Origin of the sequence: Streptomyces sp. NPDC091377 (genome assembly GCF_044757045.1) — a bacterium.
Taxonomy (GTDB): Bacteria; Actinomycetota; Actinomycetes; order Streptomycetales; family Streptomycetaceae; genus Streptomyces.
The window spans coordinates 1-57,671 of sequence record NZ_JBIVUE010000030.1; the positions used below are offsets into that span (position 1 = coordinate 1).

The window sequence follows — 57,671 nt, forward strand, 5'->3', positions numbered from 1 at the left end:
GGGGGGGGGGGTGGGGGGGGGGGGGGGGGGGTGGGGCCCCCCCCCCGGGGGGGGGGGGGCCCCCCCCCACCAGGCCCCCAGCTCGGCTTTTACCCGGCCTCGGTCTGGTCGGCGGCCACGTCGATCGCGGCGAGCGACTTCCGCACCTGGTTACGGTCCGTCGTGTACCAGAAGTCCGGCAGCGACGCCTTGAGGTAGCTGCCGTAGCGCGCCGTCGCGAGACGCTGATCCAGTACGGCGACCACACCCCGGTCCCCAGTCGCGCGGACGAGACGGCCGGCGCCCTGCGCCATGAGCAGCGCGGCATGCGTCGCGGCGACAGCCATGAAGCCATTGCCGCCCGCGTCCTCGACAGCCTTCTGGCGGGCACTCATCAGCGGGTCGTCGGGGCGCGGGAAGGGAATCTTGTCCATGACGACCAGCTGACAACTCGCCCCGGGGACATCGACGCCCTGCCAGAGGGAGAGCGTGCCGAACAGACAGGTCTTGGGGTCGGCCGCGAAGTTCTTGATCAATTCGCCGAGGGTTTCCTCGCCCTGGAGCAGGATCGGGAACTCTGGGATGCGTGAGCGCAGCTCCTCCGCCGCGAGCTGCGCGGCCCGCATGGAGGAGAACAGGCCGAGCGTACGACCGCCGGCGGCCTGGATCAGCTCGGTCAGCTCGTCCAGCATGTCGCCACGGTCGCCGTCGCGCGCGGGGCGCGACAGATGCTTGGCGACGTAGAGAATGCCCTGCTTGCGGTAGTCGAACGGGGACCCGACGTCGACGCCCTTCCACGGCGGGAGGTCCTCGCCCTCGGTTCCTTCGGGGGCCAGGCCCAGCGAGGCGCCCACGCCGTTGAAATCGCCGCCCAGTTTCAGCGTGGCGGAGGTGAGGACGACCGAGCGGTCGGTGAAGAGCTTCTCGCGCAGCAGGCCCGAGACGGACATCGGGGCGACCCTCAGGGACGCGCCGAAGCGGTCGTGCCGCTCGTACCAGACGACGTCCCACTCCGAGCCGTTCACCACCCGCTCCGCCACGTCGTGCACGGTCTCCACGGCGGCCAGCGCCTGCTTACGGACCGCGTCCTCGTCCTGCACGGACTTGTCACGGGTCGCGCCGATGGCGGAGATCACCGTACGGCAGGCGTCCCGCAGCGCCATCAGCGCGTAGGCGAGATCCTCCGGGATCTCCTCCAGACGCCCCGGCAGCGCCAACTCCATGATCCGCTCGAAGCCCTCCGCGGCGGTCTGGAGCTGGTCGGCGGCCTTCTCGTTGGCCAGCTTCGCGGCGCGCCGCACCGCGCGGTTGACCTGGCCCGGCGTCAGCTCGCCGGTGGCCACGCCGGTGACGCGCGACACCAGTTCGTGGGCCTCGTCGACGATCAGCACCTCGTGCTGCGGCAGGACCGGAGCGCCCTCGATCGAGTCGATCGCGAGCAGAGCGTGGTTGGTGACGACGATCTCGGCGAGCTTGGCCCGCTCGCGGGCCATCTCGGCGAAGCACTCGGCGCCGTACGCGCACTTCGTCGCGCCCAGACACTCGCGCGAGGACACCGACACCTGCGCCCAGGCGCGGTCGGAGACGCCCGGCGTCAGATCGTCCCGGTCACCGCTCTCGGTCCCGTCCGACCAGTCGCGCAGCCGCAGCAGGTCCTGGCCGAGCTTGCTGGTGGGGGCCGCCGCCTCGAACTGGTCGAACAGGCCCTCTTCCTCGTCCTGCGGGACTCCTTCGTGGAGGCGATGCAGGCACAGGTAGTTCGACCGGCCCTTGAGCATCGCGAACTCCGGACGGCGCCGGAGAAGCGGATGCAGTGCCTCCACGGTGCGCGGGAGATCGCGCTCCACGAGCTGTCGCTGGAGGGCCAGGGTGGCGGTCGCGACGACGACTCTCTCCCCGTGGGCGAGCGCGGGCACCAGGTACCCGAGCGATTTTCCGGTGCCGGTGCCGGCCTGGACCAGCAGGTGGGAGCCGTCGTCGATGACGTCCGCGACGGCTTCGGCCATGGTCACCTGGCCGGGGCGCTCCGTGCCGCCGACAGCGGTGACGGCGGCATGCAGGAGTTCGGGGAGTGAGGGCTTTGTCATAGCGCGACCACCCTACGGCTCGGGACTGACAATCGGGTGAGATCGCAGGTGGGAGGGGGTGAGAGGGGGTGGGTGCGTAAGGGGTGCGGTGGGAGGGGTGGGTGCGTAAGGGGTACGAGCGAGGGGTGTAAAGGGTGGTGAGCGAGGGGGGGTAAGGGGTGGCAGTGATGGGGGGCTGGGGGGTGAGTCTGGGGCGGGGGTGAGTCTGGGGAAATCGGGAACCGGATCGGCGCGAGCGGTGTACCAAAAGTGATGACGCTGCGGCGCACGGCTACAGCGCGTCACGCAGGGACCGGTCGCGGATCATCAGGGCGGCTCGTTTGTCGGGCAGGTGCGCCTCGGCGGCGAACCGGAATCCGGCGCTGAGGAAAGCGGAGACGGAGGGGGTGTTGCGAATGTCGGGTTCGGCGACGACACGGGTGCAGGTGGGACGGTGGTCGAGGATCAAGTCCGACACGGCCCGGAGCAGAGAGCCGCCGAGCCCTCGGCCTCGGTCGGGGGCGCTGCCGATGAGGAGATGTACTCCGGTGTCGTGCGGGCGAGCCGGGTAGTGGCGGGCCACCGGGTCCAGGTCGGCACGGTAGATCTCCCAGTAACTCATCGGCCTTCCCTCCAGGAGTCCCAGGCAGGGAATGCTGCGGCCGTCACCGAGCAGTTGGTGGCACAGATGATCCCTGACCGCGCTCTCGGGACCGTCCAGTTCCCAGTACTCGGCGACGGCGGGGTCATTCATCCAATGAGTGATCAGGGGCAGGTCACGGTGGAGGCGAACGGCGATCAGCTGGAAAGAACCGTCCGGTGTCTGTTTCGCCCCCCAGGTGGCGGGGCTGTCGAGGAGGTCGGGCAGGGCGACGGCTGCGGAGGCGGGGTGGGCACTGTCGGCCGTGGCTGCTGTGGCTGCTGTGTTGATGACGGTAGCTGGGGCTGGGGCGATGACGGTGGCGGTGGCGGTGGCGGTGCTCAGCGTGACGGTGGGCCGCACGGCGACGCTCCTCTCAGGTGACGGGGTCAGGTGTGGTCCACAGGAGTGGAAGGGCTTGTGATTCCACGGTGAGTGGGGGGGTCGGCCGTGGTGACCGGTCGGGGTGAGGGGCTCAGGCGTAGAGGGGGTTGGTGAGGGTGACGTAGACGGACTGGGTGTCGACCGGGCCGACGAGTTCGTCAAGGCCGTGGAGCCTGGTGAGGAGGTTGGCTTTGCAACGCAGGCTGGGTGAGTCCAGGAGAAGGGTGGGCAGTGTGGTGCGGAGTCGGGTGGGGCCGGAGGCGACGTCCTCCAGGAAGCGTCGGCAGGCGGCGAGAAGGAGACGCTCGTCGGCGAGGTGCTGGGAGCCGAAGGCTCCGATCAGGCCGAGCACATGGTTGATGCCGAGGTAGTAGGCGAAGCGCTCGTCGGTGACCTCGTCGGAGACGAAGGTGTCGCTGTGCTCGCCGACACCGGGGAGCCGGGCGTCGAGTTCCGCGCGTCGAGAGGCCCGGAAGTAGTAGCCCTGGTTGTCGCGATAGCGACCGCCGGTGGGCCAACCGTGCTTGTCGAGCAGGAGCAAGGTGTTCTGCTGGTGGGCTTCCAGGGCGATACCGGCCTCGCTGTCCAGCCAGAGGATGGGGCGGACCACGTGTTCCAGGTAGCGCAGGAACCACTCGGTGGCTACGGCGCTTCGCGAGCGGCCGGTGTCGGTTGCGAGGCGAGCAATCACCTCGGCGAGTCGAGAACTCTGCGCCGGGGGTGCGGTGCGAGGTGTGGGGAAGGTGGTCGTGGAGTCTGTCTGGGAAGCCGTTTCGGGAGTGGTGGTCCTGGGAGTAGTCGGCTGGGTCGCCTTGGCTGGCTGGGTTGGCTGGGTTGGCTGGTCGTTCCGGGCCGGCGAGGCTGTGGCCGGGGTCAGTGCCTGGGACGCTCCCGCTGCCGGGAACGGCCGTGGGGCGACCAGTCCCGCGATGCAGGAGACATCGTCCGAGGGCGTGAACGGGTTGTGGCGGATCATCACGTCCAGACCGCGTACGGGCTGGCCGTCGAGCCCGTCGACCGCCAGCCAGGCGGGGTCTCGGACGATGTCGAAGCCGGGGTGGGCTGCCTGCCACTGCCGGGTCAGACCGCTGCGGAGCAGACGGTGTACCTCGACTCCCCGGTGGAGTTCTTTGCGCAGGTTCTCCCGGCGGGAGTTGGTGATGCGGAGGCCGAGGGACAACTTGAGCATGGCGGGGGCACCGGGGCGGTGGACGGTGCGCACGGAGGAGGTGGGGTGCCAGGCGGGGCCGTGTAAGCCCAGGTCCCGGAGGAGTCCGGCCGCGAGGAGTGCCTCGGTCTCGGGACGGTGAAGGACCTCGCGCAGTTGCCAGGGGTGCAGAGGCAGGGCGGCGTGGCCATCGGGCAGGGGCAGGCCCGGTCCCGCGAGTTGTGCGGTGAGGTGGTGGGCGGGGATGACACGGCCTCGCTCGGTCCAGGCGGAGTCGGTGGCGAGAAGGGAGGGGGCTACGGAGAGCCAGTGCAGGGGGAACGAACCCCGTAGTTCCGGTGAGTAGCGTCGGGCTTCGGCTTCGGTGAGTCCCTCTCGGCTCTTGGGAGTCGGATGGAGGGGGTGGCCCAGGAGCAGGGCCTGTTCGGCGGAGAGGAAGAGGTCGGGGGGATCGGCCGGGCTGCGGCGGCGCTCGGTGATGAAGGTGACGGTACGGCGGAGGGAGTCGGCGACGCCGGCCACGAGGTCGGCGGGGGCGGTGGCGGTCGCGGCGGTGGAGTCGGGGGCGGGGGTGGAGTCGGGGGCAGGGGTGGAGTCCGGGGCGCGGGTGGCGCGTTGGCCGACGATGTCGGCTGATGGCTCGCATGGCTCGCGCTTCTCAGGGCCTGGGCGTTCCCAGCCCTCTTGTCGCTCTCGTGAGAGGAGGGCGGTGAGAGTGACCGCGTCCAGCGGTCGGGAGCGTTTGGGGGTGGGGACGGAGCCGGAGTCGGGGTGGGTGTGTGCGGGGGTTGGAGGGGTGGGGGGTGTCTCCAGGTGAGGGAGGCCGAAGCGGTGCCAGCCGGTCGGGGACCAGTAGTGGATCGGGACCAGGACGGTGGTGCCGGTGGCGGGGAGGGGGATGCGGAGGGTGTCGGTATCGGGCGCGGGAAGGTCGGTCTCCCGTACCCAGCAGCGGAGGAGGTTCTCAAGGGCTGCGGCCTGGGCGGCGGTGTGTGGGTCGGGGTGTTGGAGGAGGTCGGTGGTGGCGCCGTGGAGTTGTTCGGTGTGGGGGGCGCTGGGTTGCTGGTGGGGGATGGTGACGGGAGGCGGTGTGGTGGTCGGGGCGGGGGTCTGGTGCTCGGGGTGGTGTGGTGTGGTGTTCAAAGGGGTCCCTGAGGCTGGTGGCGGTGTGTTCCGGATTCCGGGCTCTCCGGTGTGGTGCGAGCGGTGTTCTCGCTGTGGGCGCGCTGATGGTGGGTGCGGTCGGCAGGGATCTCCGGCCTCTGGTCTCGCGTCCGGGTCTCGGGTCCAGGTCCGATCTCGGGTCCGGGTCTCCGGTCCAGGTCCGAGTCTCGGGTCCGGGTCTCCGGTCTCGGGTCCGGGTCTCGGGTCCAGGTCCGGGTCTCGCAAGGTACGGGCGGTGGGCGTGTGTTGAGGGGTGCAGTGCACGGTGCCCGGGGTGTGGCCCATGGTGTCGTCGCCCTCCCCTTGCTCGGAGGCGAGTCGGCGACTCGTAGTCCTCGAAGGCCGGTGCCTGGTTCTCGGCGTCGGGGCCGGTCAGAGGGCGGAGGCGGGCGACAAGCCCAGGTCAGGAGTGCCCGCCCATGGCTACCAACACTCCATGTCCGCCGGGGTTACGGGTTGGAGGGAGATCCCTGTGGTAGTGGAAGGGGCGCGGTACGGGCGCATGGGGTTCGAGGTGGGGTGGGGTGGTGCCGGGGCGCTGATTCGCTCCGGGGAGGGGGCGGGCGGAGGGCGGCTCGGGCACGGTGAGGTACGACGGGGTGGGCCGCACCGGGGTCGGAGGCGGTCGGCTCTCAACTGATGTCCCAGGTCGGCCGGTTCCGCGTCCCTACGCTGGATCGGATCAGGCGGCAACAGGGGTTGTCCGAGTCGGTGTTCGCGGGGGTCGGGGTGCTGGTCAGGGAGCCTGTGGCCGAACCGTTGCCGTTCCGTCGGAAGTCCCCCACAGCAACCGCATAGTGTGGGTGGCCGTTCCCGAAGGCCGGTGCGGTGGGGGCGGGAGGGGCTCTTGGGAGCGTCGCCGTGGCCGCCGTCGTAGGGCCGAGTCCGTTCATATCAGGGGGAGTAAGTCCATGCGATCCATACGGCCGTCGTTCACCGTTCGTCGCGGGAGGAGTGTGCGGCGTAGAACGTCTCCGGTGCTGGCCACGGTCGCGCTGGTCTCGGCTTTCGCACTCACCGCCACGGCTTGTGGGTCGGGTGACTCCTCGGCCGGCGGCGAGAGTTCGGCGTCGGCGACGGCAGCGGCGGACGACAAGAAGATCCAGATTCCGGATGACCTCAAGGACCGGCTCAAGGACCATGGGATCGATCTGGACTCCTGGCGGGACGGGGAGTGGAAGAACTGGGACCGCGAGGACTGGCTGCGCGAGGCGGACGAGTTCATCAACCCGATCATCGAGGGGTTGTGGGACCCGGACCGGATGCGGGACGCCGAGGAGCCTGACCAGAACGTCGACGACAACGACATCTCGGGCGATCAGGGGGTGACCGACCCGACGCCGGAGCCGGTGGAGGCGGCGGCCGTTCCGGCGAAGTATCACGACAGTGTCCCCGAGGCGGGGAAGCTGCTCTTCGACTCGCCCGAGGGCACGATGGTCTGCTCGGCGACGGTCGTGCAGGACCCGGCCAACCCCGGTAAGTCGAACATGGTGTGGACGGCGGGGCACTGTGTGCACGCGGGCAAGAGCGGTGGCTGGTACCGGAACGTCGCGTTCGTGCCGTCGTACAACGACTCGGCGTTGTCGACCGAGGAGTTGCAGTCCGCGACGGAGGAAGAGGTCGCGCCGTACGGGGTCTGGTGGGCCGACTGGGTGCAGACCTCGGACCAGTGGATCGAGCAGGGTGGGCCGACCGGTGGGGACGGGGCGGCGTACGACTTCGCGGTCATCCATGTGACTCCGGAGGAGGGCGGCTCGGGGAAGTCGCTGGAGGAGACGGTGGGTTCGGCGCTGCCGGTGAACTTCGACGGGCCGGCTGTGCCGGAGGTGGACAGCATCACGGCTACCGGGTACCCGGCGGCGCCGCCGTTCGACGGGCAGGCTCTGTACCAGTGTGAGGACAAGCCGGGTCGGCTGTCGCTGACTGAGGCGGACCCGACGATGTACCGGATCGGCTGCACGATGACGGGTGGTTCCTCCGGTGGTGGCTGGGTCGCCGCTGGGGCGGACGGCCAGCCCGCGCTGGTGTCCAACACCTCCATCGGCCCCCTGACCGCCGGTTGGCTGGCCGGTCCTCGGCTGGGTGACGAGGCCAAGGGTGTGTTCGACTCGGTGAGCAACAAGTTCGCCGGTCAGTGATGTCGTCGTAGGTGTGACGGCCGTCGGCTTGGCAGCGGCAGGCTCGGCGGTCGGCAGGCTTGGCGGTCGGCCGTCGGCTTGGCAGAGGTGGGTGTGACGGTCGTCGGAGTGGCTTGCGGGTGGCGGTCGTCGTGGCTCGGCGGGCCTGGCATCGGACGTGCGGTTGGGTAGAGCGACCTGCGTCCGGGCCGCTGACAGCGAAGGGGCCCGCCCCCACACCGGGGGCGGGCCTCTTTCATGGCGCCTGGGGTTCGCTCGCCGCCCGGTAGGTGCGGCGGGGCGAGTTGGTCAGGCGGCCGGGGTCGGGATGTACGGGGTGAGTTCGGCTGCCAGTTCCTCGTGGACCCGGACCTTCAGCAGGGTGCCGTCCGCCGTGTGCTCCTCGGAGAGGATCTCGCCCTCGTCGTGGGCGCGGGCGACCAGCTTGCCGTGGGTGTAGGGGACCAGGGCCTCGATCTCGACGGACGGGCGAGGCAGTTCGTCGTCGATCAGGGTCAGCAGTTCGGCGATGCCTTCACCGGTGCGGGCCGAGACGGCGATGGAGTGCTTCTCCGTGCGCAGCAGCCGCTGGAGCACCAGCGGATCGGCCGCGTCCGCCTTGTTGATCACGACGATCTCGGGTACGTCGGTGGCGCCGACGTCCCTGATGACCTCGCGTACGGCGGCCAGCTGCTCCTCCGGGACCGGGTGCGAGCCGTCCACGACGTGGAGGATCAGATCGGCGTCGCCGACCTCCTCCATGGTGGAGCGGAACGCCTCGACCAGGTGGTGCGGCAGATGCCGGACGAATCCGACGGTGTCCACCAGCGTGTAGCCACGGCCGCTCGGGGTCTCGGCGCGGCGCACGGTCGGGTCCAGGGTCGCGAACAGCGCGTTCTCGACCAGGACGCCCGCGCCGGTGAGGCGGTTGAGCAGGGAGGACTTACCCGCGTTGGTGTAGCCGGCGATGGCGACCGAGGGAACCTTGTTGCGGCGGCGTTCCTGGCGCTTGATGTCGCGCCCGGTCTTCATCTCCGCGATCTCCCGGCGCATCTTCGCCATCTTCTCGCGGATCCGCCGCCGGTCCGTCTCGATCTTGGTCTCACCGGGGCCACGGGTGGCGAGTCCGCCGCCCTTGCCGCCGCCCATCTGCCGGGACAGCGACTGACCCCAGCCGCGCAGCCTCGGCAGCATGTACTGCATCTGTGCCAGCGCGACCTGGGCCTTGCCCTCTCGGGACTTGGCGTGCTGGGCGAAGATGTCGAGGATCAGGGCCGTACGGTCGATGACCTTGACCTTGACGACGTCTTCGAGGTGGATCAGCTGGCCGGGGCTCAGCTCACCATCGCAGATGACCGTGTCCGCGCCGGTTTCGAGGACGAGGTCGCGCAGTTCCTCGGCCTTGCCGGAACCGATGTAGGTGGCGGCGTCGGGCTTGTCACGGCGCTGGACGACACCGTCGAGCACCAGCGCGCCCGCGGTCTCGGCGAGGGCGGCCAGCTCCGCGAGGGAGTTGTCCGCGTCCTGTACGGTCCCCGAGGTCCAGACGCCGACGAGGACGACACGCTCCAGGCGGAGCTGCCGGTACTCGACCTCGGTGACGTCCTCCAGCTCGGTGGAGAGGCCCACCACACGGCGCAGGGCGGCACGGTCGGAGCGCTCCAGCTGGTCGCCGTCACGCTCCCCGTCGATCTCGTGGCTCCAGGCGACGTCCTCTTCCATCAGGGCATCGGCCCGAAGACCTTCGGAGTAGCTGTGCGCGAGGCGCTGACTGTCCTGGGAAGGGGATGAAGAGGAGGTCATTTGATCCTTACGTCGATACGTCGATGGGATGGCTGTGCTGGCGGTGCCGGCGGTGGCATTGGCGGTGCCGGTGGCCGTGGCGGTGAAAACCACAGCTCACAATGCTTCCAACGCGTGAGACCGTCGCAGGATTCCCGTGGATTCCCGTGGGATTCCCGTGGGATTCCCGTGGGATTCCCGTGGGATTCCCGTGGTCGCAGCGTCGGGGCTCTGCCGCGGCGCCGACCCGTTGATGGTCTCACGGTGCGCCTCGTCTCGTCATTGCGTTATCGGGCGCGGGCTTCTCTTCCGGAGGCGAGTGCCGGGTCCCGGTCCGGGCCCCGGTCCGGGTCCGGGTCGGGCTTCCACTCCGGGTGGCCGGGCATCGGCGGGGTCTTCTCGCCGTAGAGCCAGCCCCGGAGGAAGCGGGTGAGGTCGCGGCCGGCGGTTTCGGAGGCCAGGGCGACGAAGTCCCGGGTGCTCGCCACGCCGTCCCTGTGGCGGCTCACCCAGGAACGCTGGAGGCGGTCGAAGGCGGCGGTGCCGATCTCCTGGCGGAGGGCGTAGAGGATCAGCGCGCCGCCGTCGTAGACGTTGGGGCGGAAGATCCCGAGCCGGTCGCCGGGGGCGGGCACCTTGGGGCGGGCCGGGGGCCCGCCGCTCGCGCGCCAGCGGTCGGAGGAGGCGTACGCGGCTTTCATCCGCGCCTCCAGCGTGCGGCCCGCCTTCTCCTCGGCGTACAGGGCCTCGTACCAGGTGGCGTGTCCCTCGTTGAGCCAGAGATCGGACCAGACGCGCGGGGCGACACTGTCGCCGAACCACTGGTGGGACAGCTCATGGACCATGATCGAGTCGACGTACCACTCGGGGTAGGCGGGATCCGTGAAGACCCGTAGCTCGAAGAGGGAGAGGGTCTGGGTCTCCAGTTCGAAGCCGGTGGCGGCGTCGGCCATCAGGACGCCGTATGTCTCGAAGGGGTAGCGGCCGACCTTGTCCTCCATCCACGCGATCTGGTCCGGGGTCTTCCTCAGCCAGGGTTCGACCTGGTCACGGGCGTGGGTGGGGACGACGTCGCGGACCGGCAGGGAGTGCGGGCCGGTGCGGTGGAGCACGGTCGAGCGGCCGATGGAGACCTGGGCCAGTTCGGTGGCCATGGGGTGCTGGGTGCGGTAGGTCCAGGTGACGGCCCTTTTCGACTTCTTCCCGTTGTTCTCTTTGTTCCCTTTATTCCCTTTGCTTGCCTTGTTCCCCTTGTTTGCGCTGTTTCCGTGATTCACCGGGTTTACTGGGTTAACCGGGTTCACGGGGTTTACAGGGTTCACGGGGTTCACGGGGTTCATTCCTGCGGGCAGGCCGTTGGCCACGGCTGTGTAGCCGTCCGGGGCGGTCACGCGGATGGTGAAGTACGCCTTGTCGGAGGGGTGGTCGTTGCACGGGAAGACCGTGTGCGCGGCGTCGGGCTGGTTGGCCATCGCAAGTCCGTCGCCGGTCCGCACCCAGCCGCTGTCGCGATCGCCGTCGGGCGCCGGATCACTGGTGTGCCGCACGGTGATCCGCGTCCACTCCCCCGCGCCCAGCGGATGCCCGGGCGTCACCACCAGGTCCTCGCCCGTGCCCTTGAAGTCCGCCGGTACGCCGTCCACCCGCACCGACTGGACCTCACCGTGGGTGAAGTCCAGGTTGACCGAGTCCAGCGGCCTGGTCGTCCAAGCGTCGATGGTCGTCACGGCCTGGAGCGGCTCGCCGTTGCTGCCGCCGTAGGTGAAGGAGAGGTCGTACGACGTCACGTCGTACCCCGGGTTCCCCAAGTCCCGGAAAAGCCGGTCCCCGATGCCCAGCGGGGTCGCGAGGGCGCTCGCGGCGACCAGGCAGACGGAGACGGCCGAGGCGAGCAGCGCGGATTTCAGACGGCGGGAGTTCCTGGACTCCGGGGGCTTCAGGCCCGCGCGTCGGGATTCCGAGGGGCGAGGAGTGCGGGTGGGGCCGTGCGTACGGGGTGGGAGGGCGGTGTCGAGGGTGTGCGGCATGGACCACGGCTACCAGCCGAGGGGGCGCGCGCCAGGGAGGACGCGCGCCGGGCTCGCTCGAACGGGCTCTCGGGCGGGACGCGGCAGGGGAGGGGGGAGGGGGGAGCAAAGTACGGCCGCGTCCCTTCCTCCCGTTCCCCACCATTCCCCTCTGCTCCTGCCGTTGGTGCTACGCCGTCGCCGCGTGCCGTGCCCGGCTCACGTCGAAGACACCCGGCACATTGCGCATCGCGCGCATGAGGGAGGGCAGTCCGGTCGCGTCGGGGAGTTGAAGGGTGTAGGTGTGACGGACGCGCTGCTGGCTGGGGGGTTCCACGGTCGCGGAGACGATCTCGGCGCCCTCCACCGCGATCGCCTCGGTGAGGTCGGCCAGCAGATGCGGGCGCCCGAACGATTCGGCTACCAGCGTCACCAGGCACTCGCTGCTCTCGCCCCAGCGCACACCGATCTCCGCGCGCCCGGCGCTCTTCATCCGGCCCACGGCGGCGCACTCCGCGCGGTGGACGGTGACCACTCCCCCGCGTACGGCGAACCCGGTGACCCGGTCGGGCGGTACGGGCGTACAGCATCCGGCGAGTCGGGCGTCTCCGCCGGGGTGGTCGAGCATGACGTCGGGGGTGGGGCGTGGCGACGACGCGGCGGGGGCGCCGGCGGTGATGGTGGTGGCGGTGGCGTTGGCGGAGCTGGTCGCGGCGGTGGCCTGTGCGTCCGCCACGGCTCCCCGCCCGGTGCCGACCGCGCTCCCGGTCCCAACCGCGCTCCCTGTACCGCTCCCGGCCGTGCTCCCGCTCCCGGTCCCAGCCCCGCTCCCGGCCGTGCTTCCGGTCCCAGTCCCAGCCGCGCTTCCGGCGCCGCTCCTCCGGGGGGGATCCGACGCGTCGCCCCGTACGGCACCTGGTGACGGAGGGGCCGGTGGGGCGCCCGGTGCGTCGCTGCCCCGTGGGGCGTCCGGTGAAGGCTCGGACGGCGTCGTCGCCGGGGTCGCCGGGGTCGGGTGGGTCGCCGGGGTCGGGTGAGTCGCCGGGGTCGCGTGGGTCGCGTGGGTCGGGTGGGTCGGGTGGGTCGACAGCCAGCGTTGGATGGCGATGCGCGCGGTGGGGGTGTGGGCGTGCTCCAGCCACTCGCGGGACGGTTCCGAGGCCGGGTCCTGGCCCATGAGGAGCTGAACGCTGTCGCCGTCCTTCAGGACGGTGCTCAGCGTCGCCAGACGGCCGTTGACGCGGGCGCCGATGCAGGCGTGCGCGTCCTCGCCGTACTGCGCGTAGGCGGCGTCCACGCAGGTGGCGCCCTCGGGGAGGCCCAGGGTGCCGCCGTCGGGGCGGAAGACGGTGATCTCACGGTCTTGGGCGAGGTCCTCGCGCAGGGTGGACCAGAAGGTGTCGGGGTCCGGGGCGCCGCGCTGCCAGTCGAGGAGCCGGGAGAGCCAGCCGGGCCGGGTGGGGTCGACGCGCTCGCCCTCGACCCGCTCGCCCTCGCCCCACGCACGCTCGGCCGGGACCTCCTGAGCCCGGGACTCCTCGGCAGGGGACGCGTACGGATTGCCGAGGGCGACGACGCCGGCTTCGGCGACCTTGTGCATCTGGTGGGTGCGGATGAGGACTTCGACAACCTGTCCGTCGGGGCGGGCGACGGCGGTGTGCAGCGACTGATAGAGGTTGAACTTCGGTACGGCGATGAAGTCCTTGAACTCCGAGACGACCGGCGTCATACACGTGTGCAGCTCACCCAGGACGGCGTAACAGTCGGCGTCCTCGCCCACCAGCACCAGCAGCCGTCCGAAGTCGGCGCCGCGCAGTTGTCCGCGTTTGCGGGAGACCCGGTGGACGGAGACGAAGTGGCGGGGCCTGACGAGGACTTCGGCGGGGATGTCGGCGTCCTGGAGCACCGCGCGGACGTCGCCCACCGTCAGGGCGAGGGGGTCGTCGGCGCGGGCGGCGTTCTCGGCGATCAGCTCGCGGGTGTGCCGGTACTCCTCGGGGTGCAGGATCGCGAAGACCAGGTCCTCCAGCTCGGTCTTGAGCGCCTGGACGCCGAGCCGTTCGGCGAGCGGGATGAGGACGTCGCGGGTGACCTTGGCGATGCGGGCCTGTTTCTCGGGGCGCATCACGCCGAGGGTGCGCATGTTGTGCAGCCGGTCGGCGAGTTTGATCGACATGACGCGTACGTCGTTGCCGGTGGCGACCAGCATCTTGCGGAAGGTCTCGGGCTCGGCGGCGGCGCCGTATTCCACCTTCTCCAGCTTGGTGACGCTGTCGACCAGATAGCGCACCTCCGCGCCGAACTCCGTGCCGACCTGATCGAGGGTCACCTCGGTGTCCTCGACGGTGTCGTGGAGGAGGGAGGCGGTCAACGTCGTCGTCTCCGCGCCGAGTTCGGCGAGGATGAGGGTCACGGCGAGGGGGTGGGTGATGTACGGCTCACCGCTCTTGCGCATCTGGCCGCGGTGCGAGGACTCGGCGAGGACGTAGGCCCTGCGCAGGGGTTCGAGGTCGGCGTCGGGGTAGTGGGCGCGGTGGGCGTCGACCACATGGCTGATCGCGTCGGGCAGTCGGCCGCGGGCCGGTGAGCCCAGCAGCGCGGCCCGGCCCAGGCGGCGCAGGTCGAGTCGGGAGCGGGTCTTGCGGCGGGCGACCGGGGCCGCGGCGGGAGCGGGGGCGCCGGGCACGGGTTCTGAGAAGGGGTCAGGAGTGACGACCACCGGGGCCGAGGCCGTGACCGGATCAGGAACGGCGGCAGCCCTGGCCGGATCAGCAACGGCCGCAGCCTCGGCCGGATCCGGGGTGGCAACCACCGGGGCCGAAGCCGTGAGCGAGTCTGGGGTGGTGAGCGGGCCCGGGCGGGTGATCGGGCCTGCGGTCGCGGGGTTCGTGGCCTCCGCACTCATGGGCACCTCCGGCTGCGTCGACCGGCGGACGGGATGCCCCATGGCGGACACGGCTCAGGGGGTGGCGATACCGTCCCCCGTCCGGGCCGGTGCTTGATGCTATCGAGCCCACCACGCCCGGCTGACCGCCTCCCGCCGAGCGTGAAACGGATCACCCATTCGAGCGACCGGAAAGAGGTTTACGCGCGGCAGTTGTACGGGGGTACGGAGCCGGAGATACCGGATACCTCTCGCGGCCCCATGAAGGGCACGACAACCGGCCGCCCTTGAGGAGCCGTCAGCCGACCGCGCCGGCCAGCCACTTCCCGTCGATCTCGCCCTCGGCGACGATCACCGCCGGGCCGGTCATCTCGATCTCGCCGTCCGGGCGTTCGGTGATGACCAGTCGGCCACCGGGCAGATCGACGGTGTACGTCGCCGGCGCCCCGGTCACCGCGGGGTCGACGCCGTCGCGGCGGGCGGCGGCCACGGCGACCGCGCACGCGCCGGTGCCGCAGGAGCGGGTCTCTCCGGCGCCGCGTTCGTGGACGCGCATCGCCACATGGCGGGGGCCGCGGTCGACCACGAACTCCACGTTGACCCCGTCCGGGTAGGCGGCGGCCGGGCCGAACGGCGGCGGGGTGAACAGGTCCCCGGCGTGGGCCAGGTCGTCCACGAAGGCCACCGCGTGCGGATTGCCCATGTTCACGTTGCGGGCGGGCCAGGTCCGCTCGCCGACGCTCACCGTCACGTCGCCCTCGGGCAGCAGCGCGCGGCCCATGCCGACGGTGATGTCCCCGGCTCCGGCCGCCTCCCGGACTCCGTCCCCTGCCACCTCCCCAGCCACCTCCCGGACCCCGTCCCCGGCCGCCCGGTCCTTGGCCTTCGCCAGGTGCACGGTCTTCACGCCCCCGCGGGTGGCGACGGCGATGTCACCCTCGGTGATGTGTCCGGCGCGCTGGAGGTAGCGGGCGAAGACGCGTACGCCGTTGCCGCACATCTCGGCGATCGAGCCGTCGCCGTTGCGGTAGTCCATGAACCACTCCGCCTCGGCCGCCATCGACGCCGCCTCCGGGTGCGCGGCGGAGCGTACGACGTGCAGGAGACCGTCGCCGCCGATGCCCGCGCGGCGGTCGCACAGGGCGGCGACGGCGGCCGGGGACAGGTCGAGGGCGTTCTCGGGGTCAGGGATGATCACGAAATCGTTCTCGGTCCCGTGGCCCTTGAGGAAGGCGATCCGCGTGCTCATCCCTCGATCGTACGGCGTGATCCCCGCACGGACGGAGTGAGGCGCGGTGGGCTCAGCCACGCAGCCGGGCGACCCGCCACACGGCGAGGACGACGACGGCCACCACGATCAGGACGTAGGCGAGGACGACCCGCCAGTCCGGGCGTCTGCCGGAGCCGCGCTGGGGCAGTCCGGGCCAGGAGTGGCCGACGCGGCGGGCGGCCGTCATGCCCCAGCCCGCGGCGCACGAGCAGATCAGCAGGCCCAGCATGGCGATCACGGCACCGCTGTCGCCGAAGTCGAAGGCGAGCGGGAAGGCGAACATCAGGGAGCCGAGCGCGGCCAGGGCCACGATGGGCGCGAGCTGCCAGATCCGCAGTTTGCGCTGCGGTCTCAGCTCGACCTCGACCTCGGGGCCGCCCGGGAACATCTCCTCGGGCTCCGGGCCGTCCTCCGTCACCCCGTCGGTGGTGTCGTCGGTGTCATCGGGTCCGTCGGGGCTGAGCCGGGGGTCGTCCGGCTCGGCCCGGCCGCGGTCGGCGGCGACGGGTTCGATGACGGGCTCGGTGTCTTGTGCGGTGTCGTCGCGAGGGCCGGCCTCCATCGCCACACGCCCTCCCAACTCGGACTCCAGGGTCGATCGAAGCTCGATGATGGCACGGCCTCGAAGGCCCGGATGACGGCCTGGGCGTCCCGATGCCATGACGTGATCAGGCTGTGACCGGTCGTTCGATCAACGTCAGTGCGAGTCGCGGAAGTTCCCTGAGATCCACCGCGGCCCCACTGAGCCAATGCACCCGGGGGTCGCGTCTGAACCATGAATCCTGACGGCGCGCGAAGCGCTTGGTGGCCCGGACGGTCTCGGCCCGTGCCTCTTCCATCGTGCAGTCCCCGGCCAGCGCGGCGAGGACCTGCTGGTAGCCGAGGGCGCGCGACGCCGTACGCCCCTCGCGCAACCCCTGCGCCTCCAGTGCCCGCACTTCCGTGACGAGTCCGGCCTCCCACATCCGGTCGACCCGGCGCGTGATGCGCTCGTCCAGTTCGGGGCGGGCCACGTCGACGCCGATCTGGACGGTGTCGTAGATCGAGTCGTGGCCGGGGAGATTGGCCGTGAAGGGCCGGCCGGTGATCTCGATGACCTCCAGCGCGCGGACGATACGACGCCCGTTGCTCGGCAGGATCGCCCGTCCGGCCTCGGGGTCGGCGGCGGCGAGCCGGGCGTGCAGGGCGCCCGAGCCGCGCAGGGTCAGTTCCTCCTCCAGCCGGGACCTGACCTCGGGGTCGGTGCCGGGGAACTCCAGGTTGTCCACGGCACCTCGGACGTAGAGGCCGGAGCCGCCGACGAGGACGGGCCAGCGGCCCTCGGCGAGCAGGGCGTCGATGCGGGCACGGGCGAGCCGCTGGTACTCGGCGACCGAGGCCGTGACGGTGACGTCCCAGATGTCCAGCAGATGGTGCGGTACGCCCGCCCGCTCCCGCGGCGTCAGTTTGGCGGTGCCGATGTCCATCCCCCGGTAGAGCTGCATGGAGTCGGCGTTGACGACCTCACCTCCGAGTTGCCGGGCGAGGAAGACGCCCAGATCGGACTTTCCTGCCGCGGTCGGTCCGACGACGGCGATGACTCGGGGGGTGGGGGGTGCGCTGCTCACCGCACCAGTCTCGCAAACCCGCCGGTGGGCACTCGAACGAGTTACGTGACAGGTGACGTGCGCGGTCGTTGCCCGTTGCGAGGTTTCGCCTCCGTCCGGCGAGACGGTGACCCCGGGTGACGCGATCGGACGCACCGGGCTACGCGGGATTTCGCCCGCACGAGTAACGTATGGAGTTGATATGGGCGTTTTTGCGCGACTTCTTCGGAGGTCGAAGGCCACGGAGAAAGCCACGGAGGAGGCGGCGACCAAGGGGGCTCCGGCCGCCGACGCGGCCGAGGTTTCCGCTGGTGAGGCGAAGGATGCGGTGGGCACCGCGGCGGCTGAGACCAAAGCCGGGGCCAAGACCAAGGCCGATGCTGAGGTCAATGCCGACGCCGATGCCGATGCCGGAGGCGGGCCCGACGGAGTGCAAGCGGCTGACGGGACCGAGGGAACCGACGGGGCCGACGGGGCTGGTGAGGCTTCGGAGGCCGTGAAGGTTCCGGGGACTTCGGAGACTCAGGACGCCGGGCAGACCGCGGAAGCCGTCGCCGAGGTCCCGGAAACCCCGAAGACTCCAGAGGCTTCGGCGGAATCGGCGGAATCGGCGGAATCGGCGGTGAAGGGTGCCGATGAGGGCGAGTCCGAGGGTTCCTCGGCGCGCGATGCCGAGGACGCCGAAGGTACGGTGACCTCGGGCGTCGGGATTCCCCAGCAGCAGTCCGCCGCGAAGGCCGCCGACAACGGAGCCGGTGAGAGCGCCCGCACGTAACTGGCCCGCTAGGGAAGGTGGACCATGGGTCTCCTGGACAATTTGAAGGCCAAGCTCACTCCGGCCAAGGACAAGGTGTCGGATCTCGCGCAGCAGCACGGGGGCAAGATCCAGCAGGGCATCGACAAAGCCGCGCAGGCGGTGGACGAGCGGACCAAGGGCAAGTACAGCGACAAGATCCACACCGGTACAGACAAGGCCAAGGGCGCCATGGACCGGCTCGCGCACAAGGACGGCGGTCCTGAAGGCACCGCCCCGGGTCAGGGCGGCACCGGGCCCACGGGAACCACCGGGTCCACCGGACCCACGGGGACCACTGGGACCACTGGGACCACTGGAACCACTGGGACCGCCGGTCCCGCTGGAGGGACCGGGCCGGGAAGTGCCGGTCCGGGTGGCGGCACCACCCCGCCGGACTCTCCGCCGCCCGCTCCCTAGCGGGTGCGGTGTGGCGTGGGCAGCCGCCCGCGCCAACGCGCCGCGTCACCCATGTCCGCCACTGGCAGACGGCATCCACCGGCAGACGGCCGCGGAGCACACGGCTCCCGGCCGTCGGCCGTCGGATCCCGGCCGTCGGCTCTCGGCCGTCGGCTCCCGGCCGTCGGATCCCGGCCGTCGGCTCCCGGCCGTCAGCCGTTCTCGGCGGATCTACGACCAGGCCGCCACCAGATACCCCACCCCGTACGGCGCGTCGTCGTACAGCAGGGATCCGGACAGCCCGGCGTCCTCCGCGGCGCCCGCGAGGACCTGCCAGGGGGCGCGGCCGGAGACCTTCAGCTGGCGGGACAGCGCGAGATCCAGCCCCTTGAGCGCCGCCACGTCGGCCGCGCCGAGCGCACGGGCCGCCGCCGCGTCGTACGGCGCCGCCCGCTCGTCCAGATAGCCCGGCGCCTTGAGCGTGCGGCACGCGCTGCCGTCGCCCATCACCAGCAGAACCACCCGCTCACCCCCGGCCCCGGCCGCTTCCCTCCCGATCTGAATACACCGCTCGGCATCGAACGGTTCCCCCACCGCCAGTCCCTCGATCGGGGCATCCGCCCATCCGGCACTGTTCAGCAGCCAGGCCGCGACCGCGAGGGAGGTGGGCAGCGGGCGTTCCGCCCCGGGGTCCGCGCTCGCCGTCTCCGGCTCCGCCCGCCCCAGCCGTACGTCGGTCTCCACCCCGAAGCCCCGGAAGTAACCGGGGGTCCCTTCGGCATACGACCCGAGTTCCCGCTCCCCGGCGGGGCCCACGACCAGCAGTCGGTCGGGCCGGGCCGCCGCGAGGACGCCGAGGGCGTCGACACAGGCGGCGCGCGCGTCGGCCATCTCGGGCGCGGCCCCCGAGGCGACCTCGGGGACCAGCAGCGGCGGACAGGGGCAGACTGCGGCGGCGACAAGCATGATCGGCAGCGTAGCCCCGGAGCGCGGCCGGAGCGATGTACGCCCCCTCACCCGCGCCGCCCGTACGGCTACCTGCGGGTCCGACCGGGGCGACGAGGTCCTACGGGGGCGACGAGTCCTACGACCTCGTACGACCTCGCACGGCGACGTACGGCGACGTACGACCTCGTACGGCGACGCCTACGAGGTACACGCGAGGGCGTACCGGGTGCGCGCCGCAGGTCAGCGTGCCGAACAGCCTCCGGTGGCCGCCGGCAGCGGGGCCGGGGCGCCGATCTGGGGGAGGCCGAGCATGACGCTGGCGGGCTGCGCGGGCTCGGCGTTGCGCTTGGCCCAGGCGTCGCCCGCGCGGGTGCGGCGGACGTCGAGGGTCTCGCCCTCGGCGAGGAGGTGGTGCGGGGCGGCGTAGGTGATGTCGACGGTGACCACGTCGCCGGGGCGGACCTCCTGCGCCGGCTTGGTGAAGTGGACCAGGCGGTTGTCGGGGGCGCGCCCGGAGAGGCGGTGGGTGGTGCCGTCCTTGCGGCCCTCGCCCTCGGCGACCATCAGGTCCAGGGTGCGGCCGACCTGCGCCTTGTTCTCGTCCCAGGAGATCTGTTCCTGGAGGGCGACCAGTCGCTCGTAGCGCGCTTGGACGGTCTGCTTCGGGATCTGGCCGTCCATGGTCGCCGCGGGGGTGCCGGGGCGCTTGGAGTACTGGAAGGTGAACGCCTGGGCGAAACGGGCCTCGCGCACCACGTGGAGGGTCTGCTCGAAGTCCTCCTCGGTCTCGCCGGGGAAGCCGACGATGATGTCGGTCGTGATGGCGGCGTGCGGGATGGCCGCGCGGACCTTGTCGATGATGCCGAGGTAGCGCTCCTGGCGGTAGGAGCGGCGCATGGCCTTCAGGACGGTGTCCGAGCCGGACTGGAGGGGCATGTGGAGCTGGGGCATGACGTTGGGGGTCTCCGCCATCGCCGCGATCACGTCGTCCGTGAAGTCGCGGGGGTGGGGCGAGGTGAAGCGGACCCGCTCCAGGCCGTCGATCGACCCGCACGCGCGCAGGAGCTTGCTGAACGCCTCCCGGTCGCCGATGTCGCTGCCGTACGCGTTGACGTTCTGGCCGAGCAGGGTGATCTCGGAGACGCCCTCGGCGACCAGGGCCTCTACCTCGGCGAGGATGTCGCCGGGGCGGCGGTCCTTCTCCTTGCCGCGCAGGGCGGGCACGATGCAGAAGGTGCAGGTGTTGTTGCAGCCGACGGAGATCGACACCCAGGCGGCGTAGGCGCTCTCGCGGCGGGTCGGGAGGGTCGACGGGAACGCCTCCAGGGACTCGGCGATCTCGACCTGTGCCTCTTCCTGGACGCGGGCGCGTTCCAGCAGCACCGGGAGCTTGCCGATGTTGTGGGTGCCGAAGACGACGTCGACCCAGGGGGCCCGCTTCACGATGGTGTCGCGGTCCTTCTGGGCGAGGCAGCCGCCGACGGCGATCTGCATGCCGGGGCGCCGGGCCTTCTTCGGGGCGAGGTGGCCGAGATTGCCGTAGAGGCGGTTGTCGGCGTTCTCGCGGACCGCGCAGGTGTTGAAGACGACGACATCCGCCTCGCCGTCGGCGCCCTCGGGGGCGCGCACATAGCCGGCATCCTCCAGCAGCCCGGCCAATCGCTCGGAATCGTGCACGTTCATCTGACACCCGTAGGTGCGGATCTCATAGCTCTTGGGGGTGTGAACGTCCACTGCGAGGCTCCGGTCGCTGCTGCTGGTCATGCGTCAAGGGTAGGCGGTGGCCGGAGCAGGCCCGGCCGTCCGCCCGACCGGGGTCAGGACCGGGGTCGGGACCGGGGTCTGGGCCGGGGTCAGGACCGGGTGCCGCGATCCGCTCCGGAAGGAGCCCCTCCGGGAGAGGTCCCTCCGGGAGGGCCCTGGGCGGGTTCGCGCGGCGGCTGGGAGAGGAGGCGGGCCGGGATGGCGAGGACCCACCAGTACTTGGCGGTGCTGGGTGAGGCGAAGGCGACCGGGATCGACGTGCCGAAGACCAGGACGAGCAGCAGGCTGTGCCGACACGACGCCTTGAGCCGAGCCCGGGAGGTGTGCGGGGCGGCGAGGGACGGTACGGCGAGCAGACGCAGGTACATGGTGGACATCAGGCCGGAGGCCAGGGTGATTGCTCCCGCGTAGATCACGGTGGCGATGACGGTTTCGCCGTACTGGTTGAGCAGTCGGGTCGGGAAGGGCAGGGCCGCGACGACGGCGAGGAGCCCGAAATAGGCGTAGAGGAGCAGGTGGTCCAGGGTCGCGATATGGCGGAACAGGGCGTGCTGGGCCAGCCAGAGGGCGCCGATGACGGCGAAGCTGAGGCCGAAGCCGGCGATGGCGGGGACGGCGTCGCGGACCGCCTGCGCCACCTTCGCGTCGGGCAGGCCCTCGGGGACGGTGATCCCCAGGGCGAGCAGCGTGATCGCGATCGCAAAGACGGCGTCACCGAAGGCGGCGAGGCGCGCGGCTTCCACGGTGGTGGCACGGCCCCGGCGGAAGCGGATGCGGGGGCGGATGCGGGGGCGGAGATGGAGACGGGGAGCGACCGAACGGTTCGTCATGTAGGCGGCGCCAAAAGGGTGTGTGAGGGGGAGGCGTCCGAGTCGGGGGGAAACTCGGGTCAGGTCAGGACTACCACGCGGTGGTCCGTCGCCGAGCGGACCACTCGGCTACTCCGTGACCCCCTGCTCCTCCTTCTGCCCCTCCTCCTGCTCCTGCTGCTCCTGCTCCTCCTCCTGTTCCAGTTCCAGTTCCAACTGGTACACACAGGTCCGCCGATAGGCCCGGAATCCCAGCCGCTCGTTCACGGCGAGCATGTGGGTGTTGTCGTCGGCGTTGTCCGTCTCGATCTCGGTGACGGTCGGGTGGTCGGCCCGTACCCTGCGCACCATCGCGGCCTTCAGCAGAAGCCCGAGCCCGTGCCCCCGGTGCTCGGGCACCACGACGGTGTCGTACTGCTGGGCCCTGTCCTTCTCCCCGGGCCGGAGCACGACCTCGGTGTATCCGGCCATGCGCTCCCCGGCCATGGCGGCGACCGTCAGCAGGGTGTCGCCCCGGTCGGCCACCACCCGGGCCATCGCCCGGACGCGCTCGGCGTCCCAGTGGCGGCTGCCGAAGTCCATCTCGCCGGTGGGCATGTCGTTCATGGCGTTCTTGGCGGCGGCGAGGGCGTCGGCCAGCGCGTCGGGGACGGTTCCGGTCCAGGTGACGAGGGAGTGTCCGGGGGGCACGGAGTCGGCCCACCGGGTGTCGGCGCGGGCCGTGTCGAGCAGCAGGTGGGTCAGGGGCAGTACGGGGCGGAATCCCTGGGCGACCGCGAACGCTGCGCCGGGTCCGTCCACCACGACCCGACCGATGAGGGCGCGGCGTCCCTCGGCCCGCATGGCTGCCACCACCTGCGTGAGCAACTCCGCGCCGACGCCTTCCCTGCGGTGCCCGGGGTGGACGGACATCTCCAGTTCGGCCAGATGCCGCTGCCCGGCCGAGCCGAACAGCAGCAGGGAGGCCACTCCCACCGTCCGCCCCTCGGGATCGGCGGCCAGCCAGAAGCGCCGGTCGCCGTCCGGTGGCGCGGCGGCCCGGAGCGCGCCGAGTACCTGTTCGGGGCTCGGCGGGGTGTCGTCGGGCAGATCGTGCCGGACGGCCGCGGCCGTCACCTCGTACCAGGCGGCGGCCTGGGCCACGGACACGGCGGAGACGGAGGTGATGCGGAGCGAGGGCGGAAGGGAAGGCGAGAGCGAGGAGGGCATGGGGTGACCCTAGGCAGCTGTCCCCCACGGCCACCTCCCCTTATTTTTCGGGGGCGTTCCTCAGGGATCCACCAGCCCCGCCCGGATCGCGTACCGCGTCAGCTCCAGCCGGTCCCGCATGCCCAGCTTCTGGAGCAGATTGGCCCGGTGCCGCTCGACCGTCTTCGCGCTGATGAAGAGGAGTTCGCCGATCTCCTTGGACGTGTGCCCCTCGGCGACCAGCTTGAGGATCTCCTCCTCGCGTTCGGTGATGGCCCGCGCGGGCAGCCCGTCACCGCGCTGGAGCCGCTCCAGATACGACCGCACCAGCGCCCGCTCCGCCCCCGGATACACGAACGGTTCCCCGCGCACGGCCGCCCGGCACGCCTCGACCAGATCCCGGTCGGCGACCGACTTCAGCACATATCCGCAGGCCCCGGCCTTGAGCGCCTCGAAGAAGTACTGCTCGTTGTCGTACATCGTGAGAATCAGGATGGGCAGATCGGGCAGTCGCCGGGCCAGTTCCCGGGTCGCCTGGAGCCCGGTCATCCGCGGCATCGCGATGTCCAGGACGGCGAGATCCACGTCCCCGGCCCGGGCCCGCTCCACCGCCTCCGCCCCGTCCCCGGCCTCGGCGACCACCGTCAGATCCGGTTCACCGTCGAGGATCAGCCGCACTCCACGTCGTACGAGCGTGTGGTCGTCGGCGAGCAGCACACGGGTGGGATCGGCCGGGCGGTTCACCGGGGCACCCCGGCGGCGGCCGGGTGGTCCTCGGGTGCGCCGACGGAGGCAAGGCCCGCACGCCGCAGCGCAATCCGCAGTCCTACGTCCGTCCCGTGCCCGTCAGGTCCGGGGCCCAGGGCGAGTTCGGCGCCGACGAGCAGGGCGCGCTCACGCATCCCCGCGATCCCGGTGCCCTCGGCCCGGTCACCGGGGCCGGCGCCGCGCCCACCGATTCCGGGGCCTTCGCCGTGCCCGGCATCGCGACGTGCCCCACGACCGGGGCGATGTCCGATGCCGCGGCCGTTGTCCCGGACGGTCAGTTCCACGGCGTCCGGCAGCACGGCGAGCCGGAGTTCGGCGCGGTCGGCGCCGGAGTGCCGGGCGGTGTTGGTGAGGGCCTCCTGGGCGACCCGATAGAGCACGAGTTCCGTCTCGCCGGTCAGCCGCGGCATCTCCCCCGCGATGTCATGGCGGACCGTCAGCCCGTGTGCGGTGAACTCGGCGGCGAGCGCTCGCAGCGCGCTGACCAGCCCCAACTCATCGAGGACGCCGGGGCGCAGGCGGCGGGCGATGCGGCGGATCTCGTCCAGACCGGCCCGGGTCGCCTCCTGCGCCTGCCCCACCTCCTCCCGTAGTTCGCCGGGAACCCGGTCGGCGACCCGCTTGAGCTGGAGCAGTACGGCGGTGAGGGTCTGTCCGACCTCGTCGTGCAGTTCCCGGGCGATCCGGTGCCGCTCCCGTTCCTGCGCCGACAGCGCCCGTGCCGCACTGCCCGCCCGCTCCGCCGCCAGCCGGTCGAGCATCGTGTTGTACGTCGTGATCAGCCCGGCCGCTTCCGCCGGTCCGGCGACGACCGCGCGGGACCCGGGGCGCAGCAGGTCGGCGGTGTCCATCGAGCGGCCCAGCCGTTTGAGGGGGGCGAGGCCCACGCGCAGCACCAGGGCGTTGGCGACCAGCAGTGCGAGAAGCCCGGCGCCGATGACGAGCGCCTCACCGGACCGTACGGGGGTGGAGACGGTCACGGGGCCGAGCAGCAGCGCGGCGGCCAGGACGAGGCCCAGGGAATTCAGGGAGAAGATCCGCCAGAACAGCGACACGTTCCCTGCTCCGCCCCCCGCGCTCCCTCGGCACTTCTGTGCCGCCGTCAGCCTCATCGCCCGCGCCGGGCGACGTATATCCGTCACAGCACCCATGTCGCCACCGTATGCGAGGGTGACAGCATGGCGGCGCCGCCCGGAGCGACGGCGGAGCGACGGCGGAGCGACGGCGGGACAGCGGCAAGACCAAGGCAAGCCCAAGGCAAGACCGCTTGCGGGACCGCGGCCGAGGCTGTGGTCGGGATGCGCGGGTCGGGATGCGCGGGTCGGGATGCGCGGGTCGGGATGCGCGGGTCGACCCGCCGGCGGGTCGGGGGGCTGGTCGGTGCATCACCGACAATGGACCGGCGACCGGAACGGGCAGCGTGGCCCGCCCGGTCCGCACCACCCCGGCGCGTTCCGGGGTGTTCCGGCACGTTCCACTGTGTTCCGGGGCACCCTTCGCGCTCCGGGGCGTTCCGGCGCACTCGCAGAAGCCTGCCCAGCACGAGGGAGAGAAGAGACGTGTCCGCTCCACGACTGAGGGCCACGCCCTTGCCGGGCATCGGGGTCCAGTACGACCTCATCACCAAGGAACACCGTCATCTGTCGGTGGTGGCGCACCGCGACGGCGCCCGCACGGTGAGCGTGTACCGCACCGACGACCCGGACTCCTGCGCCCAGTCCCTCCGGCTGAACAGTGCCGAGGCCGGTTCGCTGATCGACGCGCTGATGCCGTCCCACCACAGCGCCAACCTGCTGTACACCACCGACCTCGGCCTGGTCGCCGAGCGCCTCGAAGTGGCCGCCGCCTCGCACTGGAACGGGCGGGTGCTCGGCGAGACCCGGATCCGCACCGAGACCGGGGCGTCCGTGGTGGCCGTGCTGCGCCGCGCGGAGGCCATCCCCTCCCCCGCGCCGGACTTCCGGCTCGCGGGCGGTGACACCCTGATCGTCATCGGCACCCGTGAGGGCGTCGACGCCGCCGCCCAGATACTTGAGCGGGAGTGAACGGGTGCATTCCTCCGCGGTTCTGCTCATCGAGTTCGGTTCCATCATTCTCGGCCTCGGCCTGCTCGGCCGGATGGCCGCGCGGCTGAGTTTCTCGCCGATCCCGCTCTATCTGCTGGCGGGGCTGGCCTTCGGCGAGGGCGGTCTGCTGCCGCTCGGCGCGAGCGAGGAGTTCGTCGCCATCGGCGCCGAGATCGGCGTCATCCTGCTGCTGCTCATGCTCGGCCTGGAGTACACGGCGAGCGATCTGGTCTCCAACCTCAAGGCCCACTACCCCTCCGGCCTGGTCGACTTCACCCTCAACGCGCTGCCCGGCGCCATCGCCGCGCTGCTGCTGGGCTGGGGCCCGGTCGCCGCGGTCGTCCTCGCGGGCGTGACCTGGATCTCGTCGTCCGGTGTGATCGCGAAGGTACTGGGGGATCTGGGGCGGATCGGCAACCGTGAGACCCCGGTGGTCCTCAGCATCCTGGTCCTGGAGGACCTGGCGATGGCGGTGTACCTGCCGATCGTCACGGCGCTGGTCGCGGGCGTCAGCCTCGCCGCCGGCAGTGTCACGCTGGCGATCGCGCTGGGCGTGGCCGGTCTGGTCCTGTTCGTGGCCCTGCGCTACGGCCGGGTGATCTCCCGCTTCGTCTCCAGCGACGACCCCGAGAAACTGCTGCTCGTGGTCCTCGGTCTGACCATCCTGGTCGCCGGTGTGGCGCAGCAGCTCCAGGTGTCGGCGGCGGTCGGCGCGTTCCTGGTCGGCATCGCGCTCTCCGGCGAGGTGGCGGAGGGCGCGCACACGCTGCTCAGTCCGCTGCGTGACCTCTTCGCGGCCGTCTTCTTCGTCTTCTTCGGTCTGCACACCGACCCGGCGAGCATCCCGCCGGTGCTGCTGCCCGCCCTCGCGCTGGCCGTCGTCACCGCCCTGACGAAGATCGCCACCGGGTACTACGCGGCCCGCCGCGCCGGGATCTCGACCAAGGGGCGCTGGCGCACGGGAGGGACGCTGGTGGCGCGCGGCGAGTTCTCGATCGTCATCGCCGGACTCGCGGTGACGGCCGGGATCGAACCGTCCCTGGGCCCCCTCGCCACGGCCTACGTCCTCATCCTGGTCATCGTCGGCCCGCTCACCGCCCGCTACACCGAGCCCCTGGTGGCGCTGTGGACCCGGCGCACGACGGCCCGGCGCGAGGCCCGCGCCCAGGACCCCGAGCGCGAGACGATGCCGGTCGGGGACTGACGTACGACTGCCCACCACCGACCACCGACCACCCACCACCGACCACCGACCACCGACCACCCACCGCCGACCGCCGACCGCCGACCGCCGCGGGACTGACGTAGGAACGCCGTACGGGCCGGCTCACGCCGTCATGCGCCGCCAGGGGTCCCGGAACCGGGGGCCACGGTTTCGAAGGCCCCAGCCTCGCGGGTCCCGGAACCGGGTTTCCAGCCCTGGCGGCGCAGGACCGCCGAGATGTCCGGCGCCTCGTAGTGCTTCCCCTTGAGGACCTTTCCGTCCTCGCGGCGGGTGACCTCGCCGTCCGGGCCCAGCTTGGTCATGTTGGAGCGGTGGATCTCGGCGAGCACGGCGTCCAGGTCGATGCCATGGACGAGGGCGGTGCCGTAGGCGACGTAGACGACATCCGCCAGTTCGTGCGCGAGGCGGTCGAGCGGTCCGTCCACCGACACCTCCGCGACCTCCGCCGCCTCCTCGGCGAGCAGCTCGCCCCGGTGGGCGGCCAGCTCGGGCGGAACCTCGGAGGGCGCGCTGCGGGCGTCCAGCCCGAAGGCACGGTGGAACTCACGGACCAGTTCGGCGGGCGAGAGACTCATCCCCCGAATGTAACGGGCCCCACCGACAACACCCCCGCCGTCCTCGCAGTCTCCCGCGCTGCTCTCCCCGTCTGCCCCCGGCCGCTCTCCCCGTCTCCCCTCCCCGTCTCTCGCCGCTCTCCCCCGGCCCGCCAAGGTCTCGTTGTGATTCCGGCCCTGGTCACCCCGTCGTACGGCCTGGCAGGATCGCCCGCATGTCCCGAACGTTCCCCCGGATCGGCAGACGCCGAGCGCTCCAGGGCTCGGCCGCCGGTGCCGTCGCCCTGGCGCTGCTGCTGTGGTGGCTGCTGCCGCTGGGCGAGACGCCGCCGAGCGGGACGATCACCATCAGCACGGGAACCCCCCGCGGTGTCTACCAGGAGTACGGCAAGCTGCTGCGGGCCGAGCTGGACGAGGACATGCCGGACCTGGACATCGAGCTGGTGACCAGTGACGGGTCCCAGCAGAACGTGGCGCGGGTGGCGGCGGGCACGGCGGACTTCGCCATCGCCGCGGCCGACGCGGTGGAGACGTACCGCCTGGAGGACGGTCCGGGCGCCGACCAGCTGCGCGGGGTCGCGCGGCTCTACGACGACTACACCCATATCGTCGTCCCCCGTGACTCGGGCATCAGCAGCGTGTGGGCGCTGAAGGGCAAGCGGGTGGTGATCGGGCCGCCACGCTCCGGGGTACGGCTGATAGCGGACCGGGTCCTCGAAGCGGCCGGGATCAACCCGGACACCGACATCACTCCGCTCGCCGACGGCATCGACACCGCGCCGGACCGGCTCGCCAGCGGCGACATCGACGCGTTCTTCTGGTCCGGGGGCCTGCCCACGGACGGGCTGACCGAGCTGGCCGAGAAGTTCAGCTTCAAGTTCGTGCCGCTGGACGCGTCATTCGTCTCCGAGCTGCACACCGCGGGCGCGGGCATGGGCTACTACCGACCCACCAACATGCCGGAGTCGGCGTACCCCACGGTCCAGCACGGCAGCACGGTGTCCACGATGGCCGTCTCCAATCTGCTCATCACCCGCGAGGACATGGACCCCCGGCTCACCGAATGGCTCACCCGAACGGTGATCAAGAGCCGTGACGGCATCGGCGCCCACGTCCACTCCGCCCAGCTCGTGGATCTGCGCACCGCGATCTACACGGACCCCCTGACCCTGCACGAGGGCGCCCGGCGCTACTACCGCTCGGTGAAGCCGTAGCGCCCGCCCCACGGGCCGTTGCACCCCACGGCCGCAACCCGTCGGGCGCGCATCCCATGCCCCAGACACCCCCGAGCCGGAAGCTCCCACGAACCGAACCGAACCGAACCGAACCGAGCCGAGCCGAGCCGAATCGAGCCACCGCCGCCCCGCTCTCCGCCGCCCCGCTCCGCGCTCCCCGCTCACACCCGCGGGTCCCCCCGGGGCACCCGCACCGTCACCTGCAACCCGTGCGGCGCCTGCCGGACGTGCGGGGCGTACTCGATCGTGCCCCCGCCGGCCTCCAGGAGGGCGCGGGAGATGGAGAGGCCGAGACCCGAGCCCTTGATGTTCTGGTGACGGCCGCTGCGCCAGAAGCGGTCGCCGACCCGGGTCAGCTCCTCCTCGCTGAGACCGGGCCCGCGGTCGGCGACGACGACCCTCACGCTGTCGCCGTCGGCCGCGACGGTGACGGTGACCGTCTCCCCCTCCGGGGTGAACTTCACCGCGTTGTCGATCACCGCGTCCAGTGCGCTGGACAGGGCGATGGGGTCGGCCCAGCCGGTGGTGGCCGGGCAGTCACCGGTGAGCCGTACGTCCTTGGCCTGGGCCGTGGGCGACCAGGCGGCGACCCGCTCGGCGGTGAGCGCGCCGATGTCGGTCAGCCGCAGGTCGGCCTCGACGTGCTCGGCGAGGGCGAGGTCCAGCAGGTCGTCCAGGACCTGGGCGAGGCGTTTTCCCTCGGCCTGGACGGAGGCGATCTCCTCGTTGCCCTCGGGGAGTTCGAGCGCGAGGAGTTCGATCCGCAGCAGCAGCGCGGCCAGCGGGTTGCGCAACTGGTGCGAGGCGTCGGCGACGAAGGCGCGCTGCTGCTCCAGCACGTCCTCGACGTTGTCCGCCATCTCGTTGAACGACCGGGCCAGCCGTCTGAGTTCCGGCGGCCCGCCCGCCACCGCGACCCGTGACTTCAGCCGTCCGGTGGCGATGTCGTGGGTGGTGGCGTCCAGGACCCGGACCGGCCGCAGCACCCAGCCGGTCAGCCGTAGCGCGGCGCCCACGGCCAGCAGCATCGCGGTGAGCAGGCCCGCGCCGATGACCGCCCAGGACCGCAGGATCCGCGACCGCAGCTGATCGGTGGGCGAGTCGGTGACCACCACCGCGATCACGTCACCGTCCCGGATCACCGGCGAGGCCACGATCAGCCGTCCGGCCTGCCACGGCCACACCTGCTCGGGATCGTCGCTGCGCCGGCTGAGCAGCGCCTCGGCGAACGCCTCGCGCACCTCACCCTCCTTGGGGAGGAACCAGTCGCCGGGCGCGTGCGCCATGGGCGCGTCATTGCGGTAGAAGACGCCGACGCGAATGCCGTAGACCTTGTAGTAGCTGTCGAGTTCGGTGCTGAGCGTCTCCTGACGCTGGTCCGTGGCGGCGGTGGGCGACGGCGTGACGAACTGGGCGACGGCCGCGAAGAACGCCGTGTCGTCGATCCGGTCGACGACCGCCTTCTGCTGCTCGGCGGAGGCCGTGCTGACCGCGAGCGGCACGCCGAGGGCGAGCAGTACGGCCGCCATCAGGACGATGAGCAGCGGCAGCAGTCTGGTGCGCACCCGTCCCCACTAGGCGGCCGGGGCGACGAGCCGGTAGCCGACGCCTCGTACGGTCTCGATGAGCGCGGGCATGCGCAGCTTGGAGCGGAGCGAGGCGACATGCACCTCCAGGGTGCGTCCCGTCCCCTCCCAGCTGGTGCGCCACACCTCGCTGATGATCTGCTCCCGGCGGAAGACCACCCCGGGCCGCTGGGCGAGCAGGGCGAGCAGATCGAACTCCTTGCGGGTCAGCGGGACGACCACGCCCTCGACGGTGACCTGGCGGGTGGGCAGCTCGATCCGGACGGGGCCGAGGTGCAGGGCGCCGTCGCCGCCCCCGCCGGTGTCCTCGGGGACGCGGCGGCGGCTGACGGCATGGATCCGGGCGAGCAGTTCCCCGGTGTCGTACGGCTTGACCACGTAGTCGTCGGCGCCGAGGTTCAGGCCGTGGATGCGGGAGCGGACGTCGGCGCGGGCGGTCACCATGATCACCGGGATGCTGGTGCGCTTGCGGATCTTGCCGCAGACCTCGTAGCCGTCCTGGTCGGGCAGGCCGAGGTCGAGCAGGACGACGCCGAAGCCCGCGCCCTCGGGGACGAGCGCCTGGAGGGCCTCCTCGCCGTTGCGCGCGTGGGTCACGTCGAAGCCGTGCCGGGCGAGGATCGCCGACAGTGCGGCGGCGACGTGGTTGTCGTCCTCGACGAGAAGCAGTCTCATCCCGGCCTCCTCCGATTCATCGGGCGTACGGTCGCCGTGGTTGGAATGGTCCAGCGGACGGGTCCGCCGGGTTCGGCAGGTCCGCCGGGTCCGCCGGGTTCGGCAGGTCCGCCCGGCGGGTCCGAGGCCCGTCCGATCGGTCCGGGCCCGTCGGCCCGTACCGCAGGCCAAGGTCCCGTCCCGGCTGGCCCGGGCCCGTCCGGTTGCTCCGGGCCCCGTCCGGCTGTTCCGGGCCCCGTCCCGCAGGGTCCCGCGTGCCCCGGCCCGAGGTCCAGGACCTGGCCCCGTGTTCCGGCGCGGGCCGGAGGGCGGCGGCACCACCGACTCCCCCGACTCCCTCGGCCCACTCGGTCACGGTCCCGATCCGTGGGCCCGCTCGGCCCCGGTCCCGATACCTGGGCCCACTCGCTCCCCGTTCCCGTTCCCGTTCCCTCCACCCTCGGCCCTCAGCCCTCAGCCCTCAGCCCTCATCTGGAGCCCTCAGCCCTCGGCTGGAATGCCCGTCGCACGTGCCCGCGCGCGTGCACCATGGCAGTCACGCTGATGGACGACTGCCCCGTCAAGAGGGTCAGGCGTGCGCGGGCCTACCGTTACCCGGCCGAAACGCGGCCGGGTCTGCCCCGCTACGACCCGTGTCGGCCCGCTACCGGATCGTGATACTCAAATTCGCCTCAGATGTAATGACGCTGGTCGCAAAGGGTAGCTACTGTCCTCCGAAACCGAGGAGGACGGAGCCAGTAAGCGATGACCGAAGTATCGGTGGCCAAGGAAGACACGGCCGCGACCGGCGAACTGGTCGTCCTGAAGAGCGTCAACAAGCACTTCGGCGCGTTGCACGTGCTCCAGGACATCGAACTGACGATCGCGCGCGGCGAGGTCGTCGTGGTGATCGGCCCCTCCGGGTCCGGCAAGTCCACCCTGTGCCGCACCATCAACCGTCTGGAGACCGTCGACTCCGGCTCGATCACGATCGACGGCAAGCCGCTGCCCCAGGAGGGCAAGGAACTGGCCCGGCTCCGCGCCGACGTCGGCATGGTCTTCCAGTCCTTCAATCTGTTCGCGCACAAGACGGTGCTTGAGAACGTGATGCTCGGCCAGGTCAAGGTCCGTAAGACCGACAAGGCGGAGGCCGAGGAGAAGGCCCGGGCCCTGCTCGACCGGGTGGGCGTCTCCAACCAGGCGGACAAGTACCCCGCCCAGCTCTCCGGCGGTCAGCAGCAGCGCGTGGCGATCGCCCGGGCGCTGGCCATGGGCCCGAAGGTGATGCTGTTCGACGAGCCGACCTCCGCGCTCGACCCGGAGATGATCAACGAGGTCCTGGAGGTCATGCAGCAGCTCGCCCGGGACGGGATGACCATGATCGTCGTGACCCACGAGATGGGCTTCGCGCGTTCGGCCGCCAACCGCGTGGTGTTCATGGCGGACGGCCGGATCGTCGAGGAGGCCACGCCCGATCAGTTCTTCAGCAACCCGCGCAGCGACCGCGCCAAGGATTTCCTGTCAAAGATCCTGCACCACTGACGGCCCCGCCGCCCGGGGCACTGCCGGCGGGCTCTCCCAGGGCACTGCCGGCGGGCCCTCCGGACGGCACCACTGACGAGTCCTCCGTACGCACTTATGGCGGGCCCTCCCAGGGGACCACTGGCAGACCCTCCCAGGGGACCGCCGGCCGGCCCTCCCTAGGGACCACTGGCAGACCCTCCCAAGGGACCTTCGACCGGCCCTCCCAGGGGGGCTCCGCTGACGGGCCCTCGGGATCCGGCACCCGCCACCGGAGCCGCCTTCCGGACCACCACGCTCCTCCCTCCGACATCGCGATCCGCCCACCGCATGGACGCCATCTCCTCACCACACGAAGGATGTTCACCATGAAGCTCCGCAAGGTCACCGCAGCGGCAGCGACCGCGCTCGTACTCTCCCTGACCGCGACGGCCTGTGGGGGCGACGACGGCAACGACGAGAGCGGCTCGGGCTCCAGCGGCGGCGGCGACAAGATCAAGATCGGTATCAAGTACGACCAGCCCGGTCTCGGCCTGAAGGAGCCGAGCGGCGACTTCTCCGGCTTCGACGTGGACGTGGCGACGTACGTGGCCAAGGAACTCGGCTACGAGCCCGACCAGATCGAGTGGGTCGAGACCAAGAGCGCCGACCGTGAGAACGCGCTGGCCCGCGGCGACGTCAAGTTCATCGCGGCGACCTACTCCATCACGGACGAGCGCAAGGAGAAGGTCGACTTCGCCGGGCCGTACCTGCTGGCCCACCAGGACCTGCTGGTGAAGAAGGACTCGGACATCACCGAGGCCACCGACCTCAACAACAAGAAGCTGTGTTCGGTGGCCGGTTCGACCTCGGCCCAGAACATCAAGGACGAGTTGGCCCCGGACGCGCAGCTCCGTGAGAACGGCACGTACTCGGAGTGCATCGCCGGCCTCCAGAGCGGTGCCGTGGACGCGCTGACCACGGACGACTCGATCCTCGCGGGCTTCGCCGCGCAGGACCAGTACCAGGGCCAGTTCAAGCTCACCGGTCTGAAGCTGAGCAACGAGAACTACGGCGTCGGCGTCAAGAAGGGCGACACCGAGACCGTGAACAAGATCAACGAGGCGCTGGAGAAGATGGTCAGCGACGGCGCCTGGGAGACGGCCGTCAAGGACAACTTCGGCCCGGCCGAGTACAAGAACGAGCCCGCCCCGAAGATCGGGGACATCGTCTCGTAGCCCGCTGGGCCGGTGAGCGGGCCGTAGCCCGCCGGGCCGGTGAGCGGGCGCGTACCGCTCGGGCCGGTGAGCGGGCGCGTACCGCTCGGGCCGGTGAGCGGGCGCGTACCGCTCGGGCCGGCCCACCAGCGAGCGGGCGTCCGCGGCGGACGCGGACGCCCGCGACAGGCGCGGACCTTCGGCCCGGCCCGGCCCGCCCTCAGCCCCTTCCCCAGCCGTGCGCGCGGTGGCTGACACCGTGCACGCGGCGACGGGACCGGGCCGTGTCCGCCATGTTCGTCACACACCCGGAAGCGCGGGAGATCGTGTTCGACTTTCTTTCAGACTATGACGACCCGAGCTTGCTGGGCGCCTTCTGGGTGACGGTGCAGCTCACCTTCTTCTCGGCCATCGGCTCCCTGCTCCTGGGCACCTTGCTGGCGGCCATGCGGGTCGGCCCCGTGCCGCTGATGCGCGGCTTCGCCACCACCTATGTGAACATCGTCCGGAACATCCCCCTGACGGTCATCATCGTCTTCACCTCGCTCGGCCTCGCCGACATCTTCGGGGTGACGATGGGGGCGCCCGACGACTTCAAACTCCAGGGCTTCCGGCTCGCGGTGCTGGGCCTCGCCGCGTACACCGCCGCGTTCGTCTGCGAGGCGCTGCGCTCCGGCATCAACACCGTGCCGGTCGGACAGGCCGAGGCGGCGCGCGCACTGGGCCTGAGCTTCACCCAGGTACTCACCACCATCGTGCTGCCGCAGGCGTTCCGCTCGGTCATCGGCCCGCTGGCCAACGTACTGATCGCACTCACCAAGAACACCACCGTGGCCGCGGCCATCGGTGTTGCCGAGGCAGCTCTGCTGATGAAGGAAATGATCGAGAACGAGGCACAGACCCTGCTCATCGGCGCGGTCTTCGCCTTCGGATTCGTGGTACTGACCCTGCCCACCGGCCTCTTCCTCGGCTGGCTGAGCAAGCGACTGGCGGTGAAGCGATGACCTCCGTCCTCTACGACGCCCCCGGCCCCAGGGCCAAGCGGCGCAACGTCACCTTCTCGGTGGTCTTCATCCTGCTGCTCCTCCTGGTGGTGTGGTGGGTCTGGCGGACGATGGACGAGAAGGGCCAGCTGGAGTGGGCGCTGTGGAAGCCCTTCACCCAGGGCGAGGCGTGGACGACCTATCTGCTGCCGGGTCTCGTGAACACCATGAAGGCCGCGGCACTCAGCGTGATCATCGCCCTGCCCCTGGGCGCGGTCCTCGGCATCGCCCGGATGTCCGAGCACCGGTGGGTGCGGATTCCCGCGGGCGCGGTGGTGGAGTTCTTCCGCGCCATCCCGGTACTGCTGCTCATGATCTTCGCCAACGAGGTCTACGTCGGCTTCGCGGGCATCAGCAGCGAGGACCGGCCCCTGTACGCGGTCGTCACCGGCCTGGTGCTCTACAACTCCTCCGTGCTCGCGGAGATCGTCCGGGCCGGCATCCTCTCCCTGCCCAAGGGTCAGACGGAGGCCGCGCAGGCCATCGGTCTGCGCAAGACCCAGACGATGTCCACCATCCTGCTGCCGCAGGCCGTCACGGCGATGCTCCCGGCCATCGTCAGCCAGCTCGTCGTCATCGTGAAGGACACCGCGCTGGGCGGTGTGATGCTCAACTTCACCGAGCTGCTGAACTCCCGCGGCACCCTCGCGGCCAACTACGCCAACGTCATCCCCAGTTTCATCGTCGTCGCGATCATCTTCATCCTCCTGAACTTCATCCTGACCAGCTTCGCGAGCTGGCTGGAGGCCCGACTCCGGCGCAGCAAGCGCAGCACGGGCGCGGTGCTCGGGGCGGAGGACATGGAGGAGATCAACCCGGCGGGCGTGGGCGGCACCTTCGGAACCGGTGGCGAGGGCGGCGGCCCAGGCGGGTCCACGTTCAAGGGACGCTGACGCGCGGTTCCGGGACGCGCCCCGTGCGCGCCCCCGGCACGCTCCTCGCACTCCAGCCTGATGATGCGTCAATAGTCTGCGGTGACACCGGGGGCAGTGGCATGATCGCCACTGCCCCCGGTCACTTGACGCAAGCACCTTCACTGGGTTGCATACGTTCTGTGATCGTGCACCCTGCTCCCCCCTTCTGTTCACTTTTGTCCCTCGGGACACCGCCGAGCGCAGGGGGCGCCGCGCTGTGGACCCGGTGATCATCGTCGGAGCGGGGCCCGTCGGGCTCACGCTCGCCCTGGCGCTGGCCCGCCAGGAAGTCCCCTGTGTCGTCCTGGACGAGACGCCGGGCGACGACGAACCGCGACTCGCCCGCACGGCCGTGCTCCGCGAGGACACCGCCGCCCTCCTCACCCGCCTCACCGGCATCCCCCTGCACCGGGTCGGTGCCCATTGGGCCGGATGGCGGTCGATGCGGCGCAGACAGGTGATGCGCGAGGTCACGTTCTACGACGATGAGTACGACGTCGACAACGCCGCCCCCGCCCCCTCCACCCCTTCCGCCCTCTCTGCCACCTCCGCCGCTTCCCATGCTTCCGGCGCTTCCGGCGGTTCCGGCGCTTCCGGCGGGGCCGAGGCACCCGAGCACGCGGGCCCGGCGCCGTTGCACATCGCCCAGCATGTGCTGACCCGTGCCCTGCGCGCGGCCCTGGCCCGTGAGCGGTATGCGGAGATCGTCACCGAGAGCCGCCTCGACGTCGTCGAGCAGGAGCCGTCGGGTGTCAGCGCGCACACCCGTGGCCCCGAGGGCACCTGGTGGCGCGGCAGCTACCTGGTCGGCTGCGACGGCCCACGCTCCACCGTGCGCAAGCTCCAGGACATCCGCTTCCCGGGCCGTACGGCGGTGGAACGCCACGCCGTGGCCGCACTGCGCACGGAACTCCCCCGGCCCGATCAGGCGTTGCTCCACCGCATGCCGCCCTGGCGGACGTCGGGACCCTCGGCCGGCGAGGTGTCCGCCCGCCCGCTGCCGGCCGGCATCTGGCGCCTGGACTGGCTGCTGCCGCCCGGCAAGGACCTCGTCACGCCCGAACTGCTGGTCTCCCTGATCCGCGAGACCCTCGCGGGCTGGTCGGACGACGGCTCGACCCCGCCGTACGACCTGCTGGACACCGGTGTGCACACCGTCCACCACCGGCTGGCCCGACGCTGGCGGGCCGGCCGGGTCTTCCTCGCGGGAGACGCGGCGCATCTGCTCGGCGCGTTCGGGACCCACGGGCTGGACGAGAGCCTGCGCGATGCCGACAACCTCGCCTGGAAACTCGCCCTCGCCTGGCACCACGGGCCGCACGAGGCACTGCTCGACAGCTACCAGGCCGAGCGGCGCGCGGTGATCGCCGCCCGACTGCGCGCCGCCGACCAGGCCCTGCCTCAGCTACGCGGTGGCGGGGGTCTGCGCGCCTACGTCCCCGGCGCCGCCCGCAACCACGACGCCCTGCTCGCCGACGCCCACCTCGGCCGGGGCCCGCTCGGCGCCACCGGCGTGTACGACGACTCCCCCCTCACGCCCCGCCACCTCGGCGCGGAGGTCCCGGTCGACACGCCCCCCGGGGCGCCGGTCGCCGACGTACGCGTGACCGCCGAGGACGGCTCCTGCGTCCGCCTCCGCGACCGCCTCGGCCGCGGTGCCCTCCTGGTGGTCCTGATCGCTCCGGGCACGGGTGTGTGGGAGCGGCGCCACTGGGTCACCGCGGGCATCATGCCCCGCCTCGCGGCAGCGGTGACGGCCCTTCCGCACCCCGCGGAACTCCTCGTCGCGGAGAGCTACCCGGGCGCCGGCGCCCACACCGTCCTCCTCATCCGTCCCGACGGCCACCTGGTCACCGCCCTCAACGGCGTCCGCCCGGCCGACCTGTACGCGGCTGCGGAGGCGGCGGTCGGCAGAGGCCCCAGCATGACCGAGGCGGCCGAGGGCACCGGGGCGAGCAAGACATCCGCAAAGGCCGGGGCGGACCCGACCCAGACACCCAAGGACAAAGACACGGACGCGGGCACGGACACGGACGGCAGGACGGATGGATCCAGGAACAGGGACGGAGACGGAGACGGAGACGGAGACGGAGTTCGACACGGGAACGGGAACGGGGATGGGGATGGGGACGCGGACCAGGCGGCGGACAGGAAACGGAAGGAAACGGAGGCGGGAACAGGTGCCCGCTCGGGCTGACCGACCCCGCACCCCGGACTGACCGGAGACGGCGGCGAAGGCGGAGGCGTAGGCGGAGGCGGCGCGGATCCCGGGCCAGGAGAGGCGGCGCGGATCCCGGGCCAGGGCTCAGGCTCCGTCACCCCCCGCGCCCCCACCCGGGCTCCCGCCCTTCCCGTCGTCCCCGGCCTTCCTTCCCGGGGACGACGCAAAAGCGACGCCACACAGAGAACGCCACACAGAGAACGCCGCACGGACGACCCCCACAAAGACACCGCACAGACCACGCACAGACCACGCACCGAAGATCTTCCGTCACTGTCCGTACACACCACCCCCGCCGCCGCCCACCGCATCCGCCCCCTCCCCGTCAGGGGCGCACGCCACCGACCACCCCCCGCACCCGCGAAAACGCCCGCACCACCCGCACACCACCCGTGCTCCATACGCACCCGACCTCACTGTCCGCATGGTGACAGCCAGTTGACCGGTCCGGACCCGCGTGGTGTACTCCGGATCGTGACCGACACCTATGTGCACCTGTGGCGGAGGGTCCATATGGACCTAGTCCGCTACGCGGGCTGCGTGTGTCGCACGTCCTGCTGAACTCGCGTTTCCTCTCCCTCCGCGCGCCCCGCCCGTAGGCCGCCGCGCGCACCCGCGAACGCTCATCAGGACGGTGCCCGTTGTCTGTCTCCTCCTCCCCTTCGGTCCCCCGCTCTCCATCGACCTCCGCCCCGGCCGCACCGACCCAGGCCGACCTGCTGGACTTTGCACGGCGGACAGCCGCCGACGCCGACCTGATCGCCTCCCTCCCTCTCGACCCTGACGGCCGCACCTGGGTGCGCCTCGAAGGCCCCGGCGGCAGCGAAGCCTGGTTGATCGGCTGGCCGCCGGGGACCGGCACCGGCTGGCACGACCACGCCGACTCGGTGGGCGCCTTCCTCACCGCCCGGGGCGAGCTGAAGGAGTACTCCCTCGCCGCCCGCCTCCCCACCGACGGCTGGCAGACCCTGGAACTCTCGGAGGGCGTCGACCGCGAGCGCCATCTCCCCGCCGGCCGGGGCCGCGCCTTCGGCCACCACCACGTCCACGAGGTCCTCAACGAGTCCGCCGAGCACCACGCGATCTCCGTCCACGCCTACTACCCCCCACTCCCCCGCATCCGCCGCTACAGCCGAACCGGCCAGGTACTCCGCCTGGAGCAGGTGGAGCGCCCGGAGGACTGGCAGTGACCCCCGAACGCGCCGCGGACACCGCCGACCACACAGGCCACACAGGCCACGCGGACGTCACGGGCGACACCGAGGTCACCGACGTCACCGACGTCACCGACGTCACCGACGTCACCGACGTCACCGACACAGCAGGCATCGACCACCTCCTCGAACAAGTCCGCGCGGGCTACGACCGCATCACCCCGTCCGAAGCCTTCGAGGCGGCCCGGAGCGGCCAGGCCCTTCTGGTCGACATCCGCTACGCCGCTCTGCGCGACCGGGACGGCCTCATCCCCGGCGCGGTCGTGGTCGAACGCAACGAACTGGAGTGGCGCCTGGATCCCCAAGGCAGCCACCGTCTGCCCGAAGCCACCGGGCACGACCTACGGGTCGTAGTGCTCTGCAACGAGGGCTACGCCTCCAGCCTCGCCGCCGAGTCCCTCCACCGTCTGGGGCTGTACCGCGCCACCGACCTGGTGGGTGGCTTCCAGGCATGGAAGGCAGCGGGTCTGCCGGTCATCACCCCGACCGAGGTCTGAGCCCGGAGAACCGAACACCTCCGCGCGCCTCGGCCAGCGAGCACACCCCTCACTCAGCCCTGCCCCTCCCCGGTCCGCTTCGATCCAGTCCTCGGCCCGCCCGGCCGTGTCGGGCCCTGAACGCGATCGACGCCCCCGCGCGCCCACCGTGTCCAGGGCCCCACCAGCCCTCCCCTCGATTCCGGCCCTCCCCCTCGATCCGAAACCCAGTGAGCCCTGAGCCCCCCAGCACCCCCGCTCCCCGTCAGCACTCGCCAGTACCCGTCAGTACCCGTCGTCCCCCAGAAACTCCGTCTCCTCGCCTTCCTCCTCCAGCGCCCGCCGGACGACTCTCAGGGCCAGGCCCTCGGAGTAGCCCTTGCGGGCGAGCATGCCCGCGAGCCGTCGAAGACGCTTGTCGCGGTCGAGGCCACGGGTGGCGCGCAACTTGCGGGCGACCAGTTCACGCGCCGTCGCCTCCTCCTGATCGGCGTCGAGTTGGGAGACCGCTTCGTCGATGAGCGTGGAGTCGACGCCTTTGGTCCGCAGCTCACGGGCGAGCGCGCGGCGCGCCAACCCTCTGCCGTGGTGCCGGGACTCCACCCAGGCGTCCGCGAACGCGCTGTCGTTGATCAGCCCGACCTCCTCGAACCGCGTCAGCACCTCCTCGGCCACCTCATCGGGGATCTCCCGCTTACGCAGGGCGTCGGCGAGTTGCTTGCGGGTGCGCGGGGTCCCGGTGAGCAGGCGCAGGCAGATCGCCCGTGCCCGCTCAGCCGGGTCCCCTGAAGACTCCCCCTTCTCGGCCCTCGACGAGGAGGAGGCGCCTTCGTCCACGCCGGACGGCTGCTCTCCGAAGCCGCGCCGACGACGCCCACGCCCCGTGCGTGACCCGCCCTCACCGCGTCTGCGCCGGTCGCCCCCAGGACGACCACCGTCCATGCCGCCGGCGGCACCGGCGGAACGACGACCGGCATAAGCGTCGCCGTCACCGGCCTCCGCGTCGCCATCGCCACCGTGACCGCCACCGAAGGGATCGGCCTCCGGATACGCGTCACCGCCGCCGTACGCGCCGTCACTCGCGTACTCACCACCGGCGGCCCGCGCACCCGGTCGGCCGTCCGGCCCGTCACCGCGCCCGTGCCTGGCGAAGCCCCCGTCGCCCTCGGTCTCGCGAGGAGCGTGGGCGTACTCCGCCCATTCGGTTCGCCGTGTCACGGGATCAGCTCTTGGCGGCCGGGGCCTTGGCCTTGGCGGACTTGCCCGCCGGTGCCGGGACCGACTTGGCCTCGTCCGCCGGGGCGGCGGCGACCGCGGCGTCCGCGACCGGCTCGGCACTCGGCTCCTGGGGCCGTACGCCGACGCCCAGCTTCTCCTTGATCTTCCTCTCGATCTCGTTGGCCAGGTCGGGGTTGTCCTTGAGGAAGTTGCGCGCGTTCTCCTTGCCCTGGCCGAGCTGGTCGCCCTCGTACGTGTACCAGGCGCCCGCCTTGCGTACGAAGCCGTGCTCCACGCCCATGTCGATCAGGCCGCCCTCGCGGCTGATGCCATGGCCGTAGAGGATGTCGAACTCGGCCTGCTTGAAGGGGGGCGCGACCTTGTTCTTGACGACCTTGCAGCGGGTGCGGTTGCCGACCGCGTCCGTGCCGTCCTTCAGGGTCTCGATGCGGCGGATGTCGATACGGACCGAGGCGTAGAACTTCAGCGCCCGGCCACCGGTCGTCGTCTCCGGCGAGCCGAACATCACGCCGATCTTCTCGCGCAGCTGGTTGATGAAGATCGCGGTGGTCTTCGACTGGTTGAGCGCGCTGGTGATCTTCCGCAGGGCCTGGCTCATCAGCCGGGCCTGCAGACCGACGTGGCTGTCGCCCATCTCGCCCTCGATCTCCGCACGCGGGACGAGCGCGGCGACGGAGTCGATGACGATCAGGTCGAGCGCGCCGGAGCGGACCAGCATGTCCACGATCTCCAACGCCTGCTCGCCGTTGTCCGGCTGGGACAGGATCAGGTTGTCGATGTCGACGCCGAGCTTCTTCGCGTACTCAGGGTCGAGGGCGTGCTCCGCGTCCACGAAGGCGACCTGGCCGCCGGCCTTCTGCGCGTTCGCCACCGCGTGCAGGGTCAGGGTCGTCTTGCCGGAGGATTCGGGGCCGTAGATCTCGACCACCCGGCCGCGCGGCAGACCGCCGACGCCGAGTGCCACGTCGAGCGCTGTCGATCCGGTCGGGATGACCTCGATGGGCTCCATCGACCGCTCGCCCATGCGCATGACCGCGCCTTTGCCGAACTGCCGTTCAATCTGTGCGAGAGCGGCATCAAGAGCCTTCTCGCGGTCGGTTCCTGCCATGGGTTCCACCCGATTTGCTTGTGTCGATCGCTTCACGTCAAAAACGCTATCGCCTGCCACTGACAACGCGTCCCGACGCGGGTCCAGCCTGTGGATAACTCAGGTGTTTCTCCACCCAAACCCTGCCGAATCACCCACCGGAAGCCTCGCCTGGGGCTTCCATAAGAATGGATGTTCGATTTTCATGTCAAGCGCACCACGCACGGGCGGCGAGTCCATGCCCGCCCCGCACTAATCAAACTTGATTAATCAGCCCCACCCGCCTACCGTCCACGTCATGGCCGAGAAGACGATCCCGATCCTCCCCTGCCCGTCCGTCCCCGAACTGGTGGAGTTCTACGAGCATCTGGGCTTCACCGTGGACCTGGTGCAGACCCGCCCCAACCCCTACGCGGCGCTCAGCTACGGCGGGGGGATAGAGCTTCAGTTCTTCGGGCTCAAGTCGGTCGTACCCGCGGAGTCCCTGGCCACCTGCTACATCACGACCGACCGGGTGGACGAGCTGTACACCGCCTTCCGCGCCGGTCTGAAGGCCGCCTACGGACGGGTCCCGACCCGTGGCGTCCCGCGTATCGGCCAGCTCAAGGACACGTCGTACGGCATGCGGCAGTTCCTGATCACCGACCCCGGCGGCAACTGCCTCCGTATCGGCCAGCCCACCGGAGCGCCGACGGAACACGCCCCCGCGCCGCCGGAACCGTTCGCCCGCGCCCTGCACAACGCCTGGCTGATCGGCGTCTCCAAGGGCGACCCCGCGCCCGCCGTCCGCATCCTCGACCGGGCCTTCGCGAAGGAGACCCCGGCCGACGCGGGCGAGCACTACCGCGCGCTCGTCCTGCGTGCCGATCTCGCCGTGCAGCTCGACGACCCGGCCACCGCCCGCAGCCGCCTGGCCGAGGCCGCCGCCCTCCCCCTCACCGACACCGAGCGGGCATCACTGGCGGACGAACGGATGAGGGCGCAGGACATCACCGCCGAACTGGAGTGAGCGGACCACCCCGCGCGCCCCACCGCGCGATCCAGCCCGAGCGCGCCGCTGCGCGCCTCTCCGGGCGTCGCACAGCGCCTCCGTCCCTGCCCCCAGCACGCTGTCAGCCGTCGGAGCCCGCCCCGGCCTCGGGTGCCGGGCTGCCGCCTCGTACGTCCCGTTCCGCGGACGCCTGCCGGCCGCCCCGCTCGCCCAGCCCCTCCGCCGCCGGCGCACCCCGTTGCGCCGGTGGGCGGCGCTCCCACAGGGCACGCGCGCGGGTGGACAGGCCCGCCCGTGATCCCCGTGCCCGTCTTCGGTGGCCCTGGACGCGCGCGTCGTCCGTGATGTCGTAGCGCTTCACGTACGCCCCGAGGAACGCCTGGAGCGTGGCGACGGCGGGAATGGCGATCAGCGCGCCGACGGCGCCCAGGAGCGCGGTACCGGCGATCACCGAGCCGAAGGCCACGGCGGGGTGGATGTCGACGGTCCTGGCGGTCAGTTTCGGCTGGAGCACATAGTTCTCGAACTGCTGGTAGATGACCACGAAGATCAGCACCCACAGCGCGTACCAGGGATCCTCGGTGAACGCGATCAGCATCGGCAGCGCGCCCGCGAGGTAGGTGCCGATGGTGGGGATGAACTGCGACACCAGGCCCACCCAGACGGCGAGCACGGGCGCGTAGGTCACGTTCAGCGCCTGGAGCAGGATGTAGTGGGCGATGCCGGAGATCAGGGCCATCAGCCCGCGTGAGTAGAGATACCCGCCGGTCTTGTCGACGGCGATCTCCCAGGCCCGCAGCACCTCGGCCTGGCGGGACGGCGGCAGGACCGAGCAGATCGCGCGCCGCAGCCGGGGGCCGTCGGCGGCGAAGTAGAACGCGAACAGGGTGACCGTCAGCAGGGTGAAGAGCCCGCCGAGCACCTGTGTGGACACGTCCAGCACACCCGTCGCGCTGTTCTGCACGTAGTCGCGCAGCCAGTCGGAGCGCAGTACGCCCTCCTGGACGTCCACCCGCTTCAACTCGGTGTTGAAGTGCGTGTTGATCCAGTTGATCACGGAGTCCAGGTACTCCGGGAAGCCCTCGACCATCTTCACGATCTGGCCGGCGAGCAAGGAGCCGAGCATCGTCACGAAGCCCGCGACGGCGATGATCACGGCGAGGAAGACGGCACCGGTGGCCAGCCCGCGACGCATCCCGCGCGAGGCCATCCAGCTCACGGCGGGTTCGATGGCCAGGGCCAGGAAGAACGCGATCAGAATGTTGATCAGCAGCCCGGTGAGCTGGTGGAAGGCCCAGCTCCCGAACTGGAAGACGGCGATGAGCGCCAGTGCGAGCACCATGGCCCGCGGCAGCCAGCGCGGCATACGGGCGTTCGGCCCGCCCGGGCGGTCGGCGAGGGGCCGCTCCGGCGGTGTCGGGCCGGGCGGTGCGGTGTCCTGGGCTGCTGCCTGCCCGGTGTCGTCAGTGGGTGCCACGGAGCAAGTCTCACCCACGCCACTGACAATCGGGGACGGTCCCGGGATCTTCGTGACCGGTCAGCGTCTTTCCTGTGGCACGTTCATGACCGAGCAGACCACCCGCCACACGTCCTTCGCCGCCCAGCCGCTTTCCAACGCCTCGTCCACGGTCCGCCCGCCCAGCTCCGACATGACGTGATCGCGTGCGAAGGTTTCGGAGCCGCCCGTGCCGAAGTGCTCCGCCATTCGCTCCCAGAAGACCGTCAACCGCATGACCCCAGTATCCCGCCCCGGAGAGTGGGCCCGGCGACCCCGTCCGCCCCGGTCGTGGACGATCCGCCGAGCGAGTGGGCGACGACCGGGCCGGTGGTCGGGCTGCTGCACGGCACCGACGTGCGGCACGCGTGGCTGTTCCGTGACGGACTTCTGACTTCTGACTTCTGCTGGAAGGCGATCGAGTCGCCGGTCGGGTCGCGGGACCCACCCGCCGCTCCCCACTCCCGCACGACTACGCAGGACACCGCACTCGCTCGCGTGCGCGTGGTCACCGACGACGAGATGGCACGGCATTGCGTACGCTCAGGGCGTACGGCCGTCCGGTCGGCTGGACCCGGACCGGCACCACGTTCCGCGCCGTCCCGTCAGCCGCCCAGGGCCCGTACTCCGGCCGTCACCAGCACCGCCGCGGCGACGACCAGCAGGAACGGCGCGCGCAGCATCAGGGCCACCGCCGCCGCGGCGAGCCCGGCGGCCCGCGCGTCGAGTACCAGCGTCTGTCCGTCGGCGAAGGTCTGCTGGGCCGTGAGAGCGGCGAGCAGGGCGACGGGCAGGAGGGCGGCGAGCCGCCTGATGAGCGGTCGTTCCAGGACGCCCGCGGGGACGAGCAGTCCGGCGAGTTTCACGGCGTAGCAGCCGAGCGCGGTGACTCCGATCGCGATCCAGACGTTCACCGGTTCTCCTCCCTCGGGTCTCGCCCTGCGTCGTCGCTCCCAGCGTCAGTTCCTTGATCACGCTCCGCGCCGCCGAGCCGGACGGGCTCTCCCGCCTCACGCCCCGCGTCCCCGTCCCCGGCCCCGCCCTGGACAGCCCCTCGCGCGCGGGGGTGCTTTTCCGTCGCGTCCGCCCGTTCGGGAGAGTCGGCGCCTCCGGGCCCCCGGCGGCGCCCTTGGGCCCACAGCACGGCGGGCGCCGCGAGGGCGGCCACTAGGACCGGCACGCCCGCGGGCAGCACCGGCAGCATTCCGAGCCCGAGCACGACCGCGAGGGCGGCGACGGCCCGCTCGGTGGTGGTCCTGAGCATCGGCGCGAGCAGCGCCAGGAAGACGGCGGGCCCGGCCGCGTCGAGGCCCCACGCGTCGGTGTCGCCGATGGCCTCTGCCCCGAGTGCGCCGAGCAGCGTGGTGAGGTTCCACAGCAGGTACAGGCTCAGCCCGGTCACGGTGAAGCCGAGCCGGGCCGCGCGGCGGCCGGGCTGGGCCAGGGCGACGGCGGCCGTCTCGTCGATGACCCACTGGGCGGCGAACGGCCGCACCGCGCGCGGGAGGGCCAGCAACTGCGAGAGCCGCAGCCCGTAGAACGCGTTCCGTACGCCCAGGAAGAAGGCGCCGGCCGCCGCGGTGAACGGGTTGCCGCCGGCCGCCAGCGCTCCCACCAGGGCGAACTGGGACGCCCCGGTGAACACGAGCAGGCTCAGCACACAGGTCTGCGCCAGAGTGAGCCCGCCGCCCGCCGAGGTCACCCCGAAGGCGAAACCGGACAGTCCTACGGCGACCCCGACCCCGAGGGCGTCCCGTACGACGGCGCTGTCGGGTTTGTCCGGGTCACCGGCTCGTATGTCTGCGAGAGCTGTCTGTTCTGCCACGTGTCGGACGGTAGGAGCAGCCGCCCCCGCGTGTCTTGTACGTTCTTGCGCTCCCGCTGGTAGGCGCCCGGAGGCACGCCGACGATCCGCGCGAAGTGCCGGTTCAGGTGGGGCTGGTCGGTGAAGCCGACGGCGATCGCGGCCTCGGCGGGTGTCGTGCCGGCGTCCAGCAGCCGCCGGGCCCGCCGGACGCGGGCGTCGGTCAGCCAGGTGTGGGGCGGCATGCCGTAGGTGTCACGGAAGGCGCGCAGCAGCGCGAAGGGGCTGGTCCCGAGGTCGGCGGCGAGTCGCTCCAGGGGCGGCGGCTCGGCCATCCGCGCCTCCAGCACGGCCCGCGCGCGGGCGGCGGTCCGCGCTCCCGCGGTCCGTACCTCGCGCTGCGGCAGCGGTCCGCCGTTCAGCCGGAGCAGCCGGGTCACCGCGACCCTGAGCAGGGTGTCGGCGGCCAGCGCGTTGCCCTCGTCCGCGGCGCGCAGCACTTGGTGCACCAGGCCGACGGCGTACGGGTCGTCCACGACGGGGCTGATGAAGCCGGGCGTCCCGCGGATCGTCGTCGTCTCGGCCGCTATCTCGGCCACGACGTCCGGCAGCGGGTACACGGCCCCGTAGCGCCAGCCCTCGGGCACGCCCGCCCGGCCGGTGTGCGAGGTGTCGGGGTTGACGAGGGCGAGTGCTCCGGCGCCCGCGTACTGGTCGGCCCCTCCGTGGTGGAAGACCTCCACCCCGTCCACGACCGCGGCGATCACGAAGTGCTCATGGGTGTGCCGCACGAACGTCTTGTGGATGTACCGGGCCCGCAGCAGATCGACACCGGGCAGTTCCTCGTACTGCCAGTGCCGTGCCCGCTCGTCCCTGCCTGCCATGTCCCCCATTCTCCGCCACGGCCACACCCCCCGCTCCGCCGCAGCCGGCGCCCCCTCCCCGCCCGTCACAGCCGTGGGCCCACCCGCCACAGCCACCGACCTCCACCCGCCACGGCCGGCGCCCCCGCCCCGCCCCGCCCCGGCCCCGGGTCCGGATCCCCCGGCCCCACCCCGCTCAGCGCCCCGCCCGCCGACCCCGCCCCGCCCCTCCCCGCCCCGACGCGCGGCGCCCCGCATCCGCCCAGGTCAGGCCCGTTGTCAGTGGTGGGGTGCAGGATGGACGCATGGTCAGTGCACATCGGGCCCTCGACGGCTTCTCGCCCGCCACCCGCGGCTGGTTCACGGGTGCCTTCTCCGCGCCCACCGCCGCCCAGGCGGGCGCGTGGCAGGCCATCGGCGAGGGGTCCGACGTGCTGGTGGTCGCCCCGACCGGCTCCGGCAAGACCCTGGCCGCCTTCCTCGCCGCCCTCGACCAGCTCGCCTCCACCCCGCCCCCGGCCGACCCCAAGAAGCGCTGCCGGGTGTTGTACGTGTCACCGCTGAAGGCCCTGGCCGTGGACGTGGAGCGCAATCTGCGCAGCCCGCTGACGGGCATCCGGCAGGAGTCCGTGCGCCTCGGTCTGCCCGAGCCCGAGGTGAAGGTCGGTATCCGCTCCGGCGACACCCCGCCCGCCGAGCGCCGGGCGCTGGCCACCCGCCCGCCGGACATCCTGATCACCACCCCGGAGTCCCTGTTCCTGATGCTGACGTCGGCCACACGCGACGCGCTGACCGGGGTGGAGACGGTGATCCTGGACGAGGTGCACGCGGTGGCGGGCACCAAGCGCGGCGCGCATCTCGCGCTCTCCCTGGAGCGGCTGGACGAGCTGCTGCCGCGGCCGGCCCGCCGGATCGGCCTGTCGGCGACCGTGCGCCCGGTGGACGAGGTGGCCCGGTTCCTGTCGCCGCAGCGCAAGGTGGAGATCGTCCAGCCGAGGTCGGGCAAGGAGTTCGACCTCTCGGTGGTCGTCCCGGTCGAGGATCTCGGCGAGCTGGGCGGCTCCCCGGTCGCCGACGGCTCCGAGGGCGCCGAGCGGCCGTCGATCTGGCCGCATGTCGAGGAGCGGATCGCCGACCTGGTCCAGTCCCATCGCTCCACGATCGTCTTCGCCAACTCCCGCCGGCTCGCCGAGCGCCTGTGCAACCGGCTCAACGAGATCGCCTACGAGCGGGCCACCGGCGAGACCCTGGACGAGCATCACACCCCGGCCGAGATGATGGGCAACGCGGGCGCGGCGCAGGGCGCCCCGCCGGTCCTCGCGCGCGCCCACCACGGCTCGGTCTCCAAGGAGCAGCGCGCGCTGGTCGAGGAGGACCTGAAAGCCGGGCGGCTGCCCGCCGTGGTGGCCACCTCCAGTCTCGAACTGGGCATCGACATGGGCGCCGTGGATCTCGTCGTCCAGGTCGAGTCCCCGCCGTCCGTGGCGTCTGGCCTCCAGCGCGTGGGCCGCGCCGGACACCAGGTGGGCGCGGTCTCCACCGGTGTCGTCTTCCCGAAGTACCGGGGCGACCTGGTCCAGGCGGCCGTGGTCACCGAGCGGATGCGCACCGGCTCGATCGAGTCCCTGCGGGTCCCGGCCAACCCGCTGGACGTCCTCGCCCAGCAGATCGTCGCCCTGACCTCCATGGACACCTGGCAGGTGGACGACCTGCTCGCCCTGGTCCGCCGCGCGGCCCCGTTCGCGTCGCTGCCCGAGTCGGCGTTCACCGGCGTGCTCGACATGCTGGCGGGCCGCTACCCGTCCGACGCGTTCGCGGAGCTGCGCCCGCGCGTGGTGTGGGACCGGGTCATGGGCACGGTCACCGGCCGCCCCGGCGCCCAGCGGCTGGCCGTCACCTCGGGCGGCACGATCCCCGACCGCGGCCTGTTCGGTGTGTTCCTCGCCGGGTCCGACCCCAAGAAGGGCGGCGGGCGGGTCGGCGAGCTGGACGAGGAGATGGTCTACGAGTCCCGCGTCGGGGACGTCTTCACGCTGGGCACCAGCTCCTGGCGGATCGAGGACATCACACGCGACCGCGTCCTGGTCTCCCCCGCACCCGGTGTGCCGGGCCGTCTCCCGTTCTGGAAGGGCGACCAGCTCGGCCGCCCCCTGGAGCTGGGGCGGGCGGTGGGCGCGTTCCTGCGCGAGGTCGGCTCGCTGAGCCGGGAGGACGCCCGGCTACGGCTGGTCGCCGCCGGTCTCGACGCGTGGGCCGCGGACAACGTCCTGTCGTACCTGGACGAACAGCGCGAGGCATGCGGCCATGTCCCGGACGACCGGACGATCGTCGTGGAGCGCTTCCGCGACGAACTCGGCGACTGGCGGGTCGTGGTGCACTCCCCGTTCGGCGCCCAGGTGCACGCCCCCTGGGCCCTCGCCCTGGGCGCCCGGCTCTCCGAGCGGTACGGCATGGACGCGCAGGTGATGCACGCGGACGACGGCATCGTGCTGCGGCTGCCGGACGCCGACCTGCTGGGCCTGGACCTGCTGGACCAGGAGCCCCGCAAGGCGGGCGAATACGACGCCGAGCAGGCCCCCGTCGGCGCGGCGGACGTGGTGTTCGACAAGGGCGAGGTCGACCAGGTCGTCACCGACCAGGTCGGCGGATCCGCCCTGTTCGCGTCCCGCTTCCGCGAGTGCGCGGCCCGCGCGCTGCTGCTGCCCCGCCGCAACCCGGGCAAGCGCACCCCGCTGTGGCAGCAGCGTCAGCGGGCGTCCCAGCTGCTGCAGGTGGCGGGCGAGTTCGGCTCCTTCCCGATCGTCCTGGAGGCGGTCCGCGAGTGCCTCCAGGACGTCTTCGACGTCCCCGGCCTGGTCGAGCTGATGGGCGACCTGGAGTCCCGCAAGGTCCGCCTGGTCGAGGTCACCACCCCCGAGGCGTCCCCGTTCGCCCGTTCCCTCCTCTTCGGATACGTCGCCCAGTTCCTCTACGAGGGGGACTCGCCGCTCGCCGAGCGCCGCGCAGCGGCTCTGTCCCTGGACTCACGGCTGCTGGCCGAGCTGCTCGGCCAGGCGGAGCTGCGGGAACTGCTCGACGCGGACGTGCTGACCGAGCTGGAGCGCGAGCTGCAATGGCTCACCGAGGACCGCCGGGTCAAGGACGCGGAGGGCGTGGCCGATCTGCTGCGGATGCTGGGACCGCTCACGGACACCGAGCTGGCCGAGCGGGGCGCCGAGCCGCAGTGGGCCCCGGAGCTGGCCCGTGCCCGCCGCGCCATCCAGGTCCGTATCGGCGGCGGCGACCACTGGGCGGCGATCGAGGACGCGGGCCGGCTGCGCGACGCGCTCGGCACGGCGCTGCCGGTGGGCGTCCCCGAGGCGTTCACCGAACCCGTGAAGGACCCGCTGGGCGACCTCCTCGCGCGCTACGCCCGCACGCACGGCCCGTTCACCTCGGCGATGGCGGCGGCCCGGTTCGGCCTGGGCGTGGCCGTCACGGAGGGCGCCCTCCAGCGGCTCACCGCGTCGGGCAGGACCGTCCAGGGCGAGTTCCACCCCTCCGGCATCGGACAGGAGTGGTGCGACACCGCCGTACTGCGCCGACTGCGCCGCCGCTCCCTGGCCGCGCTGCGGCACGAGCTGGAGCCGGTGCCCCCGCCCGCCCTCGCCCAGTTCCTCCCTCAGTGGCAGCACATCGGCAGGGGGCACAGCCTGCGCGGAGCGGACGGTCTGATCCGTGCGGTCGAACAGCTCCAGGGTGCCTCCGTCCCGGCCTCGGCGCTGGAGAAGCTGGTCCTGCCGTCCCGGGTCACGCCCTACACCCCGGCCATTCTGGACGAGCTGACGGCGGCCGGGGAGATCGTGTGGGCGGGCGCCGGTTCCCTGCCCGGCAAGGACGGCTGGGTCTCCCTCTACCTCGCGGACACGGCCCCCCTCCTCCTGCCCGAGCCCCACCCCCTGGAGCTGACCGCGCTCCACCAGTCCGTCCTGGACACCCTCTCCGGTGGCTACGGCCTGTTCTTCCGCCAGATCGCCGACCAGGTCCGCGCCACCACCCACCCCGACGCCACCGACCCCCAACTCGCCGACACGCTGTGGGATCTGGCCTGGTCCGGGCGGCTGACCAACGACACCCTCACCCCCCTGCGCGCCCTGCTCGGCTCGGGCCGTACGGCGGGCTCCACGGCCCACCGGGCCAAGCGCACCGTCCCGCGCGGACGCTACGGCTCCCTCACCGGCGCCGCCCGCCCCGCCTCCCGCGGCGGCCCCCCGACCGTCGCCGGCCGCTGGTCCCTGCTGCCGCCCCGCGAAGCCGACACCACGGTCCGCGCGCACGCCCTCGCCCGTACGCTCCTCGACCGGCACGGTGTGGTGACGCGCGGCGCCGTCGCCGCCGAGGGCGTCGAGGGCGGCTTCTCGGCGACGTACCGGATCCTGTCCGCCTTCGAGGACAGCGGGCAGGCCCGTCGCGGCTATGTGGTCGAGGGCCTGGGCGCCGCCCAGTTCGCGATGGACGGCGCCGTCGACCGCCTCCGCGCGGTGGCCAATGCCCGCGAGCGCGGAGAGTCCCCGACGGCCCCGGACCCGACCCGGCCGGCCGGCTTCCCGGCAGCGCCAGACATCCCGGACTTCCCGGACCTGACGACCCCACCGGCCTTCCCCGACCTGCCCGCCCTCCCGGACTTCCAGGACTTCCCCGACTTCCGGCCCACCCCCGACGAGTACCTCTCGCCCCGCGACCACCCCCGCCAGGACCGCGACCACCCCCGCCAGGCCGTCCCCCCTCGGCAGGGCGGCGATGGCCCACGCATGCCGTACCCTCCCCAGGCCCCGCCCCACCGCTCACGGAGAACGCCCGCGTCCCGGGCCGTCGTCCTGGCCGCCGCCGACCCCGCCAACGCCTACGGCGCCGCGCTGCCGTGGCCCGAGCCGCCGACCGGAGCCGGTCACAAACCGGGCCGCAAGGCGGGTTCCCTGGTCGTCCTCGTGGACGGCGAGCTGACCCTCTATATGGAGCGTGGCGGCAAGACACTGCTGGCCTGGCCCTCGGACCCGGAGGCCAAGGCCACCGAGGACCCCCGTCTCGGAGAGGCCGCCGAAGCCCTCGCCGCGTCCGCCCGCGCGGGCAGCCTCGGCACGGTCACGGTCGAGCGGATCAACGGAACGGCGGCCCTGACCTCCCCGTTCGGCACGCTCCTGGAGTCCGCGGGGTTCATCGCCACCCCCCGCGGCCTACGCCTCCGCGCATGACCCCGCCCCGCACACCCCAGCCCCAGCCCCAGCCCCAGCCCCAGCCCACGCCTACTCCTCCACCCCCACCCACGACACCCGTGCCACCCTTGACCCATGCCCGAAGGTGACACGGTCTGGCAGGCGGCCCGGCGGCTGCACACCGCGCTGGCCGGCCGCGTTCTGACCCGCTCGGACCTGCGGGTACCGAAGTACGCCACGGCCGACCTCACCGGCCGCCGGGTGCTCGACGTGACCCCCCGCGGCAAACACCTGCTGACCCGCGTCGAAGGCGGACTGACCCTCCACTCCCACCTCAAGATGGACGGTTCCTGGAAGGTGTACGCCCACGGCCAGCGCTGGAGCGGCGGCCCCGCCCACCAGATCCGGGCCATCCTCGGCACCACCGACAGCACGGCCGTCGGCTACCGCCTCCCCGTCCTCGACCTCCTGCGCACCACCGACGAGGACCGCGTGGTCGGCCACCTCGGCCCCGACCTCCTCGGCCCCGACTGGAACGCGGAGCGCGCCCACGCCCGCCTTCTCACCGACCCGTCCCGCCCGCTGGGCGAAGCCCTGCTCGACCAACGCAATCTCGCGGGCATCGGCAACGTCTACAAGAGCGAGCTGTGCTTCCTGCTCGGTGTCACCCCATGGCTCCCGGTCGGCATGCTCCCCGCCGAGCACGCCGCGCACCTCCCGCCCCTGGCCAAGAAGCTCCTGGAGGCCAACCGCGACCGCCCGGTCCGCGTCACGACCGGCCGCCGCGGCCAGGACCTCTACGTCTACGGCCGTGCCGGGCGCCCGTGTCTGCGCTGCGGGACCCCGGTCCGGGTGGCGAACCAGGGCGACGGTTCGCGTGAGCGCCCCACCTACTGGTGCCCGACATGCCAGCGCGGTCCGGCCCCCGGAACGGACCGGTTCACCAAGCGCTACTGATTGACGCACCGTCAGAAACGCTCGTACCGTCCCCTCATGGCCGTCGACGCGTACGACCTCACCGGACGCACCGCTTTCGTCACCGGAGCCGCCAGCGGCATCGGCCGCGCCTCGGCCGTCCTCCTGGCCCGGGCCGGCGCCACCGTGCACTGCGCGGACCTGGACCCCGAGGGCCTGGACGGGACCGCTTCGGCGATCAGGGCCGAGGGCGGCACCGCCCACCTCCACGCCTTCGACATCACCGACCGCACCGCCCTCCGGCAGGCCGTGGCCGCCTGCCGGACGCTGCACATCATGGCGGCGGTCGCCGGGATCATGCAGAGCAGCCCGGTCCTGGACACCCGGGACGAGGACCTGGACCGTGTCATGGACGTCAACTTCAAGGGCGTACTGCACAGTTGCCAGGAGGCGGCCCGCCTGATGATCGCCCGGAACACCCCGGGCAGCATCGTCACCATGGCCTCGGGCGCCGTCGACACGGGCGCCCCCGGGCTGCTCTGCTACGGCGCCGCCAAGGCGGCGGTGGTCCAGCTGACCAAGACCCTCGCCGCGGAGGTCGGCCGGCACGGCATCCGGGTGAACACGGTCGCGCCGGGCTGGATCCGCACCCCCATGACCGACCACCACGACTCCGACCACCACGACTCTGATCACCACGACTCTGATCACCACGACGACCCCGGGGCCCGGCCCCGACCCCAATCCCGCACGGCAGATGCCATGGCCCGCATGTCCCCCCTGGGCCGCGTCGGCGAACCGGACGAGGTGGCCCAGGCGGTCCTCTACCTGGCCTCCGACGCCTCGTCGTTCACGACGGGTCAGATCCTCCGCCCGAACGGCGGCGTCGCCATGCCGTGGTGACCGACCGAGCGGCGCCGATGACCGACCGATCCGCCTTGGTGTCCCGCCAACCCGCCTTGGTCTCCCGCCGACCCGTGCTGGTGCCCCGCCGACCCGCCCCGGCATCCGGCCGCCGCACCGCCCCGGATCCCGGCGAACCCGCTCCAGCAGCCACCGAAGAAGCCGCCACCGAAGCCGCCACCGCCACCCTCTCCCGGACCACCCCCTCCCCGACCATCCCCTCCCCGACCACCGCACCCCCGGCTTCCCCCCGCCAAGCCGCCCGCCACCGCCCCGCCTGCAAGGCTCCCGCCGCCCGAGCCCTCGGCACGGTGTGCACCGGCAACAAGCTGAGCCCCCACCCCCCGGCCGCGACGGTCCCTTCGAGCACCCCCGCGCCGGGCGCGACGGCCAGCCGTACCACGGCCCACCACCAGAGCGCCCCCAGCACCAGCACAACCCCCCAGCGCCCCCCACGCGCTATTCGCCCGGTGAGCCCTGTGATGCCGGAGAGCCCAGAGAGCCCCGAGAGCCCCGGCCCGGCGGACCTCACAGAGCCGATGGCCCCCGCGCCGTCCGAGGCACAGGACCCACCCGGGGAACAGCCCTCCGGGCACACCACGGCTCAGTCGTTCGCCGCCTGGAACATCCAGTGATGCTTCTCAAGGTCCGCCGTGACCGCGATCAGGATGTCCTGCGACACCGCGTCCGGGTCATCCGTCACCGCGACCCGCTCCCGCATCCGGGTGATGACCGCGCCCAACGCCTCCACCAGCACGCCCACCGCGTCGTCGTCCTTCACCCAGCCGCTCTGCAACGGCCCGATCCCGCTGCCGGTGGCAACGGTCGAGGCGCGCCCGTCCGGGGAGACCCCGAGCGCCGACGCCCGTTCGGCGACCGTGTCGGAGTGGGCCCGCGCGGTGGTCACCACCTCGTCGAGTTGCAGGTGGACGGAGCGGAACCGTGGGCCCACGACGTTCCAGTGCACCTGTTTCGCCACGAGGGACAGATCCACGAGATCCACCAGCGCGCCCTGGAGCGCCTCGGCCACAACCTTCAGGTCCGCGTCGGACAGCGGGCTCTTGACGACGTACATCACACCTCCGTTGACCGCCCCGAGCATGTCCCTCCACCATGACCGCAACCGACAACCCCGGCAAACGCACGCACAAACCGCGAGAGATCCCGAGAAGACCGAAAAGGTCACCGCCAAGCCCCGGCGGAAAGGCAAGCCGCGCAGAAGGGCAAGCCCCTACGGAACACCAAGCCCCGGCGGAATCCCAAAAAGCCCCGACCCTGTCCTCCGGAGGTTCCCGGAGAGGCCCGGTCGGGGCTTCACACCATCGCGTCGACTCGGCGACTCGACAGACTCAGGCGGCGACCACCTCGGTGGCGGGCGCCTTGATCGTCACTCGTTCCGGTGACACACCGGCCACCGAGACGGAACCCAGCATCGGGCGGACCGACGTGGGTACAGGCTCGCTGGGAGTGGCCGCAGCGGACTGGGCCAGCTCGGCGAGGGCGAGCTCGTCGCTCACCTCGCGCATGAGCTCGGACATCCGTACGTCCAGCGCGTCGCAGATCGCGGAGAGCAGCTCGGAGGAAGCCTCCTTCTGCCCCCGCTCCACCTCGGAGAGATAGCCGAGTGAGACTCGGGCGGACGAGGAGACTTCGCGCAGAGTACGGCCCTGGCGCTGGCGCTGCCGACGCAGCACGTCACCCAGCAGGCGACGGAGCAGAATCATCGGTGGCTCCCTCCTCGGACCGCGTAACCGCATCCTTCACGCCCCACCGTACCGCCTTGCGCAGCGGCCGTGCGGGGAGCGATGTCGTGTTCACTCAGGGCTGCAAACATCAAGACCCCCCGTTCTGTTCCGTATCCTGTGCCCGCTCATTTCCGGTCTGTTCGCCCGCAAGCTCCGTCAGAAGCAGTGCGAGTACGCTCCGTACACTCTCCATACGGATTTCCTCGCGGTCGCCGTTCAACCGCAGGTCCAGCACTTTTCCGCCACCGGCGGAATCAGGGGCCGCCGGGTCCGACGCCCCGGAAGCCCCGGGAACCTCATCCGAAGCCTCTCCCGAAGCTCCACCCGCGACAACCCCGGGCGCCCCGGAAGTCCGCCCCGGCCCCGCCGGATCCACCGGCCCCACCGGCCCGGCCGCACCGGTCGGCCCCTCCACGGCGACGAACACCGTGCCGACGTCCTGCCCGTCCTGCGGCTCGGGCCCGGCCACTCCGGTGGTCGCGACGCCCCAGTCGGCGTCCAGCACCTTGCGCACCCCGGCCGCCATCTCCGCCGCGACCTGCGGATCCACCGCGCCGCGCGCCTCCAGCAGCCCCGCGTCCACGCCGAGCATCCGGTGCTTCAGGTCGGTCGCGTACGCCGTGACCGAGCCGCGGAACACCTGGGAGGCCCCCGGCACGGCCGTGAGGGCCGCGGCGACCAGCCCGCCGGTCAGCGACTCGGCGACGGCGACGGTCTCGCCCCTCACCCTCAGTAGTCGCACCACGTCGGCGGCCGTGGAATTCACGCGTCCGTCTCCTCCGAGGCTGCCTGTCGCTCGGCGATCCCCTGTCTGCGCAGCACAATGGCTTGTCGTACATAGTCGAGGCCGGTGACAACGGTCATGACGACCGCCGCGGCCATCACCCACCACCGCAGGGTGGCCAGCCAGCCGGTCAGCGCCAGGATGTACATCCCGACGGCCGTGCCCTGGGTGAGGGTCTTCAGCTTGCCGCCCCTGCTCGCGGGGATGACGCCGTACCGGATGACCAGAAAACGCATCAGCGTGATGCCGAGTTCCCGGCCCAGGATCACGGCCGTGACCCACCACGGCAGATCGCCCAGCGAGGAGAGACAGATCAGCGCCGCGCCCATGATCGCCTTGTCGGCGATCGGGTCGGCGATCTTCCCGAAGTCGGTGACGAGGTCGTAGGTGCGGGCCAGATGTCCGTCGAACAGGTCGGTGATCATCGCGATGGCGAAGGCCGCCCATGCCAGTGAGCGCCAGGCCGGGTCGTAGCCGCCGTCCGCCAGCATCAGGGCCACGAACGCGGGCACCAGCATCAGCCGCAGCATGGTCAGCAGGTTGGCGATGTTCCACACGCTGGCCTGGTTGACGGCCGCCGCGGCGATCTTGCCGCCCCGGACGGGCCGGCCCCCCGGCTCGTCCTCACCGGGCCGCCCCGCGTCAGCCCCGCCGGACCGCTCCCCGGAACCCTCGGCGGGCCTCCCCGACCCTTCCCCGGCAGGGCCTCCGGTACCTCCGACGCCCCTCCTCAGGCGCCCCGCGGCACCCGCAGCACCCTGGCCGGCAGCGGAGCCGCCCGCGGCCGATGCCGGGACTCCCGTCATCTGCCCGCCTCCTCACTGCCCGCGTGCGAACCGTGCAACGGCTCGGCGACGAGGTCGACACCCTCCGTACCGACCACCTTCGCCTCGACCATACGGCCGACGATCAGCCCGGCGCCGCTCGTGAGCAGCACTTGGCCGTCGGTCTCGGGGGCCTGGTGCGCCCCCCGCCCATACACCCCCTCCGCGGGATCGACGGACTCGACCAGCACCCGCACCGTCTCGCCGAG

General features: G+C 71.8%; 48 protein-coding genes (1 of these 48 running past the window's edge). 18 read left to right on the plus strand and 30 right to left on the minus strand.

Annotation, left to right across the window (positions count from 1 at the left end; genetic code table 11):
* Positions 1-89: 89 nt before the first annotated feature.
* The 3 genes from ACIQNG_RS37035 to ACIQNG_RS37045 all read right to left on the minus strand — a co-directional run bounded on the left by ACIQNG_RS37035 (position 90) and on the right by ACIQNG_RS37045 (position 5,380).
* Positions 90-2,066 carry an ATP-dependent DNA helicase gene (locus ACIQNG_RS37035; protein WP_401491399.1) on the minus strand — a complete coding sequence of 659 codons (1,977 nt, stop codon included), beginning with the start codon at positions 2,064-2,066 and terminating at the stop codon, positions 90-92.
* 271 nt (positions 2,067-2,337) lie between these two features.
* The gene (locus ACIQNG_RS37040) at positions 2,338-3,048 is read right to left on the minus strand and encodes a GNAT family N-acetyltransferase (protein ID WP_401491401.1); all 711 of its coding nucleotides are present in this window, start codon (positions 3,046-3,048) and stop codon (positions 2,338-2,340) included.
* Positions 3,049-3,160: 112 nt separating this feature from the next.
* On the minus strand, positions 3,161-5,380 hold the full coding sequence (locus tag ACIQNG_RS37045; protein WP_401491403.1) for an IucA/IucC family protein: 2,220 nt from the start codon (positions 5,378-5,380) through the stop codon (positions 3,161-3,163).
* A 932-nt stretch (positions 5,381-6,312) separates the two neighbouring features.
* Between ACIQNG_RS37045 and ACIQNG_RS37050 the strand changes: the two genes are divergently transcribed.
* Positions 6,313-7,539, plus strand: coding sequence for a trypsin-like serine peptidase (locus tag ACIQNG_RS37050; protein WP_401425315.1), 1,227 nt, complete (start codon positions 6,313-6,315; stop codon positions 7,537-7,539).
* 288 nt (positions 7,540-7,827) lie between these two features.
* Here ACIQNG_RS37050 and hflX read toward each other — a convergent pair whose 3' ends face one another.
* The 6 genes from hflX to miaA all read right to left on the minus strand — a co-directional run bounded on the left by hflX (position 7,828) and on the right by miaA (position 17,067).
* Positions 7,828-9,321: a GTPase HflX gene (hflX, locus tag ACIQNG_RS37055; RefSeq protein WP_401491406.1), complete on the minus strand. Its 1,494-nt coding sequence runs from the start codon at positions 9,319-9,321 to the stop codon at positions 7,828-7,830.
* A 266-nt stretch (positions 9,322-9,587) separates the two neighbouring features.
* Positions 9,588-11,327, minus strand: coding sequence for a M1 family metallopeptidase (locus ACIQNG_RS37060; RefSeq protein WP_401491408.1), 1,740 nt, complete (start codon positions 11,325-11,327; stop codon positions 9,588-9,590).
* A gap of 169 nt (positions 11,328-11,496) precedes the next feature.
* Positions 11,497-13,992, minus strand: coding sequence for a RelA/SpoT family protein (locus ACIQNG_RS37065; RefSeq protein ID WP_401491410.1), 2,496 nt, complete (start codon positions 13,990-13,992; stop codon positions 11,497-11,499).
* A 496-nt stretch (positions 13,993-14,488) separates the two neighbouring features.
* On the minus strand, positions 14,489-15,439 hold the full coding sequence (gene dapF, locus ACIQNG_RS37070; RefSeq protein ID WP_401491412.1) for a diaminopimelate epimerase: 951 nt from the start codon (positions 15,437-15,439) through the stop codon (positions 14,489-14,491).
* A gap of 52 nt (positions 15,440-15,491) precedes the next feature.
* Positions 15,492-16,022 carry a hypothetical protein gene (locus ACIQNG_RS37075; protein WP_401425303.1) on the minus strand — a complete coding sequence of 177 codons (531 nt, stop codon included), beginning with the start codon at positions 16,020-16,022 and terminating at the stop codon, positions 15,492-15,494.
* 106 nt (positions 16,023-16,128) lie between these two features.
* Positions 16,129-17,067: a tRNA (adenosine(37)-N6)-dimethylallyltransferase MiaA gene (gene miaA, locus ACIQNG_RS37080; protein WP_401491414.1), complete on the minus strand. Its 939-nt coding sequence runs from the start codon at positions 17,065-17,067 to the stop codon at positions 16,129-16,131.
* Positions 17,068-17,248: 181 nt separating this feature from the next.
* On the opposite strand from miaA, the gene ACIQNG_RS37085 reads away from it, so the two are divergent.
* Both ACIQNG_RS37085 and ACIQNG_RS37090 read left to right on the plus strand, forming a co-directional pair.
* The gene (locus tag ACIQNG_RS37085) at positions 17,249-17,821 is read left to right on the plus strand and encodes a hypothetical protein (RefSeq protein WP_401491416.1); all 573 of its coding nucleotides are present in this window, start codon (positions 17,249-17,251) and stop codon (positions 17,819-17,821) included.
* A gap of 24 nt (positions 17,822-17,845) precedes the next feature.
* A complete protein-coding gene (locus tag ACIQNG_RS37090) occupies positions 17,846-18,259 on the plus strand; it encodes an antitoxin (RefSeq protein WP_401491417.1) in 414 nt (137 codons plus the stop codon).
* Between the two features lie 210 nt (positions 18,260-18,469).
* Here ACIQNG_RS37090 and ACIQNG_RS37095 read toward each other — a convergent pair whose 3' ends face one another.
* The 6 genes from ACIQNG_RS37095 to ACIQNG_RS37120 form a co-directional block, all read right to left on the minus strand.
* Positions 18,470-19,204, minus strand: a complete 735-nt coding sequence (locus ACIQNG_RS37095; protein WP_401425294.1) for a class III extradiol dioxygenase subunit B-like domain-containing protein — start codon at positions 19,202-19,204, stop codon at positions 18,470-18,472.
* Positions 19,205-19,426: 222 nt separating this feature from the next.
* On the minus strand, positions 19,427-20,950 hold the full coding sequence (miaB, locus tag ACIQNG_RS37100) for a tRNA (N6-isopentenyl adenosine(37)-C2)-methylthiotransferase MiaB (RefSeq protein WP_401491420.1): 1,524 nt from the start codon (positions 20,948-20,950) through the stop codon (positions 19,427-19,429).
* Between the two features lie 89 nt (positions 20,951-21,039).
* Positions 21,040-21,780 (minus strand): TMEM175 family protein, encoded by a 741-nt coding sequence (locus ACIQNG_RS37105; RefSeq protein WP_401491422.1) that lies wholly within the window; start codon positions 21,778-21,780, stop codon positions 21,040-21,042.
* A gap of 108 nt (positions 21,781-21,888) precedes the next feature.
* On the minus strand, positions 21,889-22,968 hold the full coding sequence (locus tag ACIQNG_RS37110) for a GNAT family N-acetyltransferase (RefSeq protein ID WP_401491424.1): 1,080 nt from the start codon (positions 22,966-22,968) through the stop codon (positions 21,889-21,891).
* 60 nt (positions 22,969-23,028) lie between these two features.
* Positions 23,029-23,691: a response regulator gene (locus ACIQNG_RS37115; RefSeq protein WP_401425284.1), complete on the minus strand. Its 663-nt coding sequence runs from the start codon at positions 23,689-23,691 to the stop codon at positions 23,029-23,031.
* Positions 23,688-24,770 (minus strand): sensor histidine kinase, encoded by a 1,083-nt coding sequence (locus ACIQNG_RS37120; protein WP_401491426.1) that lies wholly within the window; start codon positions 24,768-24,770, stop codon positions 23,688-23,690. The genes ACIQNG_RS37115 and ACIQNG_RS37120 overlap by 4 nt, the downstream gene beginning before the upstream one ends.
* Positions 24,771-25,274: 504 nt before the next feature.
* Here ACIQNG_RS37120 and ACIQNG_RS37125 point away from each other — a divergent pair.
* Both ACIQNG_RS37125 and ACIQNG_RS37130 read left to right on the plus strand, forming a co-directional pair.
* Positions 25,275-25,760: a cation:proton antiporter regulatory subunit gene (locus ACIQNG_RS37125; protein WP_401425280.1), complete on the plus strand. Its 486-nt coding sequence runs from the start codon at positions 25,275-25,277 to the stop codon at positions 25,758-25,760.
* A gap of 4 nt (positions 25,761-25,764) precedes the next feature.
* Positions 25,765-26,985, plus strand: coding sequence for a cation:proton antiporter (locus ACIQNG_RS37130; RefSeq protein ID WP_401425278.1), 1,221 nt, complete (start codon positions 25,765-25,767; stop codon positions 26,983-26,985).
* A 131-nt stretch (positions 26,986-27,116) separates the two neighbouring features.
* On the opposite strand, the gene ACIQNG_RS37135 is transcribed toward ACIQNG_RS37130, so the two are convergent.
* Entirely contained in the window at positions 27,117-27,581 is a 465-nt protein-coding gene (locus ACIQNG_RS37135) for a MazG nucleotide pyrophosphohydrolase domain-containing protein (protein ID WP_401425276.1), read from the minus strand.
* A 194-nt stretch (positions 27,582-27,775) separates the two neighbouring features.
* Here ACIQNG_RS37135 and ACIQNG_RS37140 point away from each other — a divergent pair, with 194 nt between their 5' ends.
* Entirely contained in the window at positions 27,776-28,774 is a 999-nt protein-coding gene (locus ACIQNG_RS37140) for a TAXI family TRAP transporter solute-binding subunit (protein WP_401491429.1), read from the plus strand.
* A 182-nt stretch (positions 28,775-28,956) separates the two neighbouring features.
* Here the strand turns inward: ACIQNG_RS37140 and ACIQNG_RS37145 are convergent, their stop codons facing one another.
* Both ACIQNG_RS37145 and ACIQNG_RS37150 read right to left on the minus strand, forming a co-directional pair.
* Positions 28,957-30,360: an ATP-binding protein gene (locus tag ACIQNG_RS37145; protein WP_401491430.1), complete on the minus strand. Its 1,404-nt coding sequence runs from the start codon at positions 30,358-30,360 to the stop codon at positions 28,957-28,959.
* A gap of 9 nt (positions 30,361-30,369) precedes the next feature.
* Complete coding sequence (locus tag ACIQNG_RS37150; RefSeq protein WP_401425269.1) at positions 30,370-31,056, minus strand: response regulator transcription factor; 687 nt, start codon at positions 31,054-31,056, stop codon at positions 30,370-30,372.
* A gap of 744 nt (positions 31,057-31,800) precedes the next feature.
* Between ACIQNG_RS37150 and ACIQNG_RS37155 the strand changes: the two genes are divergently transcribed.
* From ACIQNG_RS37155 to ACIQNG_RS37190, 8 genes are all read left to right on the plus strand, one after another.
* Entirely contained in the window at positions 31,801-32,577 is a 777-nt protein-coding gene (locus ACIQNG_RS37155) for an amino acid ABC transporter ATP-binding protein (RefSeq protein WP_401425267.1), read from the plus strand.
* 347 nt (positions 32,578-32,924) lie between these two features.
* The gene (locus ACIQNG_RS37160) at positions 32,925-33,773 is read left to right on the plus strand and encodes a glutamate ABC transporter substrate-binding protein (RefSeq protein WP_401491432.1); all 849 of its coding nucleotides are present in this window, start codon (positions 32,925-32,927) and stop codon (positions 33,771-33,773) included.
* Between the two features lie 305 nt (positions 33,774-34,078).
* The gene (locus ACIQNG_RS37165; protein ID WP_401426373.1) at positions 34,079-34,756 is read left to right on the plus strand and encodes an amino acid ABC transporter permease; all 678 of its coding nucleotides are present in this window, start codon (positions 34,079-34,081) and stop codon (positions 34,754-34,756) included.
* Entirely contained in the window at positions 34,753-35,688 is a 936-nt protein-coding gene (locus ACIQNG_RS37170) for an amino acid ABC transporter permease (protein WP_401425262.1), read from the plus strand. Before ACIQNG_RS37165 ends, ACIQNG_RS37170 begins: the two co-directional genes overlap by 4 nt.
* Before the next feature lie 238 nt (positions 35,689-35,926).
* Positions 35,927-37,906: an FAD-dependent monooxygenase gene (locus ACIQNG_RS37175; RefSeq protein WP_401491434.1), complete on the plus strand. Its 1,980-nt coding sequence runs from the start codon at positions 35,927-35,929 to the stop codon at positions 37,904-37,906.
* A 513-nt stretch (positions 37,907-38,419) separates the two neighbouring features.
* A complete protein-coding gene (locus ACIQNG_RS37180) occupies positions 38,420-38,491 on the plus strand; it encodes a putative leader peptide (protein WP_318653148.1) in 72 nt (23 codons plus the stop codon).
* 80 nt (positions 38,492-38,571) lie between these two features.
* The gene (locus ACIQNG_RS37185; protein WP_401491436.1) at positions 38,572-39,120 is read left to right on the plus strand and encodes a cysteine dioxygenase; all 549 of its coding nucleotides are present in this window, start codon (positions 38,572-38,574) and stop codon (positions 39,118-39,120) included.
* Between the two features lie 137 nt (positions 39,121-39,257).
* Positions 39,258-39,641 carry a rhodanese-like domain-containing protein gene (locus ACIQNG_RS37190; RefSeq protein WP_401426369.1) on the plus strand — a complete coding sequence of 128 codons (384 nt, stop codon included), beginning with the start codon at positions 39,258-39,260 and terminating at the stop codon, positions 39,639-39,641.
* 264 nt (positions 39,642-39,905) lie between these two features.
* Here ACIQNG_RS37190 and recX read toward each other — a convergent pair whose 3' ends face one another.
* Together recX and recA are read right to left on the minus strand one after the other, a co-directional pair.
* Complete coding sequence (gene recX / locus ACIQNG_RS37195; RefSeq protein WP_401491438.1) at positions 39,906-40,838, minus strand: recombination regulator RecX; 933 nt, start codon at positions 40,836-40,838, stop codon at positions 39,906-39,908.
* Between the two features lie 4 nt (positions 40,839-40,842).
* On the minus strand, positions 40,843-41,967 hold the full coding sequence (gene recA, locus ACIQNG_RS37200) for a recombinase RecA (RefSeq protein ID WP_401425254.1): 1,125 nt from the start codon (positions 41,965-41,967) through the stop codon (positions 40,843-40,845).
* Between the two features lie 277 nt (positions 41,968-42,244).
* Here recA and ACIQNG_RS37205 point away from each other — a divergent pair, with 277 nt between their 5' ends.
* Positions 42,245-42,955 carry a bleomycin resistance protein gene (locus tag ACIQNG_RS37205; protein WP_401491440.1) on the plus strand — a complete coding sequence of 237 codons (711 nt, stop codon included), beginning with the start codon at positions 42,245-42,247 and terminating at the stop codon, positions 42,953-42,955.
* 103 nt (positions 42,956-43,058) lie between these two features.
* Here ACIQNG_RS37205 and ACIQNG_RS37210 read toward each other — a convergent pair whose 3' ends face one another.
* The 5 genes from ACIQNG_RS37210 to ACIQNG_RS37230 form a co-directional block, all read right to left on the minus strand.
* Positions 43,059-44,303: an AI-2E family transporter gene (locus ACIQNG_RS37210; protein WP_401426367.1), complete on the minus strand. Its 1,245-nt coding sequence runs from the start codon at positions 44,301-44,303 to the stop codon at positions 43,059-43,061.
* A 171-nt stretch (positions 44,304-44,474) separates the two neighbouring features.
* On the minus strand, positions 44,475-44,669 hold the full coding sequence (locus ACIQNG_RS37215; RefSeq protein ID WP_401425249.1) for a DUF3046 domain-containing protein: 195 nt from the start codon (positions 44,667-44,669) through the stop codon (positions 44,475-44,477).
* Between the two features lie 368 nt (positions 44,670-45,037).
* On the minus strand, positions 45,038-45,346 hold the full coding sequence (locus tag ACIQNG_RS37220) for an AzlD domain-containing protein (protein ID WP_401491442.1): 309 nt from the start codon (positions 45,344-45,346) through the stop codon (positions 45,038-45,040).
* Entirely contained in the window at positions 45,343-46,257 is a 915-nt protein-coding gene (locus tag ACIQNG_RS37225) for an AzlC family ABC transporter permease (protein WP_401491444.1), read from the minus strand. Before ACIQNG_RS37225 ends, ACIQNG_RS37220 begins: the two co-directional genes overlap by 4 nt.
* Entirely contained in the window at positions 46,158-47,120 is a 963-nt protein-coding gene (locus ACIQNG_RS37230) for an AraC family transcriptional regulator (RefSeq protein WP_401425243.1), read from the minus strand. The genes ACIQNG_RS37225 and ACIQNG_RS37230 overlap by 100 nt, the downstream gene beginning before the upstream one ends.
* 284 nt (positions 47,121-47,404) lie before the next feature.
* Between ACIQNG_RS37230 and ACIQNG_RS37235 the strand changes: the two genes are divergently transcribed.
* The 3 genes from ACIQNG_RS37235 (at position 47,405) to ACIQNG_RS37245 (ending at position 54,109) form a co-directional block, all read left to right on the plus strand.
* Positions 47,405-52,330: an ATP-dependent helicase gene (locus ACIQNG_RS37235; RefSeq protein ID WP_401491447.1), complete on the plus strand. Its 4,926-nt coding sequence runs from the start codon at positions 47,405-47,407 to the stop codon at positions 52,328-52,330.
* Positions 52,331-52,426: 96 nt separating this feature from the next.
* Positions 52,427-53,248, plus strand: coding sequence for a DNA-formamidopyrimidine glycosylase family protein (locus ACIQNG_RS37240; protein WP_401491449.1), 822 nt, complete (start codon positions 52,427-52,429; stop codon positions 53,246-53,248).
* Between the two features lie 36 nt (positions 53,249-53,284).
* On the plus strand, positions 53,285-54,109 hold the full coding sequence (locus ACIQNG_RS37245; RefSeq protein ID WP_401491451.1) for an SDR family NAD(P)-dependent oxidoreductase: 825 nt from the start codon (positions 53,285-53,287) through the stop codon (positions 54,107-54,109).
* A gap of 604 nt (positions 54,110-54,713) precedes the next feature.
* On the opposite strand, the gene ACIQNG_RS37250 is transcribed toward ACIQNG_RS37245, so the two are convergent.
* The 5 genes from ACIQNG_RS37250 to rimO form a co-directional block, all read right to left on the minus strand.
* Positions 54,714-55,184 (minus strand): Dps family protein, encoded by a 471-nt coding sequence (locus tag ACIQNG_RS37250; RefSeq protein WP_401491467.1) that lies wholly within the window; start codon positions 55,182-55,184, stop codon positions 54,714-54,716.
* Between the two features lie 274 nt (positions 55,185-55,458).
* The gene (locus ACIQNG_RS37255) at positions 55,459-55,833 is read right to left on the minus strand and encodes a helix-turn-helix domain-containing protein (RefSeq protein WP_401491453.1); all 375 of its coding nucleotides are present in this window, start codon (positions 55,831-55,833) and stop codon (positions 55,459-55,461) included.
* Positions 55,834-55,942: 109 nt separating this feature from the next.
* Positions 55,943-56,620: a CinA family protein gene (locus ACIQNG_RS37260; RefSeq protein WP_401491455.1), complete on the minus strand. Its 678-nt coding sequence runs from the start codon at positions 56,618-56,620 to the stop codon at positions 55,943-55,945.
* A complete protein-coding gene (gene pgsA / locus ACIQNG_RS37265; protein WP_401425231.1) occupies positions 56,617-57,444 on the minus strand; it encodes a CDP-diacylglycerol--glycerol-3-phosphate 3-phosphatidyltransferase in 828 nt (275 codons plus the stop codon). The genes ACIQNG_RS37260 and pgsA overlap by 4 nt, the downstream gene beginning before the upstream one ends.
* A protein-coding gene (gene rimO / locus ACIQNG_RS37270) for a 30S ribosomal protein S12 methylthiotransferase RimO (RefSeq protein ID WP_401491458.1) crosses the window boundary here: on the minus strand, positions 57,441-57,671 show its 3' end. The gene runs 1,245 nt beyond the window's last position; the window shows 231 of its 1,476 coding nt (coding positions 1,246-1,476); its start codon lies beyond the right edge, outside the window — the gene reads right to left on this strand; its stop codon occupies positions 57,441-57,443. Before rimO ends, pgsA begins: the two co-directional genes overlap by 4 nt.

Coding starts and splice junctions, on each gene's coding strand:
- pgsA (WP_401425231.1), bottom strand. CDS start 57,444: ATGACGGGAGTCCCGGCATCGGCCGCGGGCGGCTCCGCTGCCGGCCAG.
- ACIQNG_RS37230 (WP_401425243.1), bottom strand. CDS start 47,120: ATGGCAGGCAGGGACGAGCGGGCACGGCACTGGCAGTACGAGGAACTG.
- ACIQNG_RS37105 (WP_401491422.1), bottom strand. CDS start 21,780: ATGACGAACCGTTCGGTCGCTCCCCGTCTCCATCTCCGCCCCCGCATC.
- ACIQNG_RS37215 (WP_401425249.1), bottom strand. CDS start 44,669: ATGCGGTTGACGGTCTTCTGGGAGCGAATGGCGGAGCACTTCGGCACG.
- ACIQNG_RS37050 (WP_401425315.1), top strand. CDS start 6,313: ATGCGATCCATACGGCCGTCGTTCACCGTTCGTCGCGGGAGGAGTGTG.
- ACIQNG_RS37060 (WP_401491408.1), bottom strand. CDS start 11,327: ATGCCGCACACCCTCGACACCGCCCTCCCACCCCGTACGCACGGCCCC.
- ACIQNG_RS37110 (WP_401491424.1), bottom strand. CDS start 22,968: ATGCCCTCCTCGCTCTCGCCTTCCCTTCCGCCCTCGCTCCGCATCACC.
- ACIQNG_RS37075 (WP_401425303.1), bottom strand. CDS start 16,022: ATGGAGGCCGGCCCTCGCGACGACACCGCACAAGACACCGAGCCCGTC.
- ACIQNG_RS37160 (WP_401491432.1), top strand. CDS start 32,925: ATGAAGCTCCGCAAGGTCACCGCAGCGGCAGCGACCGCGCTCGTACTC.
- ACIQNG_RS37170 (WP_401425262.1), top strand. CDS start 34,753: ATGACCTCCGTCCTCTACGACGCCCCCGGCCCCAGGGCCAAGCGGCGC.
- ACIQNG_RS37085 (WP_401491416.1), top strand. CDS start 17,249: ATGGGCGTTTTTGCGCGACTTCTTCGGAGGTCGAAGGCCACGGAGAAA.
- ACIQNG_RS37255 (WP_401491453.1), bottom strand. CDS start 55,833: ATGATTCTGCTCCGTCGCCTGCTGGGTGACGTGCTGCGTCGGCAGCGC.
- ACIQNG_RS37250 (WP_401491467.1), bottom strand. CDS start 55,184: ATGTACGTCGTCAAGAGCCCGCTGTCCGACGCGGACCTGAAGGTTGTG.
- ACIQNG_RS37205 (WP_401491440.1), top strand. CDS start 42,245: ATGGCCGAGAAGACGATCCCGATCCTCCCCTGCCCGTCCGTCCCCGAA.
- miaB (WP_401491420.1), bottom strand. CDS start 20,950: ATGACCAGCAGCAGCGACCGGAGCCTCGCAGTGGACGTTCACACCCCC.
- ACIQNG_RS37090 (WP_401491417.1), top strand. CDS start 17,846: ATGGGTCTCCTGGACAATTTGAAGGCCAAGCTCACTCCGGCCAAGGAC.
- hflX (WP_401491406.1), bottom strand. CDS start 9,321: ATGACCTCCTCTTCATCCCCTTCCCAGGACAGTCAGCGCCTCGCGCAC.
- ACIQNG_RS37210 (WP_401426367.1), bottom strand. CDS start 44,303: ATGCCGCGCTGGCTGCCGCGGGCCATGGTGCTCGCACTGGCGCTCATC.
- recA (WP_401425254.1), bottom strand. CDS start 41,967: ATGGCAGGAACCGACCGCGAGAAGGCTCTTGATGCCGCTCTCGCACAG.
- ACIQNG_RS37245 (WP_401491451.1), top strand. CDS start 53,285: ATGGCCGTCGACGCGTACGACCTCACCGGACGCACCGCTTTCGTCACC.
- ACIQNG_RS37035 (WP_401491399.1), bottom strand. CDS start 2,066: ATGACAAAGCCCTCACTCCCCGAACTCCTGCATGCCGCCGTCACCGCT.
- ACIQNG_RS37095 (WP_401425294.1), bottom strand. CDS start 19,204: ATGCTTGTCGCCGCCGCAGTCTGCCCCTGTCCGCCGCTGCTGGTCCCC.
- ACIQNG_RS37150 (WP_401425269.1), bottom strand. CDS start 31,056: ATGAGACTGCTTCTCGTCGAGGACGACAACCACGTCGCCGCCGCACTG.
- dapF (WP_401491412.1), bottom strand. CDS start 15,439: ATGAGCACGCGGATCGCCTTCCTCAAGGGCCACGGGACCGAGAACGAT.
- ACIQNG_RS37140 (WP_401491429.1), top strand. CDS start 27,776: ATGTCCCGAACGTTCCCCCGGATCGGCAGACGCCGAGCGCTCCAGGGC.
- ACIQNG_RS37240 (WP_401491449.1), top strand. CDS start 52,427: ATGCCCGAAGGTGACACGGTCTGGCAGGCGGCCCGGCGGCTGCACACC.
- ACIQNG_RS37135 (WP_401425276.1), bottom strand. CDS start 27,581: ATGAGTCTCTCGCCCGCCGAACTGGTCCGTGAGTTCCACCGTGCCTTC.
- ACIQNG_RS37155 (WP_401425267.1), top strand. CDS start 31,801: ATGACCGAAGTATCGGTGGCCAAGGAAGACACGGCCGCGACCGGCGAA.
- ACIQNG_RS37235 (WP_401491447.1), top strand. CDS start 47,405: ATGGTCAGTGCACATCGGGCCCTCGACGGCTTCTCGCCCGCCACCCGC.